The 57,671-nt window shown below is 48.3% G+C and carries 54 protein-coding genes, 1 tRNA gene and 1 pseudogene (1 of these 56 running past the window's edge); 33 read left to right on the top strand and 23 right to left on the bottom strand.

The genetic code is table 11. The features are described from left to right. The first annotated feature begins 94 nt into the window (after positions 1-94). Positions 95-937 (top strand): glutathione-dependent disulfide-bond oxidoreductase, encoded by an 843-nt coding sequence (yghU, locus tag ACF8OF_RS08210; protein WP_354621920.1) that lies wholly within the window; start codon positions 95-97, stop codon positions 935-937. A gap of 53 nt (positions 938-990) precedes the next feature. Here yghU and ACF8OF_RS08215 read toward each other — a convergent pair whose 3' ends face one another. Continuing rightward, positions 991-2,925, bottom strand: coding sequence for a methyl-accepting chemotaxis protein (locus tag ACF8OF_RS08215; RefSeq protein ID WP_392496303.1), 1,935 nt, complete (start codon positions 2,923-2,925; stop codon positions 991-993). Positions 2,926-3,170: 245 nt separating this feature from the next. Here ACF8OF_RS08215 and ACF8OF_RS08220 point away from each other — a divergent pair, with 245 nt between their 5' ends. The 6 genes from ACF8OF_RS08220 to tssD all read left to right on the top strand — a co-directional run bounded on the left by ACF8OF_RS08220 (position 3,171) and on the right by tssD (position 8,592). After that, a complete protein-coding gene (locus ACF8OF_RS08220) occupies positions 3,171-3,806 on the top strand; it encodes a DUF1007 family protein (protein WP_392496304.1) in 636 nt (211 codons plus the stop codon). 8 nt (positions 3,807-3,814) lie between these two features. After that, a complete protein-coding gene (locus tag ACF8OF_RS08225) occupies positions 3,815-4,804 on the top strand; it encodes a nickel/cobalt transporter (RefSeq protein WP_392496306.1) in 990 nt (329 codons plus the stop codon). A 372-nt stretch (positions 4,805-5,176) separates the two neighbouring features. After that, the gene (gene gadC, locus ACF8OF_RS08230) at positions 5,177-6,706 is read left to right on the top strand and encodes a glutamate:gamma-aminobutyrate antiporter (RefSeq protein WP_262862927.1); all 1,530 of its coding nucleotides are present in this window, start codon (positions 5,177-5,179) and stop codon (positions 6,704-6,706) included. Between the two features lie 156 nt (positions 6,707-6,862). Then, complete coding sequence (locus tag ACF8OF_RS08235) at positions 6,863-7,225, top strand: YibL family ribosome-associated protein (protein WP_262882777.1); 363 nt, start codon at positions 6,863-6,865, stop codon at positions 7,223-7,225. Positions 7,226-7,543: 318 nt separating this feature from the next. After that, positions 7,544-7,876, top strand: coding sequence for a hypothetical protein (locus tag ACF8OF_RS08240; RefSeq protein ID WP_025155299.1), 333 nt, complete (start codon positions 7,544-7,546; stop codon positions 7,874-7,876). A 239-nt stretch (positions 7,877-8,115) separates the two neighbouring features. After that, on the top strand, positions 8,116-8,592 hold the full coding sequence (gene tssD, locus ACF8OF_RS08245) for a type VI secretion system tube protein TssD (RefSeq protein WP_262861106.1): 477 nt from the start codon (positions 8,116-8,118) through the stop codon (positions 8,590-8,592). 23 nt (positions 8,593-8,615) lie between these two features. On the opposite strand, the gene ACF8OF_RS08250 is transcribed toward tssD, so the two are convergent. The 12 genes from ACF8OF_RS08250 to ACF8OF_RS08305 form a co-directional block, all read right to left on the bottom strand. Continuing rightward, a complete protein-coding gene (locus tag ACF8OF_RS08250; protein WP_392496307.1) occupies positions 8,616-9,029 on the bottom strand; it encodes a DUF1240 domain-containing protein in 414 nt (137 codons plus the stop codon). Between the two features lie 261 nt (positions 9,030-9,290). Continuing rightward, positions 9,291-9,710 (bottom strand): DUF1240 domain-containing protein, encoded by a 420-nt coding sequence (locus tag ACF8OF_RS08255; protein ID WP_392496308.1) that lies wholly within the window; start codon positions 9,708-9,710, stop codon positions 9,291-9,293. Between the two features lie 261 nt (positions 9,711-9,971). Further along, positions 9,972-10,391 carry a DUF1240 domain-containing protein gene (locus tag ACF8OF_RS08260; protein WP_349467504.1) on the bottom strand — a complete coding sequence of 140 codons (420 nt, stop codon included), beginning with the start codon at positions 10,389-10,391 and terminating at the stop codon, positions 9,972-9,974. Positions 10,392-10,419: 28 nt separating this feature from the next. Beyond that, a complete protein-coding gene (locus ACF8OF_RS08265; RefSeq protein ID WP_392496310.1) occupies positions 10,420-11,262 on the bottom strand; it encodes a hypothetical protein in 843 nt (280 codons plus the stop codon). Positions 11,263-11,823: 561 nt separating this feature from the next. Then, positions 11,824-12,660, bottom strand: coding sequence for a DUF932 domain-containing protein (locus tag ACF8OF_RS08270; protein WP_214051324.1), 837 nt, complete (start codon positions 12,658-12,660; stop codon positions 11,824-11,826). Between the two features lie 97 nt (positions 12,661-12,757). Then, positions 12,758-13,090, bottom strand: coding sequence for a TA system toxin CbtA family protein (locus ACF8OF_RS08275; protein WP_153642961.1), 333 nt, complete (start codon positions 13,088-13,090; stop codon positions 12,758-12,760). 14 nt (positions 13,091-13,104) lie between these two features. After that, positions 13,105-13,545 (bottom strand): antirestriction protein, encoded by a 441-nt coding sequence (locus ACF8OF_RS08280; protein ID WP_153642962.1) that lies wholly within the window; start codon positions 13,543-13,545, stop codon positions 13,105-13,107. A gap of 126 nt (positions 13,546-13,671) precedes the next feature. Beyond that, positions 13,672-13,884, bottom strand: coding sequence for a hypothetical protein (locus ACF8OF_RS08285; protein ID WP_004241440.1), 213 nt, complete (start codon positions 13,882-13,884; stop codon positions 13,672-13,674). 26 nt (positions 13,885-13,910) lie between these two features. After that, positions 13,911-14,360 carry a hypothetical protein gene (locus tag ACF8OF_RS08290; RefSeq protein ID WP_153642963.1) on the bottom strand — a complete coding sequence of 150 codons (450 nt, stop codon included), beginning with the start codon at positions 14,358-14,360 and terminating at the stop codon, positions 13,911-13,913. A gap of 13 nt (positions 14,361-14,373) precedes the next feature. After that, complete coding sequence (locus ACF8OF_RS08295; RefSeq protein WP_153642964.1) at positions 14,374-15,045, bottom strand: YafY family protein; 672 nt, start codon at positions 15,043-15,045, stop codon at positions 14,374-14,376. A 54-nt stretch (positions 15,046-15,099) separates the two neighbouring features. Beyond that, a complete protein-coding gene (locus tag ACF8OF_RS08300) occupies positions 15,100-15,828 on the bottom strand; it encodes a DUF3944 domain-containing protein (RefSeq protein WP_054424844.1) in 729 nt (242 codons plus the stop codon). Between the two features lie 203 nt (positions 15,829-16,031). Then, positions 16,032-17,039: a hypothetical protein gene (locus tag ACF8OF_RS08305; protein WP_153642965.1), complete on the bottom strand. Its 1,008-nt coding sequence runs from the start codon at positions 17,037-17,039 to the stop codon at positions 16,032-16,034. Positions 17,040-17,759: 720 nt separating this feature from the next. Here ACF8OF_RS08305 and ACF8OF_RS08310 point away from each other — a divergent pair. The 9 genes and pseudogenes from ACF8OF_RS08310 to ACF8OF_RS08350 all read left to right on the top strand — a co-directional run bounded on the left by ACF8OF_RS08310 (position 17,760) and on the right by ACF8OF_RS08350 (position 27,489). Further along, complete coding sequence (locus ACF8OF_RS08310; RefSeq protein ID WP_194830256.1) at positions 17,760-18,779, top strand: inovirus-type Gp2 protein; 1,020 nt, start codon at positions 17,760-17,762, stop codon at positions 18,777-18,779. Positions 18,780-18,876: 97 nt separating this feature from the next. Next, the gene (locus ACF8OF_RS08315) at positions 18,877-19,098 is read left to right on the top strand and encodes an AlpA family transcriptional regulator (RefSeq protein ID WP_153642967.1); all 222 of its coding nucleotides are present in this window, start codon (positions 18,877-18,879) and stop codon (positions 19,096-19,098) included. A 325-nt stretch (positions 19,099-19,423) separates the two neighbouring features. Next, the gene (locus ACF8OF_RS08320; RefSeq protein ID WP_153642968.1) at positions 19,424-20,626 is read left to right on the top strand and encodes an integrase arm-type DNA-binding domain-containing protein; all 1,203 of its coding nucleotides are present in this window, start codon (positions 19,424-19,426) and stop codon (positions 20,624-20,626) included. Positions 20,627-20,865: 239 nt separating this feature from the next. Next, positions 20,866-21,354: an SLATT domain-containing protein gene (locus tag ACF8OF_RS08325; RefSeq protein WP_063926981.1), complete on the top strand. Its 489-nt coding sequence runs from the start codon at positions 20,866-20,868 to the stop codon at positions 21,352-21,354. Further along, positions 21,351-22,442, top strand: a complete 1,092-nt coding sequence (locus ACF8OF_RS08330) for a nucleoid-associated protein (RefSeq protein WP_063926980.1) — start codon at positions 21,351-21,353, stop codon at positions 22,440-22,442. The genes ACF8OF_RS08325 and ACF8OF_RS08330 overlap by 4 nt, the downstream gene beginning before the upstream one ends. Before the next feature lie 4 nt (positions 22,443-22,446). Continuing rightward, positions 22,447-23,436: a GTP pyrophosphokinase family protein gene (locus ACF8OF_RS08335; RefSeq protein WP_063926979.1), complete on the top strand. Its 990-nt coding sequence runs from the start codon at positions 22,447-22,449 to the stop codon at positions 23,434-23,436. Positions 23,437-24,232: 796 nt separating this feature from the next. Then, positions 24,233-25,329, top strand: a protein-coding gene (locus ACF8OF_RS08340) for an IS3 family transposase (RefSeq protein ID WP_153642970.1) whose coding sequence is annotated in 2 segments (ribosomal slippage) — positions 24,233-24,485 and positions 24,485-25,329 — 1,098 coding nt in all. Because the reading frame shifts where the segments join, the coding sequence is not laid out codon by codon here. Between the two features lie 31 nt (positions 25,330-25,360). Continuing rightward, a pseudogene (locus ACF8OF_RS08345) lies at positions 25,361-25,450 on the top strand (SEC-C metal-binding domain-containing protein); the annotation flags it as partial. Between the two features lie 104 nt (positions 25,451-25,554). Further along, positions 25,555-27,489: a DUF262 domain-containing protein gene (locus tag ACF8OF_RS08350; RefSeq protein ID WP_153642971.1), complete on the top strand. Its 1,935-nt coding sequence runs from the start codon at positions 25,555-25,557 to the stop codon at positions 27,487-27,489. Positions 27,490-27,968: 479 nt separating this feature from the next. Here the strand turns inward: ACF8OF_RS08350 and ACF8OF_RS08355 are convergent, their stop codons facing one another. After that, a complete protein-coding gene (locus tag ACF8OF_RS08355; protein WP_153642972.1) occupies positions 27,969-29,177 on the bottom strand; it encodes an integrase arm-type DNA-binding domain-containing protein in 1,209 nt (402 codons plus the stop codon). Between the two features lie 209 nt (positions 29,178-29,386). Next, a tRNA-Sec gene (locus ACF8OF_RS08360) sits at positions 29,387-29,481 on the bottom strand. Between the two features lie 241 nt (positions 29,482-29,722). On the opposite strand from ACF8OF_RS08360, the gene prlC reads away from it, so the two are divergent. Then, entirely contained in the window at positions 29,723-31,771 is a 2,049-nt protein-coding gene (gene prlC / locus ACF8OF_RS08365) for an oligopeptidase A (RefSeq protein ID WP_046895319.1), read from the top strand. Positions 31,772-31,774: 3 nt separating this feature from the next. Further along, positions 31,775-32,533 carry a 16S rRNA (guanine(1516)-N(2))-methyltransferase RsmJ gene (gene rsmJ, locus ACF8OF_RS08370; protein ID WP_262861101.1) on the top strand — a complete coding sequence of 253 codons (759 nt, stop codon included), beginning with the start codon at positions 31,775-31,777 and terminating at the stop codon, positions 32,531-32,533. Between the two features lie 123 nt (positions 32,534-32,656). On the opposite strand, the gene gdhA is transcribed toward rsmJ, so the two are convergent. Then, entirely contained in the window at positions 32,657-33,997 is a 1,341-nt protein-coding gene (gdhA, locus tag ACF8OF_RS08375; RefSeq protein ID WP_262861100.1) for an NADP-specific glutamate dehydrogenase, read from the bottom strand. Positions 33,998-34,364: 367 nt separating this feature from the next. After that, on the bottom strand, positions 34,365-34,802 hold the full coding sequence (gene uspA / locus ACF8OF_RS08380) for a universal stress protein UspA (protein WP_004904570.1): 438 nt from the start codon (positions 34,800-34,802) through the stop codon (positions 34,365-34,367). A 348-nt stretch (positions 34,803-35,150) separates the two neighbouring features. Between uspA and uspB the strand changes: the two genes are divergently transcribed. Further along, complete coding sequence (gene uspB / locus ACF8OF_RS08385; RefSeq protein WP_025154893.1) at positions 35,151-35,486, top strand: universal stress protein UspB; 336 nt, start codon at positions 35,151-35,153, stop codon at positions 35,484-35,486. A 73-nt stretch (positions 35,487-35,559) separates the two neighbouring features. On the opposite strand, the gene pitA is transcribed toward uspB, so the two are convergent. Continuing rightward, complete coding sequence (gene pitA / locus ACF8OF_RS08390; protein WP_025154892.1) at positions 35,560-37,050, bottom strand: inorganic phosphate transporter PitA; 1,491 nt, start codon at positions 37,048-37,050, stop codon at positions 35,560-35,562. A gap of 253 nt (positions 37,051-37,303) precedes the next feature. Between pitA and ACF8OF_RS08395 the strand changes: the two genes are divergently transcribed. Next, a complete protein-coding gene (locus tag ACF8OF_RS08395; protein WP_392496317.1) occupies positions 37,304-38,506 on the top strand; it encodes an NAD(P)/FAD-dependent oxidoreductase in 1,203 nt (400 codons plus the stop codon). Between the two features lie 720 nt (positions 38,507-39,226). Beyond that, entirely contained in the window at positions 39,227-39,925 is a 699-nt protein-coding gene (locus ACF8OF_RS08400; protein ID WP_392496319.1) for a pirin family protein, read from the top strand. 68 nt (positions 39,926-39,993) lie between these two features. Here the strand turns inward: ACF8OF_RS08400 and pckA are convergent, their stop codons facing one another. From pckA to ACF8OF_RS08420, 4 genes are all read right to left on the bottom strand, one after another. Continuing rightward, on the bottom strand, positions 39,994-41,613 hold the full coding sequence (pckA, locus tag ACF8OF_RS08405) for a phosphoenolpyruvate carboxykinase (ATP) (protein WP_279797024.1): 1,620 nt from the start codon (positions 41,611-41,613) through the stop codon (positions 39,994-39,996). Between the two features lie 202 nt (positions 41,614-41,815). Beyond that, positions 41,816-42,706 carry an Hsp33 family molecular chaperone HslO gene (hslO, locus tag ACF8OF_RS08410; protein ID WP_262861096.1) on the bottom strand — a complete coding sequence of 297 codons (891 nt, stop codon included), beginning with the start codon at positions 42,704-42,706 and terminating at the stop codon, positions 41,816-41,818. A 25-nt stretch (positions 42,707-42,731) separates the two neighbouring features. After that, positions 42,732-43,148 (bottom strand): ribosome-associated heat shock protein Hsp15, encoded by a 417-nt coding sequence (hslR, locus tag ACF8OF_RS08415; RefSeq protein ID WP_262861095.1) that lies wholly within the window; start codon positions 43,146-43,148, stop codon positions 42,732-42,734. 28 nt (positions 43,149-43,176) lie between these two features. Beyond that, positions 43,177-45,300 (bottom strand): IgaA/UmoB family intracellular growth attenuator, encoded by a 2,124-nt coding sequence (locus ACF8OF_RS08420; protein WP_392496321.1) that lies wholly within the window; start codon positions 45,298-45,300, stop codon positions 43,177-43,179. Positions 45,301-45,641: 341 nt separating this feature from the next. Here ACF8OF_RS08420 and nudE point away from each other — a divergent pair, with 341 nt between their 5' ends. After that, a complete protein-coding gene (gene nudE / locus ACF8OF_RS08425) occupies positions 45,642-46,196 on the top strand; it encodes an ADP compounds hydrolase NudE (protein WP_262861093.1) in 555 nt (184 codons plus the stop codon). A gap of 121 nt (positions 46,197-46,317) precedes the next feature. Here nudE and mrcA read toward each other — a convergent pair whose 3' ends face one another. Then, positions 46,318-48,843: a peptidoglycan glycosyltransferase/peptidoglycan DD-transpeptidase MrcA gene (gene mrcA, locus ACF8OF_RS08430; protein ID WP_392496323.1), complete on the bottom strand. Its 2,526-nt coding sequence runs from the start codon at positions 48,841-48,843 to the stop codon at positions 46,318-46,320. A 151-nt stretch (positions 48,844-48,994) separates the two neighbouring features. Between mrcA and ACF8OF_RS08435 the strand changes: the two genes are divergently transcribed. From ACF8OF_RS08435 to trpS, 11 genes are all read left to right on the top strand, one after another. Continuing rightward, entirely contained in the window at positions 48,995-49,804 is an 810-nt protein-coding gene (locus tag ACF8OF_RS08435) for a hypothetical protein (RefSeq protein WP_392496324.1), read from the top strand. After that, on the top strand, positions 49,801-50,361 hold the full coding sequence (locus ACF8OF_RS08440; protein ID WP_392496325.1) for a hypothetical protein: 561 nt from the start codon (positions 49,801-49,803) through the stop codon (positions 50,359-50,361). Before ACF8OF_RS08435 ends, ACF8OF_RS08440 begins: the two co-directional genes overlap by 4 nt. Continuing rightward, positions 50,358-50,873 (top strand): hypothetical protein, encoded by a 516-nt coding sequence (locus tag ACF8OF_RS08445; protein ID WP_392496326.1) that lies wholly within the window; start codon positions 50,358-50,360, stop codon positions 50,871-50,873. Before ACF8OF_RS08440 ends, ACF8OF_RS08445 begins: the two co-directional genes overlap by 4 nt. Further along, positions 50,860-51,921 (top strand): secretin N-terminal domain-containing protein, encoded by a 1,062-nt coding sequence (locus ACF8OF_RS08450; protein ID WP_392496327.1) that lies wholly within the window; start codon positions 50,860-50,862, stop codon positions 51,919-51,921. The genes ACF8OF_RS08445 and ACF8OF_RS08450 overlap by 14 nt, the downstream gene beginning before the upstream one ends. 515 nt (positions 51,922-52,436) lie before the next feature. Next, the gene (aroK, locus tag ACF8OF_RS08455; protein ID WP_004237896.1) at positions 52,437-52,961 is read left to right on the top strand and encodes a shikimate kinase AroK; all 525 of its coding nucleotides are present in this window, start codon (positions 52,437-52,439) and stop codon (positions 52,959-52,961) included. Positions 52,962-52,992: 31 nt separating this feature from the next. After that, positions 52,993-54,075: a 3-dehydroquinate synthase gene (aroB, locus tag ACF8OF_RS08460; RefSeq protein WP_392496328.1), complete on the top strand. Its 1,083-nt coding sequence runs from the start codon at positions 52,993-52,995 to the stop codon at positions 54,073-54,075. A 145-nt stretch (positions 54,076-54,220) separates the two neighbouring features. Beyond that, positions 54,221-55,168, top strand: coding sequence for an SPOR domain-containing protein (locus tag ACF8OF_RS08465; RefSeq protein ID WP_392496329.1), 948 nt, complete (start codon positions 54,221-54,223; stop codon positions 55,166-55,168). 90 nt (positions 55,169-55,258) lie between these two features. After that, positions 55,259-56,077: an adenine-specific DNA-methyltransferase gene (dam, locus tag ACF8OF_RS08470; protein ID WP_025151607.1), complete on the top strand. Its 819-nt coding sequence runs from the start codon at positions 55,259-55,261 to the stop codon at positions 56,075-56,077. A 40-nt stretch (positions 56,078-56,117) separates the two neighbouring features. Then, positions 56,118-56,792 carry a ribulose-phosphate 3-epimerase gene (rpe, locus tag ACF8OF_RS08475; RefSeq protein WP_262860894.1) on the top strand — a complete coding sequence of 225 codons (675 nt, stop codon included), beginning with the start codon at positions 56,118-56,120 and terminating at the stop codon, positions 56,790-56,792. After that, positions 56,789-57,508, top strand: a complete 720-nt coding sequence (locus tag ACF8OF_RS08480; RefSeq protein ID WP_108655835.1) for a phosphoglycolate phosphatase — start codon at positions 56,789-56,791, stop codon at positions 57,506-57,508. The genes rpe and ACF8OF_RS08480 overlap by 4 nt, the downstream gene beginning before the upstream one ends. A gap of 2 nt (positions 57,509-57,510) precedes the next feature. Then, positions 57,511-57,671: the 5' portion of a tryptophan--tRNA ligase gene (gene trpS / locus ACF8OF_RS08485; RefSeq protein ID WP_392496330.1), read on the top strand. The gene runs 868 nt beyond the window's last position; only the first 161 of its 1,029 coding nucleotides appear in the window; the start codon lies at positions 57,511-57,513; its stop codon lies off the right edge, out of view.

The raw sequence follows: 57,671 nt of genomic DNA on the forward strand, positions 1-57,671 counted from the left end.
GGTGAAAAAAAATTCCGTTTGTATTTTATTCCCCGGAAGGTAGATTGGATAACTGATCACTTCAATCCGGCAGAAAATACAAAGGAGCATCGTTATGGCTGATCCAACCTATATCCCGCCTCAGGTGTGGGAATGGAAACAGAAAAACGGCGGAAAATTTGCCAATACCAACCGTCCTGTTGCCGGGGCGACACATGAAAAAGCGTTGCCTGTCGGTAAACACCCGTTGCAGCTTTATTCGCTGGGAACACCAAACGGCCAGAAAGTGGCTATCATGCTTGAAGAACTGCTGGCGGCGGGCGTCCGTGAAGCGGAATATGATGCCTGGCTGATTGATATCGGCGAAGGTGACCAGTTTGGCTCCGGGTTTGTTGATATTAACCCGAACTCAAAAATCCCGGCTTTGGTCGACAGAAGTGGTGAGGAACCGGTACGGATCTTTGAATCTGGCGCAATTCTGACGTATCTGGCAGAAAAATTCTCTCTGTTCCTGCCGGAAACACAACCTGAGCGGGCTGAAACGCTGTCATGGTTATTCTGGCAGATGGGTTCTGCGCCATTTGTCGGCGGCGGGTTTGGTCATTTCTATGCGTATGCACCTGAAAAATATGAATATCCGATTAACCGCTACGCGATGGAAACTAAACGTCAGCTGGATGTCCTGAACCGCCAGCTCAGTCAGCATGAATTTATTGCCGGTGATAACTACACCATCGCGGATATGGCGGCCTGGCCATGGTACGGCGGGTTAGTGCTGGGTACGTTGTATAATGCGGCGACATTCCTGTCTGTCAGTGAATATCCGCATGTGATCCGCTGGGCGAAGCAGATAGCGGCACGTCCGGCTGTTCAGCGCGGACGCCGGGTTAACCGCAGCGGCGGAGAGCCGTCAGACCGGTTTATCCGTGAACGTCACGACGCATCAGATCTGGACTGATATTTCACGCTGTCCCGGCGGAGTGTTTTCTGCCGGGAAACATATCCGGATTGTTAGTGCGGTTCCGGTAATTTAAAGGCCGATACCATCTGTGCGAGCTGTTCGGCCTCTCTTCTCAGGATTTGTGTCCGTGAAGCGGCATCATCAATTAATGTGGCATTCTGCTGTACCGTGGTATCCATCTCAGAGACTGCCATCGTTACCTCAGCCAGCCCTTTGCTCTGCTCTTCACCGGCAACACGAATATCACTCATCAGCTGTCTTACCTGCAACACATCCATCACCAGGTCTGCCAGCGTTTCTCCTGCTTCATGCACCTGATTACTGCCGGTTTTGACATTCTGCACAGACTCATCGATCAGTGCCTTAATCTCCTGTGCTGCCTGTGCGCTGCGCTGAGCGAGTGATCTGACTTCGGTTGCCACCACGGCAAAGCCCCGTCCGGAATCTCCGGCGCGTGCAGCCTCGACGGCGGCATTCAGTGCCAGAATATTGGTCTGGAATGCAATACTGTCGATCACCGACACGATCTCAACCATTCGTCCGGATGATGTACTGACACTGTTCATTGTCGAAACCACATCACGCATCATATCCCCGCAGCGGCTTGCGGTTTGTGCGGTGGTTTCCGCCAGCTCATCGGCCTGATGGGTATTTTCACTGTTCTGACGCACCGTCGCGTTCAGTTCTTCCATCGCGGAAGCACTCTGCTCCAGCGCTGCCGCCTGTTGTGTGACCCGGGCGGATAACTCGTTATTATTATCAGCAAGATTAACGGTATTTCCGGCTACAACAGAACTGCTGCTGCGCACGGTAAGCAACATGGATGAGATTTTATCGGCAAACAGATTAAATGCCTGTGAGATAGCGGAGATCTCATCGGCACCACGCACTTCCATCCGCCTTGTCAGGTCGCCTTCTCCGTGCGCAATATCATCGAGGGCTTTACGGGTTTCATCGAGGCGGGTGATCAACCGGCGGACAATCAGCCAGGAGCCCAGTAACAGCAGCGCCATAATCGGCAGCAGTGCTTCCAGTACATCTTGCATCATTACTTTTGCCAGTCCGGTGATCCGCGCTTCCGGTGTGACAAGGCCGATAACCCATCCGGTATCAGCCATCGGGAACAGCATCACCTGTGAAGCGGTGTTCAGCTGTCCGTCATTATCAATGCGGATACTGTCGATAGCGGATTGCTCAGAATGCGCTTGCTTCAGGCTTTCCGCCACCGGTGCCAGCCAGGCTGATTGTGCGGCCAGATCATCAAAGGTTTTGAATTGTTTGCTGTCATCACCCGGAAAATAGATCAGCTGCCCCTGGCGGTCTGTCACAAAAGCATAGCCACCGGTGCTGTTGCCGTATTGCTGCATAATGGCGGCGATATTATCCAGGCGGATATCCGTTGTCGCTACACCGGCAAATTTTCCGTCGGTTTTGTACGGCACACTGCAGGTCACCATATTCACACCGGAAACAGCATCTCTGTAAACATCTGACCACAAACAGCTTTCCGTGGATTGCTCACGGGCATTCCTGTACCAGCTTTCATTGTGATAATTGCCGGCACCCGCTGTATTGTACTCATCAGAAAACACCAGTTCCCCGGCCGGATTCCGTGCCCAGAAAAAGCTGCGTTTCTCAACGCCCGGCGTAAATGCCCCCGGCTCCGGCCAGATACCGCCGCCGGTGATCAGGTTATTGCTTTCAATCAAATTGGGCGGGATATAGCGGTACAGCGCCTCATCATTGGGCAGCACTTCCGCCAGGCGCGCCAGACTGACGGTTTTTCCGTCCGTCTGAGATAAAATCGTGCTGACCCGGGATGTCAGGCCGCGTCCGGTTTCTTCAATTAATGCGGTATTAATTTCCACAACGCGGGGCTGACCCCGCCACAGCATAACAACAATGATAATGGCAGTGGTGACAGCGAGAAGCAGGATGCCCCCGATGGTCAGACGGGTTGAAATGCGGGACGGATACCAGGACATACAAAACTCCCGAAACAAAGAAGGGTATATTTGAGTTATCGGCGGTGTGACTTATATCTTTATGATGTTTTATTGAACAGGTGAATGGATGGCGGATATCTGTGGCGGGGATCGCACTTTCGTCATTTTATGATGTTCTTTTATCCGCAGTGGTATTTCAGAAAACAGTATTTTCATCCGCAGTGCTATGTTATGTTATAACATATTTTACCAGTGTGAGATAATCTGTGAACTTAATCAGAAAAATGAATACGTTACTGCTCTCTTTCTTATTTTTGCTGATGTTCAGTCCGCAGACACTTGCACACCCGCACAGTTTTATCGATATGGAAACAACGCTGATAACAGAGAATCAGACTCTGACCGGGATTGATTATGTCTGGAAAATGGATCCGATGACGTCCGCAGATATTCTGTATGATTTGATGAACACCAAAGAAGACAGCCCGCAGTGGAAGAAGCAGGCGGCTTCTGTCATGGCCAATATTATTGCGCAGTCTTATTTTTCCGAACTGAATTATCAGAATAAAAGGCAGCCTTTTAAGCTCTTTCCGGACACCTACCGGATGACGCGCGAGGGATTGCAGATTGTCATGTCATTTCGTATCTCACTATTGCACCCGATACCCTTAACCGGCAGCACCATTGAGCTGAAAACGTATGAGCCGACTTTTTTTGTCAGCATGACCTACAACGGCAAACGCGCGGTTCACCTCTCTCCGCCGGATGTATCACGGTGCCGGCTCATTTTCACTGAAGCAGAGCCGTCCGATACCCTGAAAGATTACGCGCTGTCGCTGGATACCGGCGATACCCCGGATGATGACCTGACGCTCGGTCGCCAGTTTGCACAGCAGATCACCTTACATTGCCCGGAGTGAGATAACGGATGACATCATATTCACGGATTATTCTTCAGCTCACTATTGTGCTTATTGTTTTATTTGCCGGTGGGTTACTGTACAGTCAGTGGCCGTCATTGCTGCATGTCAGTGCGGGATTACAGAAGGAACTGAATTTTGAAATGGCGTCACTGATTCAGAAAGTCGTATCTGATCCGCTGAAAGCGGGCGGACTTCTGACCTTTTTCAGTTTTTTATACGGCTTATTGCATGCTCTGGGGCCGGGCCACGGAAAAATTATCCTGTCTGCCTATATCGCCACACATCCGGCAAAATTACGCCACAGCGCGCTGTTAAGTATTCTGGCCTCTCTGCTTCAGGGCACGGTGGCTGTTGTTCTGGTTTCTGTTGTGTTGTTTATATTAAACCTGTCAGTACGTCAGTTAAATAATGTCAGCCAGATAACAGAGAAAGCCAGTTATGCATTTATTATTCTTTTTGGCGGCATTATTGTTATCCGTGCATTACGCCGTTTATTTATCAGACCACCGGTCAATAAGCCAAAAATAAAAACAATCAGTGTATCGGATAATAAACCCCGGGCTGTGTTAAAACCGGTTTCTCTGCAAACCGGACAATCTCAGATATGTAGTTGCGGCCATCAGCATGTTATGCCCGGAAATAAAATCACCGGTAACTGGCGGACACAGGCCGGTATGATTCTGGCAATGGGCAGTCGCCCGTGCTCAGGCGCATTATTGGTTTTATTGTTCTCGTCAGTTATCGGTGTTTTTCACTGGGGGATTATTGCCGTATTCGCAATGGCATCAGGAACCGGTATTACCCTTTGTGTGATAGCCTGGTTTGTCCACAGTATGCGCTTTCTGGCTCTGCGCCTGTCCCGTAACCCGGCGCGAAAACCAAGCCGGTATTATGGCGATATTCTCCGGCTGATCGCAGGCGGGATATTTATTATCGCCGGTATATTAATGTATCAGACGGTCAGTATGCCCGGAACAGGTTTTTTTACCCGCTGACGGCCCTTATATTGTCATAATATATAAATCATTATTTACGTTAATATAGTAAACCCCCGGCTGTTTTGGTGTAGCACAGCGTTATCTGTCAATGAGAACACATTAATACGCCACCAAAGATGAAGTCATTTACGTGATTATTCTTTAGTAATTAGAGGGTTGGTGATTTATTTTGATGAATTCAGAACACTATTATCACTATGAAACTAAAGTCAGATGATTTGACAAGTCAGGATTAAGGGATAATAGTTATTAAACAAATTAATGGTGATTATGCTCACGACTCATTTCTGTTTATCAGACCAGAGAATGTCATGGCCTTTGGTTCGCAGATAAAAGAACTGATGTTATTAACTATATCAGGTGGATAGTATGACAGCGACAGCGTCTGGTGCCGGAAAACTGACTTTATTGGGGTTTTTTGCGATTACTGCCTCTATGGTCATGGCGGTATATGAATATCCGACATTTGCAACATCCGGTTTTAGTTTGGTTTTTTTCCTTTTATTAGGCGGGTTATTGTGGTTTATTCCGGTCGCTCTTTGCGCAGCGGAAATGGCAACGGTGGAAGGCTGGGAAGAGGGCGGCATATTCGCCTGGGTTTCTAACACACTGGGTGAACGCTGGGGGTTTGCTGCTATTTCATTTGGTTATCTGCAAATTGCAATTGGTTTTATACCTATGCTCTATTTTGTATTAGGGGCGTTATCGTATATCCTTAACTGGCCTGAACTGAATAATGACCCGATCGTTAAAACTATCGGTGCGTTGGTTATATTATGGATACTGGCATTTACTCAGTTTGGCGGTACAAAATATACAGCAACTATCGCTAAAATAGGTTTTTTTGCCGGTATTTTGTTACCCGCGCTCATTTTGGTATTCCTTGCTATACATTATCTTGTCAGCGGTGCGCCTTTAGCGACTGAAATCAGCGCATCGACTTTTTTCCCTGACTTTACAAAAATAGGTACATTGGTTGTTTTTGTTGCCTTTATATTGAGTTACATGGGAGTTGAAGCCTCAGCAACACACGTTAATGAAATGGAAAATCCGGGAAGAGACTATCCGGCGGCGATGTTTTTACTGATGATAGCGGCTATTTGCTTAAGTTCAATTGGCGGATTATCGGTCGCGGTATCCATTCCGGTCAGTGAAATCAATCTGTCAGCAGGTGTGGTACAGACATTCAATGTGCTGGTATCAAGTTTTAATCCTGCACTGGAGTGGACTGTCCGTATTATTGCAGCACTCTTATTATTAGGTGTCCTGGCAGAAATAGCATCATGGATTGTAGGGCCATCCCGCGGGATGTATGTTGCTGCCCAAAATGGTATTTTACCGAAAAGCTTTGCTAAGGTGAATAAAAATGGCGTACCGGTTACATTGGTGATTTCACAATTACTGATTACAACCATTGCCATCATCGTGCTGACCAACAGCGGCGGAGGCGGCAATACGTCTTTCCTGATCGCATTAGCGCTGACCGTTGTTATTTACCTGTGCAGTTATTTTATGTTGTTTCTCGGGTATATGTATTTAATCTGCAAACAGCCTGAAAAAAAACGGGTGTTTAATATACCGGGCGGTAAAGGTTTTAAACTTGTTGTGGCGTCTGCGGGTTTTATTCTGTCGGTTCTTGCTTTTGTTGTTTCTTTCTTTCCGCCAAGTTCATTACCGGACGGTGCAGGCAGTGAATCCTATGTGATGTTGCTTGGTATCAGTTTTGTGGTTATTTTTCTGTTGCCCTTTATTATCTATGCATTTCATAATAAGCAAGGTAAAAAAACCGGGGTATCAATGATACATATTAAAACGCATAACGCACCGGCAGGTCATTTCTTTATCCATCCCCGGGCACGATCTGCATATCATTTGGTTCATGATGATAAAAAAGATTAAAACGAGTGAAATATAAAACGGATAAGGCCACCATTGGTGGTCTTATCCGTTTTTACCGTGATGTAATAAATATTAAAAAAACGGACAACCCGTATCCTTTTCGTACTCTTACAGTGAATAGTGTATACTGCCCGGTAAGCAATTTATTCATGGTTTATTAAAATGAAAGAAAAAGCACAAATCAAGCTTCTCAGCGACCGTTTAGATCTTACCCGTCACCAGATGGAAAATATGCTGCAAAAGAATGAAACGGAAAAGTATGCAGAATTTGAGAAAGAAAAAGCCGCGCTGGAGACTGAAATTGCCCGTCTGAAGGAACTACGCAGCAGGAAACTCAGCAAAGAAGCGCAAAAGCTGGTGGATATGCCGTTCAAACGTTCTATCACCAAAAAAGAACAGGCTGATATCGGCAAGCTGAAGAAAGCGGTACGGGGCCTGATCATTGTTCATCCGATGACGGCATTGGGCCGTGAAATGGGACTGGATGAAATGACCGGTTTTTCCGGGACTGATTTTTAGTCAGAAAATGAATCCGCAGATGCCGCAACGTTTCTGATTAATACTCCGCACTCAGGCAGTAAACATCGGTTTCAGGAACCGGTGTTTCCTCCGGTTACTTATCAATACGGACAACGATCCCTGAAAGTGAACGGGATTTTTTACCGGAATACTGACAGGACTCCCTGATACCCGAAAATGTTACGGGTAAAAAAAGATAATGATGTATTCTCAGAAAAGAGAACGAATTTGAATTTTGACTATATTTTTATTTATGCCGTATTGGGTTATCGGGTATGCTTTTTATAGCTGCAACGGAAACCACAAAGGCACCTGCATATGAAAATAGTAATAATATTTTTATTCGTCTTAATAGTAACCGGATGTGATTCACATGAAAAAATTTATGGCCACTGGGAAAATATAGATGCCAGATGCCGTAGTTTGTGTTCTTTTTCTATAGAAAAGCACGATAACAAATACTCAGATTCAGTCATTATCTTTGATAAACCTCAACCGCCATACGCAAAAAGTAAACCTTTTATTCGTGATAAAAAACATAAAAACAGATATCTGGCAAAAGGTGAGAACGGTGATTTCTTATTCGAGCTTTATAAAGACCGTCTCTATGGTGCTGATAATTCTATATATGAAAAAACAAATCCCAAATAGCACTCTCTGACGGTATATCATGCCCTTCATATTTTGCGTACCACATATTGGGTGCGCAAAATGTCAGCCTGATAAGAACGTCCTGTACGCCTTGCAGTATAAAGGATTAATAACGATTAGTTACATTAGAGTTCGCAAAACAAAATGAAAATTTGCTAAGGTAGCCGACCGTTAAATACCGGGTTATTACCGGGTAAATTGCGAACCATCGATCATCACATTTTTAAATAAGGGCTTTTATGGCACATCCGATTTATCTGACGTTAACCGGTAAAATTCAGGGACTGATTTCTGCGGGATGTTCATCCGTGGATTCAATAGGAAACCGTTATCAGGCCGGACACGAAGATGAGATCCTGGTACTTAATTTAAACACAGGAGCATCCCGGGCGCAAAATGCCACCTACAAAGAACTGATATTCACTAAACCGATGGATAAAGCGTTTCCCCTGCTTTACTCCTGTGTTGATAACAACGAAATACTGGAAGCGACTTTCAAATGCTACCGGACAAGCCAGCACGGACAACTTGAAGTCTACGCCACATATAAGCTGACCGGCGCATCACTGGTTAGCGTTGATGATGTTAACGCAAACTTAGTCAGTGAAAGCAGCGAAGACCCTTATCAAGTCGTCAGAATGAGATACCAGTCCATTTCAAGGGAACACCTGAAAGCCAGCACCTCAACATACAGTATTAACAGCGAACTGATTTAACCGGCTATGATAAAGGATATGTGCTATTCACACATATCCTTTGAAATAATATATTTTGTGGGTGCGTGAATGGATTTTTTATGACACTTAACATAACCTCGTGACGTTAAATCATATTCAACATAAAATGAAAAAATAAAACTAAAAACAAACCCAAATATGGCTATTGCTGTGAGTGAATTGGTGATTTTTTTATTTAATCTCTTATTTGTTTTTAATTTTCCTTTTGTATACGCAAGAGCAATCGCCAAATATAAAAACCAAGCAAGCAAAGGAGAGAAAAAAACAATCAATCCCAGTGGGAATGAAAATGAAATGATATCGGATTTAAGAAAGTAATTAACATATCCGCGTATCGACATACATAATACAAAAACCATAGAAAAAAACATGACAGCTGAAATTAAATACATTTTAACTGGTTTTATCTCACTCACAGCAGCACCTATTGAAAGTAGTAAAAAAATTAACCGAACCGATGAAAATTCGTGAAAAAGGTATCAGCATAATGCCGTCCCTCTCCGTCAGCCCGTGGTTTGTGCTGTTTTTTTAGCTCTCTGATAATGGATTCACTTATAACGAACTGCTCATCCAGCTCATATAATAAAAGCGAAATAATAATACCATTTGAAAGAAATTACCTCAATATACAGCATTAACAGCGAACTGATTTAACCGGCAATGATAAAGGATATGTGTTATTCACACATATCCTTTGAAATAATATATTTTGTAGGTGCGTGAATGGATTTTTTATGACATTTAACATAACCGAGAGATGTCAAATCATACTCAACATAAAAGGAAAAAAAGAAACTAAAAACAATTCCGAATATGGACATCATCGCGAGTGAGTTAGTTGTTTTCTTATTTATTTTCATCTCTCTTTTAAATGTTCCTTTTTGTTTTCGATACCCGATTACAATCATCCAATATGACACCCACACAAGCAAAGGAACGGAGAAAATAATCAATCCCAGCGGAAATGAATATGAAATAATGTCAGATTTAAGAAAGTAATTAATATAACTACTTACCGAAACATATATGCCAATCGGTAAAAAAAATATTATTATAGCTGAAGCTAAATACATATTAGCTGGTTTAACATCACCCACGATAGCACCTGTTAAAGTTAGTAAAAAAATTAACCGAACCGATGAAAATTCGTGAAAAAGGTATCAGCATGATACCGCCCCTCTCCGTCAGCCCGTGGTTTACGCTGTTTTTTTAGCTCTCTGATAATGGATTCACTTATAACGAACTGCTCATCCAGCTCATATAATAAAAGCGAAATAATAATACCATTTGAAAGAAACTACCTCAATATACAGCATTAACAGCGAACTGATTTAACCGGCAATGATAAAGGATATGTGTTATTCACACATATCCTTTGAAATAATATATTTTGTGGGTGCGTGAATGGATTTTTTATGACATTTAACATAACCACGTGATGTTAAATCATACTCAACATAAAAGGAAAAAAAGAAGCTAAAAACAATTCCGAATATAGCTATTGCCGCAAGTGAATTGGTGATTTTATTATTCGGCTTTGCCTTCCATTTTAATTTTCCTTTTTGTTTTCGATACCCAGATATAATCATTAAATATGATAACCACAAAAACAAAGGGAGCGAAAAAATAAAGATCCCCAGGGGGAATGAAAATGAGATAATATCGTTTTTAATAAAGTAATCTATATAGCTTTTTAGTGATCCATACGCTCCAAATACGCCAATAAAAAAAAACATTGCGGAAACAAAATACACTTTTACTGGTTTGACATCACTCACTTAAGCACCTGTTAACGTTAATAAGAAATTAGCCGAACCGGTGAAGGTTAGTGAAAAAGGTATCAGCATGATACCGCCCTTCACCATCGGTCCGTGGTTTGCGCTGCTTTTTAAGCTCTCTGATTATTGACTCACTTATACCAAAATAATCGTCAATCTCGTATAATAAATACGAAATACCAACACCAGCAATAAATATTATCGCAGATACAACGATAATACTTCCGGAAGCAATTCCAGCAGCGGTCATCAATATAGGGACAGCCACCGCACTTAACTTTATGCTTATTATAAGCTTCGCCATATCCATTGTCACATTCACAAAAAAATTCGTCAGCGTATATTCATCTTTAAATATCAGCTCAACCACACGATACGCCAGAGAATACACAATTGAAAACCGGGTTGCTTTGATTGAAACATCATTCTGCCCTTGGGTTCCAATGCCCATAAACAATATTTTTGCGTTATCAGCCAGATACTTGGTCCCGTTAAGAAAAGCCCTCACGCCAGGACGACCGGACAGACGGATATATACATTACCATTTTTCCCGACGTATTCCGTGGCTTTAACACCAAGACCACCGAATTCATGAATAATACGGGAAAGACGGGCTGATTCATAAACGTTACCCGCAAAATTGGAAACAAAATCACCAATACCAAATACGGTATCCTTTGCCGACGAAAAAGGATTCGATGTATTCGTATTTTTTAAAACATACTCCGCTTCCTCAACTGTAATCAGCGCGGCAATATTATCGTCATCCTCGGTCTCATCCATTATTTTCCGAATTTTTGCCAATTCATTCCGATCGTTTGCGTCTCTTGAAAGCCCGTTAATAATTCCGGTGTAATTCTTATAATGCATTGTAACCCCTTGGTAATTTCGCTTAGGATATAATACAGAACGACACCGTTCAAATTAATCTGATTCCGCTTTGACGCAACGCCGGTACTTCATTTCATGTTACTGCCACGAATACGCTATGATTTCCGCCTGCAGGATTATTTAGTTTAATTCTTATCATTAAAAAAGCGCACGCTGATTACGTGTTATCGGGTAATCGAAATAAGGATGCGCATAACCTTTCCGTGGTTCCTCACGGGTGACTTCCGGTATCTGCATCCGGCTTCGAATGGGAAGAGATTATTTTTGCAGACTTCGGACAAATTTCTCAGGAGTCTGGTTATTTAGCGAGGAATAGGGTCTTTAATGAATTTCAGCGGAGGTATATTGAATCTGATTGGCGGAGATCACAGGAGTCGCATATGAAGGAAAACAGTATGATTTAAAAGAAAAATATCTATTTGAATTAATAATAAACCCCCATATGCACCCCCAAGGTATAAACTATACCGGAACAAATTGCCTTATTAAGGGGCAACAGCGATCTTCTAGGTTAAACATTGTGGCAATTATACACTATCTTCATACAGGCTGACGACTTCCTAAATGTTCATACATTTTTTCAGTCATCACCCACAGCGCCTTATTTAGACGGATGTCACCATCTATACCGGTCACTGATCGGGTACGGGAGCGTTTTCCTGTTGCAGTACGTCCTGATAACCCGCCTTTAATCAGGTTTTCCTGCAAACGCTGGTACACCGTCCATAAGTCATCTTTTTTGTCCTCCCACCGGCGGGGTTGCAGCACCTGTTCTTCCGTGACCGGCTGGTGGTCATCCCCGAACCGGTACGTGATAGCTGCATATGCCAGCGCCTGTTGTGCCGGAGGCGGTAACCGCAGGGACTGCATCTGTTCGCGTTTTTCAGCCACCGCATCAAACGTTTCCAGCACTTCATATGCCCCTTCAATCACTTTATCGACGACATTACCTTTGTGCGGCACTCTGACCTCACCAAAAGTATCACCACAGACCAGCCCATTCTGACAGACCGCACGGAATAATCCCGGCAGCATCTGATAGCTGCTGGTACCGTCATGGCTGTTTAACAGAATAATTTCCGGTACCTGGATACCGGTAATCTGGTTATGGCGGCGCAGGCGCAACATATGTTTGGTGTGCTCCCGGCGGCTGTCATCACGGACACGGGTCTGGCAGGCAAAGAACGGGTGAAAACCTTCCTTTTGAAGGCTCTCAAGCAGGGTTATGGTGGGAATATAGGTATAGCGATCACTGCGGGATTCATGTTTTTCTGCTGAAAAGACACTGGGTACAGTGCAGTATAATTCTTCGGTGGTTAACGGGCGGTCACGACGAATGATATTCGCCCTGCCGAAGCGCGAGGCTAAACGGGTCATAGTAATTCTCCTGTAAAATTAAACAGATAACGTGGCTGTCAGATGAGCGCCGGGACTGAACGGGATAAAGAAAGAGATAAGATGAGGTACGGGCTTTTTATACGGTGCAGTGTCTGCGGGGGATATGGCTGCTGCGGAGTGTTATCAGACCGGTTGCCTTCCGTGCCCGCAGAATATCGGTCGCAGTGATACCGTGTGACGGCTCAGTGATACCGTTGTTGCACCGGTCAGTGCGGACCAGTGCGTATTTCCCCGCAAAGGCATTCAGTGCCTCACACAACGACATCCCCCGGCTGAGGCAGGCCTCAATCACGCGCTCATCACTGAATTCCGTGTCATTCAGAGTGAGGCCGTAGTGCTGTTGCAGCAGGTAAGTCAGCAGTGTCTGCCAGACAGCTGCCGGTGATGCGGGTGCTGCTATATTGTTCATGGCGTAGCTCCCGGTTAATCAATCAGATGAAAAATAGCGGCACACTCGTCATGCTGCTGGGCGTAGTCCCGTAACTGATAAAAATACTCCACCATCTCCGGACTTTCGGTTTTAAATGACCAGAGACTGTAAGTGATGAGGCATACCGCGATACCGGCCGCTTCGGGGCTCAGTTCCGCGTCATTGCCGTTATGCCGGTTAACCATCGGGAGTGACGTTTCAATCATGTCAGGCCAGATAAATGCGCCACCGTTGGTGAGCATGCTGAATTCCCAGAAGGCACCGTGATAAATGTCACACAGATTATCCATCATCTTAAAAATATCGCCTTCCAGGCGCTGCCAGTCCGGCACGCTGCCGAAATAAAATTGCCAGAATGAGTCTCTGCCACGGAGATGAACCAGATTGCTTTTGATGGCTGCGGGCTCCTGCGGCAGAAGTGCTGATAACGTCATCGTGAAACTCCTTTGTATTTAGGGGTGAAACAGTGGGGTACTGGTTTGTGAATGGCGCATAAAAAAACGGCAGACTGTGAATGTCTGCCGTCAGGGGTAATGTAATAAACTGGTCTTTTGTACAGGTCAGCGGGGAAAGAGCCGACCCAGCAGACGGTCAAGGGTACCGCCCAGCACGGCTGAGCAGGCCAGCGCCGCGCTGAGGCCTGCCGCCAGCTTTTCCGCTGCGGTGGCGTTCTCATTGTCTGCCACCTCAGATGCCGACTGCCAGGCGCAGTACGTGGCTAATGCCACCGTTGCCACACCGAGCGTGGTGGCTATTAATTTAAAAACAGACATCTGTGTTTCCTTTTTGCATGCCTCAGTTACTGCGGACCGGACCAGCTGTCAGTATCCATCTGCAGGAAGGACTCACAGTCTCCCTCTCCGGCTTTACAGACCCGCTCCGCGACGGATTTCGGCGGCCATTTCTTACTGGTTTCATACTCCAGACCGTTATTATCGATACAGCCCACCTTCAGCCAGTTGGCCCGGGCACCGGTGTTATAGTAAATACTGCTGATGCAGGTCATGGCCACCGGGGCCGGATAGCCTTTGGATAAATCCGCTCTTGTCTCACTTTTCAGTTCTCCGGCAGGGAGTGGCTGCAACGAAGGTTTCCGGCCTTTGCCGTCGTTCTGCATTTTCAGCTGCTGTCCGTATTCCGGGGTCAGGTAATAAGTGTAACGGTCAGGCTGCACCTCACCGGGCATGCGTAGTGCAAAAACCGGGGCGGACAGCAGTAAACAACCGAGCAGTGTCAGACTTCTTTTCATGGTGACATCCTTATTAAGGTAATGAACGGATAAACTGATAATGGGGTAATGCGGTGATAAATTCGGGCCGGGTGACTGTCCGTGCGATAACCGCATCCTGCCGGAAGCGGCGTCCGGACACGGCAATGTTCTGCAGTTGACTGAACCGGAACACCCGCAGGGCAGACTGCCATTCCCCGCACAGATACCAGTCCCGCTGAAAATAAATCAGCTTGTAGGGAGCCATGCCCTCATGTTCCTGACCGTCACAGCGGAAGCTGAGCAGTCGCCTGCGGACAATCGCCTGTGTCACCACATAAAAGCCGCCGAACAGCGTCGGGGCGGATTGCGGTGGCTCATGGTAGACCAGACAGGGGGCACCGTTTTCCGGACTGAGCAGAACGGACAGCAGCCTGCGGTCAAGCGAGGGGAACAGCGGGGTGATATGGGTGATATCGGCAAAGTACAGGATATCGCTGTCTGTCCGGTAGGGGCGCTGACCGGCGGTCAGCCGGTATCCGCCCAGATACGGCTCCGTGTCCAGAAAGACCAGGCGCTCACTGAAATCACGCTGCAGTGTGCGGGCCGAGACATTAAACTCACGGGCGAGCTGTGCCGGATACAGTGTTTCGCCGCGGAACAGGCGGCTGATAATCATGGCCAGCCGGAATGCAAGCCGGTCATGGCGTGAATCTGACGTATGCATGAGCGCAGCCTCCGTGAGTCAGTCAGAGAAAACAGGAATAACGGAATACGGAAATCAGGCCGCCAGGGCCTTCTGGCGCAGGTACGCTACAATGATGCAGGCCGGAACGGTGACCCGGTAAGCGGGACCGGCGATATCGGCTATCAGCCAGGCGGAGCTCAGCGCAATCCCGACAGGACCGGCCAGTACCCCCAGTGCCCGGTTGGCGGCAAAGAGTGTCCCCCAGGTGGCAATGCCGCCCATCGCCTCAATCACCCCGACAGCAGCAACGGTGGCAAACTGCAGGGCTGCGACACCGGAGCTGGTGACGGCGGCCTGTACCGCGAGCAGAATAAGCTGGGGAGTCGGCGCGGATAGATTCAGCTTCAGTCCGTCCGCAAAACGGACCAGCTCGTCCTGTGACATCTCCCGCAGGCTTTTCTCCAGGACTTTCATCAGCAGGTTCAGCTCGGTGGTTTCCACCGGACTTTCTTTGTTGTAGTTCACTTTCAGCTTGTCGCAGACATCGTGCAGGATTTCACGGTAGAGCACGCCTTTGTTGCCGCGCAGCAGCGTGACCAGACTGTTGGCCCCGAAGGCCTGCAGTTCGGCACAGATGGCAGGCCAGTACTTCTGATGGTCGGGGTAAAAGAGCTGATATTCCGGGGAGGTGGTCAGAGACTCCGCCAGGCGCTTTTTGCCGTCTTTGCTGTCATGAGTCAGGACGGAGACCAGCAGACCGAGGTCCTCATTGCTGCACTGACCGATAAACGCGAGGTCAGGGTCGATACGGTAGGTTGCCATAACAGAAATTCCTTACAGGTGATTTAAGACAACCACAGCATAACAAGGGGGTCTGACAGGATATGACGCGGAAAATCGCTGTTTTCGGGGGGTAAAAAACGGGGAAACGACAGGGTGTGTCGCCGGTCAGTTATCCGAGCCACTGTTTCCCCTGTCATATCAGTTGGTTAATGTGTATCTGAAAAATCACTGATTCCGTAAAATTATTTTTTCGGTGTTCTGTACTCATTCTCAATTAACCGGGTCACCAAATCGGTGATCGTCATTTCATAGGTTTCAGCCAATTCTTCCAGATGTTTTTTTACTTCATCATCCAGACTGCAGCTCAGTGTTTTTTTATTTTTTTGTTTTTTCCGGAAAGAACGCTGCTGCCATGCCTTTTTAAGAGAGTATAAAAAATACTTCTTCCCTCCGGGGTTATCATTCCATGCCCGCAGGGCGGCATAAAAACAAATATATTTATCTCCGGAACTTTCGGGGTTAAAGAACCGGAGAGGCCAGACAGGTATCTTTATATTATCGACAGAGTAGTTACAGATATAATCCCATATCCAGTTACAGGCATCATCATCATCCTTACTCAGCCACTTTATATTTTTTACTGCGGTGAAGGATTTTATCCATTCATCCTTAAGCATATTTATAATATTTTCTTTTTCACCAAACTTCAGGTTCATATGATCAAAGACAGTCTGGGAGTCGCGATACATCTCTTCAGTGTTGACATGATTCTCTTTTATACCAAATTTACTTTTGATGTATTCTATTTGCTGTGATACAGGTAAACCCCTGAATTCTTTATTGCCCGACCAACTATTAACAGTGGGTTTTACCACGTTTGACTGTTGAATTGCCTGAGTATATTTATCGCTTGTTATGGTTAAGGGCTTTATATTATTTAACATTACCCAGCAATATGCAGAGGCAACACTGTCTTCTTTAATCCATTCAAACTTATCAATACTGATAAGGTTATTGTTTACATCATTTAAAACTTTATTGGTAAGGTAATTGTAATTACTGTTCGCCATGCCAATAACTTCATGGATTAAATCTCTTAAACGTGACTTGTCATTTCTGTCACCTGATAAATATTTATTTTCAACCCATTCAAACCCGGGCTCTGTTGACATGAAAAATACAAAAATACCCGTTTTCCTCAGGTCTTTCACTTTCAGCAACTCATCAATCTCATAGCTTTTATCGTTCATAATCCGTCCACTACTACGTAGTCAGTATGTCGTTATTGTAGTTTATTTTGGTCTCTGAAAAAGTGACGTTGTCGTGATAACGTAGATTAAGAATAGTTTTATTGTCTTTTTAATGAGTTGAAAATGAAGTGTTTTTATCATGTAATTTACATGGTTATCTGAAAATACTGGGTCAGGCAGTACTTTTTACAGGAAAAGATGATGTTCACGGTTACTTATTTTTTCCCGTGACTACTTCTGAGAGGAGACTAACTTTCAGGTATCTTGTTCATCGTGAAGCCCGCTGTAAATACTGTCTGTGCATACTGTTTTAATAAACTCAGGTAGCAATCAAAAAGGATTATTTATTATTATATTTATCTTACCCGGAGTTATTGTTATCAGATTAATCATGACATCTATTCTCATATTCATCTTTTTAATTATTGATAACCGCATCTCTTTATCGAATAACCAAACATATCTGATGGCACTCCTGTTACTGATACAGATAATAGTGACATAACCCTGAATTGCTTACCCTTCTTCATAAATAATTTTCATTAATTAATCTCAGTGGGTAAATTCAGTTGTTATCCACATCTGAAGGATCACTCAGAATGGATGTCATTAATCATCTTTTAAATCCATCTGTTATGAACCTTCCGCCTCAGTAAAAAAATAAATGCATCCCTCTGTTGTATGAACAGAAACACCATCATCAACCAGAGGAAATTAATCATGAATGACGATATAACCAGTGAAATACTAGCACTGTCACAAATCTACAATAATGGTACGGAGATTACCGATGACACAACAGATCGTGAGTTATTCCGGCTAATCGCGTCACACACCACTGCATTAATTAAAAGAAAGAGTCAGTCTTTACCTTTCAAAGGGCACTGCTTTGGTGATCAATTACAAATCGAGGCCACTAAAACTGGTCAGTTGTTTTATGAATTAATACAAAACATCCTTTCACTTTCCCGTGTCACCGGTAACCGCCGTAAGTTACATCCGGTTATTCCGCTCATTGTTTCTCTTGCTGATAAATATCATATTCGTTATGTTCCGATGCTGTCGGAATACTATCCTGACTCAGAGGAGGATATTAAACAGTTAAATGACGCCTATTGTGAGTTTATTCAGTCAGTGGACAGCAAGGAGTATAAAAACGCTGTCAGTACCTTTAAGAACAGTGCCCGCAAGAATTACCGGTTCTGTTGCCGCTATATTGAAAACCTGTTTGAACGCCATGCAAAGCTGTTGGTGGTACGGACAGATCTGTCCTACGGAAAACGGGTCTGTCACAGAGTCACGGCCGGGGATTTAACCCGTCACCGGATTGCCCTGTACAAAGCAATACAGCGGTTACCCCTGTTTAAACACTGCGTCGGTTATATCCTGAAACTGGAATACGGTCGTGAGAAAGGCTTTCACTACCACTGCCTGTTTTTCTTCAACGGCCAGCATGTCAGACAGGATATCACGATAGCCAGGCTCATCGGTGAGTTTTGGCAGGAAACCATCACCGAGGGACAGGGGCTCTACTTTAACTGCAACCGCTTTAAATCAGATTACCGTATCTGCGGCATTGGCATGCTGCACCGCAGTGAGAGCCAGCGACGGGAAGGCCTGATGACCGCTGTGAACTATATCTGCAAAACAGACCAGTGGGTGAAACTGCAGGTGCCGGGGATCGACCGGACATTCTGGCGGGGAACCATCAGAAACAAACGGCGTAAAACACGCCGGTAAATCTTTTTTTACAGACAAGGGGAATCTTATAGAAGTGATATCCGCTGCGTCATCGATAGCACTTCTGCCTTAATTAAACAAAGACAGGAGATTCCCCATGAATACCATCAATACCACCACTACCCCTTTCCTGCTTGACGACCCTCTCATGGAGATGAAAGAGATCACGAAATTAACCGGATTAACGGATAAGTGGTTTTACAAGCTGATCCAGAAAGGGCAGTTCCCGAAACCAATTAAGCTGGGAAACCGTTCCCGGTGGCTGACAAGTGAGGTTGACGCCTGGCTGCAGGCCCGTATTGCAGAGTCCCGTGAGTAATCATGAAGCTGAGTCACCTTGCTTCCGGCACTTTGTAATGATCGGCAGAATCGACCGTGAACAACTGTTTTCCATCAGAGACCAGAATTATATAGGCATAATTGGGTGTTGCTTTCATTCGTAATGCGAAGGTCGTAGGTTCGACTCCTATTATTGGCACCATTTCAAACTCTTCCCAAGTCTACCGAATTCAACTAAAAGCCCGTATAATGCGGTTTATGGCCCGTATTTTATCTCCTGTTATCAACTGGACTCAACCGAAATCAAGTCACAGTTGGGGGCATAAGTGGGGGCATTCTGTGTTCGGTCTAGGGAGATGCCCCCAATGAAACTTAATGCGAGACAGGTAGACGCGGCTAAACCCAGAGAGAAAGCCTATAAGTTGGCAGATGGTGCTGGTTTGTATCTTGAGGTTGTTCCCTCTGGTTCCAGATACTGGCGGATGAAGTATCGCTTCAATGGAAAAGAGAAACGTCTGGCTTTTGGTGTCTATCCAGCAGTATCGCTTTCGCAAGCAAGAGCACTGCGTGATGACGCCAAGAAAAAGCTGGCTGAGGGTATCGATCCATCTTTTGCCAAGAAAGAAGAAAAGCTGGTTCGCGATGTGCAACTCAACAACACGTTTCAGTCTGTGGCACTTGAGTGGCACGGTACGAAGGTGAGCAGATGGTCAGAAGGCTATGCCTCCGATATTATCGAAGCCTTCAATAAAGATATTTTCCCCTATATCGGCCAACTGCCGGTGAATGAAGTCAAACCGTTGGTTCTGCTTAATGTGCTGCGTCGAATGGAAAGCCGTGGCGCGACAGAGAAGGCCAAGAAGGTTCGCCAGCGCTGCAGTGAAGTCTTTCGCTACGCCATAGTGACTGGTCGTGCGGAATACAATCCTGCAGCGGATCTAACCAGCGCGATGTCAGGGCATGAATCGAAGCATTATCCCTTCCTTACTGTTGAGGAGTTACCAGACTTCTTTAAAGCCCTATCTGACTATACCGGAAGCCCGCTGGTTGTTCTTGCCGCTCGTCTGTTGATCCTTACGGGAGTTCGCACTGGCGAGCTTCGAGGTGCTTTCTGGAGTGAGTTTGATCTTGAGAAAGCGGTGTGGGAAATACCTGCAGAGCGTATGAAGATGAAACGGCCTCATCTTGTACCCCTCTCTACCCAAGCGCTAGAAATCGTACAGCAGCTCAAAGTAATGTCTGGGCAATATCCGTTGGTGTTCCCTGGGCGCAATGATCCACGTAAAACGATGAGTGAAGCGAGTATTAATCAGGTATTCAAACGGATTGGGTATACGGGGAAGGTTACTGGACATGGTTTTAGGCACACGATGAGTACGATTTTGCATGAGGAAGGGTTCAATACCGCATGGATTGAGACCCAGCTTGCGCATGTTGATAAGAATGCGATTCGTGGGACTTATAACCATGTGTTGTATCTCGAGGGGAGGAGAAAGATGATGCAGTGGTATGGGAACTATTTGCAGCAGTTACATCACAATGCTGGTTTGAAAAGAGAGCATTTCTAATTCTCTGATCTATAGAATTTAATTCTTTTATATTGAGCATATGTTTTGAGATGGTAGCTCGATTTTGCGCAATTTATGATTTATAGTTTTAAAAAATGTGCGATTCAGTTAGCTAGAAATCTCCATGCATTAGTACAAGTGCATGAAGTGCGGTAGCTATGCCGCCATGTACTGGTAGGAGCTCTTACCAGTACATGCGTGGAAATAGTATACATTGGAAAATGTTTCAGGTGGAATAATTGTCAAAAGAAACTTCATTACAATTTTTATTAGAAGAAATAGATAAAAGTGTTGAAATAATAAAAAACAAGACTAAGAGCAATAAAACGAAATTGAAGTTTTTTTTCTTGATTTCTCTTCTTTTCAGCACGGCAACAACATTGATATTAGCTTTTGACTTTGTCGGTCACGAGAAAATACAAAAAAACATCGCGCTTATCTTTAGCGCTGCACTTACATTGGTAAGTGGTTGGACTGCAAGATTTGATTATCAGAAATTATGGTTTAGACAAAAAGCCACCTTGTTATCAATGTATCAACTTAAAAATAAAGTTAATTATTTGAAAATCAGGTCGGATATAAATCAACTTGATGTGGATGAGCTTTTTAATGAATATAAAGCCATCTGGGAAAAAGACAGTCAAGAATGGAATAATATTAACAAAGAGTATATTGAAAGTAAAAATAATCTTTCAGACAATAAAAACAATGGAACTACACCGCAATGAATATTAGCAAGTTGAGTATTGATAAAATTATTATTCATCAAATTCATCAGCGAGATGACGAGGGTTTAAAAGTTGAGCCTACACGAGGTTCGTCTTTTATCACATTTGATGAAGATGCCTTGCAGGGATTTAAATCCCGAGTAATAGATGCTCTTGGTGATGGATCAAAAGCCGTCAAAATGAAAATTATAGAGCACGGTGAAGGATATGTACCTTTCATGGCTACCAATTTATTTGGTAAAGAAGGGGATGAATATATCGATCAAACTTATAATATAGCAAACAAGCTAGCTGATGCCCAAACAAGAAGAGCAATACCCGGAGGCATCGTTGTTATATTCACTGGTGACTATGGAGTAAATAAGCGAAAATTTATCGGTATAATTAAAGCAGACATTTACAGTGCCTATGAAAAAATTGTTGATCCAAAAACAGGTCAAATCTCGTTAAAATTTGTTGAAGAAATACTTCTTACTCCCTCAACAAAACTCTATAAGACAGCAGGTTTTTTCCAATCAAGTAACACTGCTCAAGAAGATGATTTGAACAAATCATGGGATGTCATGATCTCTGATTATCAAATAAGCAAATCTGATGGAAAAGCTGCTGCTCAATATTTTTATCAACATTTCTTAGGTTGCGGCTATCCTGAAACAAGTGCTCGCACAACAAAAAACTTTTATGAGAAGACTAGTGATTTCCTAAATGAACTAGATATAAGCTCAGAAAAAAGAAATGACTTAAAAAACGCCTTGGTTACTTATTTGAAGCATGAGAAATCCGATGTCATTTCAGCAAAAGAGTATGCAGAGAGATTCTTCGATGATGAAGTTAAAGATCTTTATCTTGAGTATGCAAGCGAAAGTGGAATTCCACAGACAGCTTTTACAAGAGATAACGAACATATCGAAAGCAAATTAAAAACAAGAAAGTTAAATTTTAGCAAAAACATTAAAATTACAGCCCCAGCAGAAGTTTTTAAAAATAATATAGTTATTGAGTCTACGGAAGGTGACTTAGATAAGAACGGAGAACCTGCAGAATGGACTACTATTCTTATTAAAGATAAAATTATACTTCAAGAATAAAACTATGAATGAATCAGAGTTTTTGCAACGTTGGAACCAAGAAGAGCCTATGTATAGAGCATGGGGGGACTTTGTCGTTTCCAATATATGTACGGAACTCGTTGATAATAAATGCCGCAATCTTAATAGCTTTTTGAAACAACCAGCGACGCCAAGAGTTAAAGAAAAAGAATCTCTAATTGATAAAGCCTTTCATAGATTAGAAAAATCATATGAAGACCCTTATAAAGAAATCGAAGATAAAGTTGGTGTTAGATTTGTTGTATTGCTTACATCGGATATAGATGATGTATGCGATGTAATAAAAAGAAGTGATAAATGGTTCTATAAGACTTCAAGACATTATGATGAAGAGCGCCTAAATACACCTTTAATTTTTACATATCAATCTGTTCATTTCATCGTAACAGCCAAACAATCATTTGATCATAATGGAGTATTTATTGAGGAAGGAATTCCTTGTGAAATACAGGTGAGAACTCTATTGCAACACGCTTATGCAGAGTTAACGCATGACGCCATTTATAAAGCTAAAACTATCGTTGAGCCTGATATACATAGAACGGTAGCAAGAAGTATGGCATTAATTGAAACAACTGATGATTTTTTTTGTTCAGTTGCTAAAGCCCTGAACAATTCACCTGATGCTTATATAGGAACTCAGAAAACACTCGATCAACTTTATATGACTTTAATAAAGGAAAAACCAAATAATCAAAAATCGGCCATATTAATATTGGATACATTCAAAAAAACCATTGATGCTGACATCATAAGTAGATTATACAAATTTGTTGAAGATACACCTGAGTTAGAATCATTGATTCGTGATGGTAAAAATAAAAGCAGTTTCTATGAACAGAGTGTTACCATTTTCGTTTACTGGTTAATTAAAAGACGTAAGTCTATTTTACAGAAGGAATGGCCGTTAGAATGGAGAATTATACAAAAAATGGCGGCTGACATTGGTGTTTCTCTTGAAAGGCAAATGTAATATTTTTCTAAAACTATAATTAAATCATGAGGTTAAAATTTAATTTTCATTGTGTTATCATTTTTAGTAAGATTTTTTTATCAATTTCATTGAGGTTGATTATTTTTCTTTTAATGTCTATGGTGCTATTTATTTAATGGCTTTCATTTCTTTAATTATATACAGTAAGTATGTTTGATATTTCTAAGTGCCAAGCTTTAAAGATGTTCGAAAATTAGCCAGTGCATAAGACCCTATTATTTATATTTCAAGCTATAATTGCGATTTTTAGTTGGTTACTGGCAGATAAAATATTTTTCTGAAGTGCTTTTATGTGATTCTTTTTGATATTTTACATTTATTCCAAAACTTACATTTTGCCTTATTACAAATCAAACCTCATTTCACTGGCTAGAACTAACTTAGCTATGATAAGCAATTATGTTGCAATAATATCTTTTGGGCTGTTTATCTAGCCATTACCAACCCAACCCATTCTTTACATCCTCTGGCAACTTTCTGACTTCCCTGAGAGTATAATTACTCCTTAGTTTACGTGATATACTGGTTCGTTTTATCTGTGGTTCACGTACCAAGGTTTAAGTTTCCCTCCCCCATATCTTCTTTTTTGAGAAAATAACATATTCCATCATAGTAGCTTACGGTGAAAATAAATTTAGAGTTACTGCTAGATAAGTCCGTTATTATGCACTTCAGGTTGTTTCTAGGTGTCTGTGACAATGCAATGGTAATCCCCCCGAAAAACCAGAGTGTTCATAAGTGGAATTTTCTCGTAACATGAATCGGGGAGATTCATATGAAAAAATCACGTTTTACCGATAGTCAGATCATCGCGATCCTGAAGCAGGCCGAAGCCGGAACACCGGTTCCTGAGTTGTGCCGCGAGCACGGTATGAGCAGCGCGAGTTTTTATAAATGGCGTTCACGGTTCGGCGGGATGGATGCGTCCATGATGGCCCGTCTGAAAGAGCTTGAGGATGAAAACCGGCGACTGAAAAAAATGTATGCCGAAGAACGCCTTAAAGCCGAGATTATTCAGGAAGCCATGCAAAAAAAGTGGTAACCGTGCCGCAGCGCCGTGAGCTGCCTCAGGCTGCTGTGGCGATCAGGGGCATCAGTATCCGGCTTGCGTGTAACGTGTTTTGCATCAGTGAAAGCGGCTACCGTTACCAGCCGGTACTTTGTGATGAAAATCAGCAGATTGCAGATTTACTGACTGAGCTGACAACAAAAAATAATCAGTGGGGATTCGGGTTGTGCTTTTTATTTTTGCGAAATGTAAAAGGCTTCCGCTGGAATCATAAACGTGTGTATCGTATTTATTGTGAGTTAAAACTTAATTTACGGATTAAACCGAAAACCCGGATTATCCGGTTACCACCAGCGCCACTGACGGTTCCTGAAAAAATAAATGAAACCTGGTCGATGGATTTTATGCATGACCAACTGGATGATGGCCGGTCATTCCGGACATTCAATGTTATTGATGATTTTAATCGTGAAGCACTGGCAATAGATGTGGATTTTTCATTACCGGCCGGCCGTGTTATCCGTTCGCTGGAGCAAATTATAGAATGGCGTGGAAAACCGGATTGTATCCGGTGTGACAACGGGCCGGAATATCTGAGCCATCAGCTTCAGGAATGGGCAATAAAGCAGAAAATAACGCTGTTATATATCCAGCCGGGAAAGCCGCAGCAGAATGCGTATATTGAGCGCTTTAACCGGACAATGCGTTATGACTGGCTGAATCAGACTATTTTTAGTCACATCAGCGAAGTGCAGGAGGTCGCGACAAATTGGTTATGGCATTATAATCATGAGCGGCCACATATGGGCCTGGGCGGTATTACGCCAATGCAGAAGCGGGCTCAGTTAACCACATTCTACTGAAAATCTCTGTGGAAAATGGGGGGATTACCCTCCCGTCCGGCGTGAGGCTGGACTGACGGGGCGTAATGACCCATGTCCGTGCGGCAGTGGTAATAAATTTAAAAAATGCTGCCTGCACTGAGTGTGCAGGGCTTGAATTGTCTCTGAAAGAGAACGGCTGTTAGCGGTGATAAAAGGATCAGTAATGACTCCGACCAGTTCCCCAAAGTTTCAGGAATCATAATAATGAAATTACAAAGTCTAAACGATATTTTTGAACGACGAATACTCAGGGTTCCTGATTACCAACGCGGCTATGCTTGGTCTTCAATCCAACTTGATGACTTTTGGGAAGACATCATTCAACTTGATCCAAGACGAGTTCATTATACTGGTGTTGTGACACTAGAACCTGTTGCACAAAAATTATGGCAAAAGTGGGAACAAGACGAATGGATTATAGAGGGCGTTGGATTCAAACCCTTCTACATTGTCGATGGGCAACAGCGCTTAACGACATCAGTGATTTTGATTCAAGCTATTTTGGAGTCAGTAGGCGAAGACGCTCAACTCAACTATCAATCGCTTGAAACCATACGCAGCCGCTATGTATTACACAAAGCAGACGATGGACAGCGACAAAGCTTCATCTTCGGGTACGAAAAGGACAACCCTAGCGATGAGTACCTTAAAACCATCATCTTTGGTGAACACTCACATAGTAACCAGCACCAGGAAACCCTATACACGCAAAACCTCAAAGTGGCTAAATCTTACTTCAAAGGTAAATTATCGACTCTTTCTGAAGACGAAATTGCACTAATTTTTAAGAAGCTCACTCAAAAAATTAAATTTAATCTCTACGAGATTGACGAAGAGATTGATGTGTTCGTCACATTCGAAACGATGAACAACCGTGGTAAGCCTCTGACTAGTCTTGAGCTGCTAAAAAACCGCTTGATCTACCTATCGACTCTTTTCCACAATCACGAAGGGCATGAAGTTTTACGTAGTAAAATTAACAGTGCGTGGAAAACCATGTACGAATATCTCGGCAAGAATCCTGAGCGCCCTCTTGATGAAGACATTTTCTTACGTAACCATTGGACAATGTACTTTAAGTACAGCCGTAACAAAGGCGACGATTACATTAAATACCTTCTAAACGAGAAGTTCACCGCTCGCAATGTTACTCATCCAAAGGATGAAGATGAGCGTGTATCAGTAGAAGAAATCAGTGATTACGTCGAAAGCTTACAAGAATCAATTCGTCATTGGTTCTATATTCACAACCCATACTTCTATCTTCCTAACTATAATGACGATAAGAACAAGTTGCTACTTGATAGATTGCAACGTCTAAGCTTCCGTGCATTCAGACCTCTCCTGCTCGCCGCGTTTGTATCCAGGCAGCCGTTGGAAGAGATTAACGACCTACTTTCAGCAGCGGAGCGCTATAACTTCACCCTATTTTCGCTATGTCATCGTCGTTCTAATACTGGCGATTCTGAGTTTTTTGGTATGGCAAGAGAGTTATTGAAAGGCAATCGAACCATCAATTCAGTCATCGGTACGATCAATGAATGGGCCGATTACTACTACGACCCAGCTCGGTTTTACAGCTACATTGCAGAAAAGTATGAGTTAGGAGAACAAGGTTTCTTTAAATGGGATGGCTTGCGTTACTTCTTGTTTGAATATGACGCTTGGCTAACCAAACGTGGCAAACAAGAAACCATGAAACTTGGTTGGAATGATCTCAAAGCGACAAGCAAAGATAAGATCACCATTGAGCATATATTCCCACAGACCCCTTCTAACCAATATTGGCAGGATCGCTTCGGAAATTTGACCAAAGAGCAAACTACATGGTTAGCTAACTCCCTAGGCAACTTAGTACCATTGAGCCGAGCAAAAAACTCCAGCCTGCAAAACGATGGATTCGATGACAAGAAGAATAATGGTTCAGGCATTGGTTATTACAACGGTTCAGCAGCCGAAAATGAAATTGCTCAGTTAGAGGAATGGCTACCTGAGACTATTCTTTCCCGAGGTCTCGCATTGTTCGAGTTTATGGAGAAACGCTGGAGAATCTCACTGGGTGACGAGCAGTTTAAAGCCAAATTACTTCACTTAGACTTTCTCGCAGAGAGTGAACAACGAGAACAACAGATCGCATAAAACGGGATTGTTCTGCGTACTGCTGACGGTATCCATTACACGCCGGAAACCGGTAAACTGATTTCAGAACCGATTTACCGAACTGTCCGGTAAAACGTATAGCATTGACAGGAAGAGCAGAGCAGGGCATTTTATCCAGAAATTCTGTGGGTAAATCAGTGAATCCTGAGGGAAAACAGACTGTATCCACCGTTCCGCAGCCACCTCACTAACCTGTGCATTATTTAATCAATTCACCCCAGACTTACGTTACTCCGCCTTTCCTTTTGCCTGTCGATTTCTTAACTTTTCCAGCCGCTTCACGGAATCCGCTTCTTCCTCCGGGGGTCACTGTGTAAGTATCCCAACAAAAAGTCCCATTCTCTTTCAGAGATCTTTATCCATACTGCTTAAATACCTTATATATTTTATAATATAAAAAAATAAAGCACAGCACAATAGCCATCTTTACGCCTACGCGTAAAGATGGCTATTTAGTATTACTTAAAATTCATATTAACAACATTATCTAAACTCCCCTCCAACTCATCCATGTAATCTGCATACCACTGCATCATTTCCCTGCGTCCATCCATATACTGAGCATGGTTATATGTGCCACGGATCGCATTCTTATCGATATGTGCGAGCTGGGTTTCAATCCATGCTGAATTGAATCCTTTTTCATGTAATATCGTGCTCATCGTGTGGCGGAAGCCGTGTCCTGTTAGCCTTCCTTTATACCCCAACAACTCAATAACCTGATTTACGCTTTCCTTACTGATCGGCTTTCTATGGTCGTTACGCCCTATAAATACAAGCTCATAATGCCCTGATAGCGGCTTAAGTGAATTAAACAGCTCGATCACCTGTTTAGATAATGGCACTACATGTGGGCGCTTCATTTTCATCACTTCAGCAGGAATTTCCCAAATCCCTTTTTCTAGATCAATATCCTGCCAACGGGCAAAGCGGAGCTCTTGTGTACGTACAGCTGTCAGCAGAATAATTTTAGTCGCTGTTTTAGTAATCACACTTCCTGTATATCCAGCTAAGTCATTCAGGAAATACGGCAGTTCTTCAGCGGTTAAGAATGGGAAGTGCTGTTTCTTTGGTGGGGTTAGAGCAGTAGCTAAATCTGGTGCAGGGTTGTATTCAGCTCTGCCCGTGATGATTGCGTAACGAAAGACCTCTCCGCAGCGCTGACGAACTTTGCGCATCTTCTCTAAGGCTCCGCGCTTCTCCATTCTACGCAGCGTTTCCAGAAGCTCCAGAGGCTTTATTTCTGCTATGGGGCGCTTGCCGATGTATGGAAAAATATCTTTTTCAAAGGTATCGATAATTTCCTCACGATAACGTAGTGACCAACGATCTGCTTTTGATGTATGCCACTCACGGGCTACGGCCTCAAAGGTACTTTCTGAAGATAAATATTTTTCCAGTTTAGCCAGTTGTTTTTCTTCGCTCGGATCTTTGTTTTGTGCCAGTAATTTTTTTGCTTCATCGCGCTGATTTCTGGCTTCAGCTAATGTGACCTGCGGGTACACTCCGATGGAGAGCATTTTCTCTTTACCGGCAAAGCGGTATTTTAATCGCCAGTATTTAGATCCATTACGGTTTACGAGCAGATAAAGGCCGCCACTGTCAGAAAGTTTGTAGGGTTTATCCAGTGGTTTTGCTGCCTTAATTTTTATATCAGTGAGGGCCATAACCAAAACCTCCGAGCGCTCAGTCTATGACAAAGAAAAAAGTGATTTGGGGGTGCCGGTATACCATACCGAAATACACCCCTATTTTACACCCCCGAATTGGGGTTGATGTGGATTGACTTCAGTTGAACTGAGTTGAGTTGGAGTGATGACTTTGTATTGAAATATAAAGGGATAGTTGACTTCAGGAGAGGTGTGTTGAACTTGATTGGCGGAAGATCACAGGAGTCGAACCTGCCCGGGACCGCTGGCGGCCCCAACCGGATTTGAAGTCCGGCCGCCCCACCGGGGACGATGATCTTCCGTTTTGAGGTTGCACAGTATACGCTTTCCGGCAGGGATTCAAAAGTTCTCTTGTGTTTTTTCCTTTGAGGTACATCAGTATCATGCGATTTTTTACGGGAATGATTTTTAATCAGCATAATAACACTAAAAATCATTGAACTTGCCGCAGTGTATCCCCATCTTATAGAGAGTTTCGATTTTCATTTTTCATGTGTATGTGCGCCGTGGCGGACGTGCACCAGCAGCCAACAGGATGGTTTATGATGAACCCTTTGCTTACCCCGACCCAGAATCAGTTACCGGCATTTTCTGCCATCAATCCGGAATGTATTGTGCCTGCGGTGAAAGAAACGCTGGATAATTATCGTCAGACGGTAGAGCAGGTGGTGAGTCATGCACCTGATTTTACATGGGAAAATGTGTGTGTCCCGCTGGCGGAAGCCGGGGATAAATTATCCCGGGTCTGGTCGCCGGTCGGTCATCTGAATTCTGTCAAAAACAGCCCTGAACTGCGCGAAGCTTATGAGCAGTGTCTGCCGCTGCTGTCTGAATTCAGCACCTGGATGGGACAGCATGAAGGGCTGTATAACGCCTATAAATCACTGAAAAACAGCCCGGCGTTTGCGTCACTGTCTCAGGCACAGCGTAAATCCGTGGAAAATTCACTGCGTGATTTTGAGTTATCCGGTATTGGTCTGCCACCGGAGAAACAAAAACGCTACGGCGAGATTTCAGCCCGTCTGTCTGAGCTGGGGTCGCTGTTCGGCAATAATGTGCTGGATGCCACCATGGGCTGGAGCAAGCTCATTACCGATGAAAGCATGCTGGCCGGTCTGCCGGAGAGTGCGGTTGCGGCTGCACAGGCACTGGCGGAATCCAAAGGTGAGAAGGGCTGGCTGTTTACCCTGGATATGCCGAGCTATCTGCCGGTAATGACTTACGCCGATAACCGCGAGCTGCGCAAAGAAATGAGCGAAGCCTACGGCACCCGCGCTTCCGAGCTGGGGCCGAACGGCGGTAAGTGGGATAACAGCAGTGTGATGGCAGAGATTTTAGCGCTGCGTCATGAACTGGCACAGTTACTCGGCTTTAAAAACTACGCGGAAAAATCCCTCGCCACCAAAATGGCGGAAAACCCGCAGCAGGTGCTGGATTTCCTGAATGATCTGGCGGAGCGTGCCCATCATCAGGGTGAGCAGGAAGTGGCTCAGCTGGCAGCGTTTGCCAAAGAACATTACGGCGTTGATAAACTCGAGCCGTGGGATATGGCCTATTTTGCGGATAAGCAAAAACAGCATCTGTTCTCGGTCAGTGATGAGCAGCTGCGTCCGTACTTCCCGGAAGAAAAAGCGATCAGCGGGTTGTTTGAAGTGATCCGCCGGATCTACGGGATCACCGCCAAAGAGCGTTTCGGGGTGGAAACCTGGCATCCGGATGTTCGTTTCTTTGATTTATTTGATAAGAACGGTGAGTTACGCGGCAGTTTCTATCTGGATCTGTATGCCCGTGAGCATAAACGCGGCGGGGCGTGGATGGATGACTGCATCGGCCGTATGCGCCACAAAGATAATTCCCTGCAAAAACCGGTCGCGTATCTGACCTGTAACTTTAACAAACCGGTCGGCGGCAAACCGGCGCTGTTTACCCATGATGAAGTGCTGACTCTGTTCCATGAGTTCGGACACGGCCTGCATCATATGCTGACACAGATTGATGTGGCGGATGTTTCCGGCATCAATGGTGTGCCGTGGGATGCGGTCGAACTGCCGAGCCAGTTTATGGAAAACTGGTGCTGGGAGCCTGAGGCGCTGGCCTTTATCTCCGGTCATTATGAAACCGGCGAGCCGTTGCCGCAGTCACTGCTCGACAATATGCTGGCGGCGAAGAATTATCAGTCTGCGATGTTTATTCTGCGTCAGCTGGAGTTCGGGCTGTTTGATTTCCGCCTGCATGCGGAATATGACCCGGCAACCGGCGCGCAGGTCATGCCGACCTTACTGTCTGTGAAAGAGAAAGTCTCTGTGGTGCCTGCTGCGCCGTGGAACCGCTTCCCGCATGCGTTCAGTCATATCTTTGCCGGTGGTTATGCAGCCGGTTACTACAGCTATCTGTGGGCCGATGTGCTGGCGGCGGATGCATTCTCCCGCTTCAGCGAGGAAGGTATCTTCAACCCGGTCACCGGTCAGTCCTTCCTGGATAATATTCTCAGCCGGGGGGGCTCGGAAGAGCCGATGGTCCTGTTTGAGCGCTTCCGCGGCCGTAAGCCGGAACTGGATGCGATGTTAAAAGGCTACGGAATCAACGGGTAATACGTGAAGATTCGTTTACAGTGTGAACAGGGCGCAGACAGCTGCGCCCTTGATGTATTGGCGGCGCGGTGGGGTCTGGAACATGATGATACCGCGCCGATGGCGCTGGTGCTGACGGCGGAAGGGCTGGAGCTGCGCAAGTGTGATGAACCGAAACTCGGCGGGATCCGTGTGGATTTTGCCGGAGGGACGATGGCTCACCGCCGTCGTTTCGGCGGCGGACGCGGTGAAGCGGTGGCAAAGGCTGCCGGGATAAAAAAATCGTATCTTCCGTCAGTGGTGGACGCGACAGCCGGTCTCGGGCGTGATGCTTTTGTGCTGGCCTCGCTGGGCTGTCATGTGCGGATGATTGAGCGTCATCCGGTCGTTGCGGCACTGCTGGATGATGGTTTGCAGCGGGCTTACCGGGACAGTGAAATCGGGGAATGGATGCAGGAGAGGATGATCCTTATCCATGCGTCCGGGATTGAGGCACTGGCGGACATCACACCACCGCCGGACGTGGTCTATCTTGACCCGATGTATCCGCACCGGCAGAAAAGCGCGCTGGTGAAGAAAGAAATGCGGGTATTTCAGTCGCTGGTGGGCGCGGATGAGGATGCCGATCGTCTGCTGGCACCTGCACTGGCGCTGGCAACCCGCCGTGTGGTGGTGAAACGTCCGGATTATGCGGAGCCGTTAGCCGGGCAGAAAGCTGCTGCAGCGATTGAAACCAAAAATCATCGTTTTGATATTTATCCCTGCGTGAAAGCAGAGGGATAACACTGAATAACATCTGAAAAGGGGACAGGGCAGTTCCCGTTTCGCGAAGGGGCAACAAGTGAGACTTCCCGCTTGTCATACCCCCTTCGGCACTGTGACGTTTTTCAGTAACAGCTTACAGACTTACAGCACACCCTGCGCCAGCATGGCATCAGCGACTTTCACGAAGCCGGCGATATTCGCACCCTGCACATAGTTGGTCTGTTTTTCCTCACTGCCGTACTCAACGCATGCATTGTGGATATCCAGCATGATGTGATGCAGACGCTCATCTACGACTTCACGTTTCCAGCCGAGACGGACAGCGTTCTGTGACATTTCCAGGCCGGATGTTGCCACGCCGCCTGCATTCGCGGCTTTGCCCGGTGCAAACAGGACATTTGCGGCCAGGAAGGCATCGGTTGCCGGGATAGTCGTCGGCATGTTTGCGCCTTCCGCCACCGCTTTAACGCCGTTTTTGATCAGCACTTCCGCATCTGCCAGATCCAGTTCATTCTGAGTGGCGCACGGCAGAGCGATATCCACCGGAACCGCCCACGGAGTCTGATCTTTCAGATACACCAGGCCGAACTCTTTCGCATACTCTTCCACACGACCGTAACGGTCTTTGATTTCAGTCAGACGCGCCAGTTTTTCGGCGGTGAAACCATCTTCGTCAACCACGGTACCGGAGGAGTCAGATGCGGTGACCACTTTCGCACCCAGTGACAGGCATTTTTCGATGGTGTACTGCGCCACGTTACCGGAGCCGGAAACCGCAACACGCATACCGTCGAAGCTCATTCCGTGGCGTTCCAGCATGGCCTGAGTGAAGTAAACCAGCCCGTAACCGGTGGCTTCCGGACGGATCAGACTGCCGCCGAAGGAGAGGCCTTTGCCGGTAAACACACAGGCGGTGTTATTGGACAGTTTTTTCATCATTCCCGCCATATAGCCGACTTCACGGCCGCCGACACCGATATCACCCGCAGGGACATCCGTATCCGCACCCAGATGACGGTACAGCTCGGTCATCAGCGCCTGGCAGAAACGCATCACTTCGCCCTGGCTTTTGCCTTTCGGATCAAAGTCAGAGCCGCCTTTCCCGCCGCCCATCGGCAGTGTGGTCAGGGCATTTTTCAGTGTCTGCTCAAAGCCGAGGAATTTGAGGATGGAGAGGTTTACGGACGGATGGAAGCGCATACCACCTTTGAACGGGCCGATAGCGGAGCTGAACTGCACACGCCATGCGCGGTTTACCTGCACCTGACCCTGATCATCAACCCAGGTCACGCGGAACTGAATCACACGCTCCGGCTCAACAAAGCGGGCGAGCAGGTTCTGATCGCGGTACTGCGGATTTTTTTCAAGGAACGGCCATAGTGTGGAGAAAACTTCGCGCACCGCCTGGAGGAATTCCGGCTGTGACGGGTCACGGCGCTGAACATTTTCCAGAAACGTTTCCAAAGAGATAAAGTTACTCATGTTGATTTCCTGTCTGTCATGCCCTTCTCATTCATGCAATAGTTATGCAGGCCGCACTCATCTCCCGGGGCAGGTTCTCCGGAACATTTTCGCGTACGTCATATCTGTGACACAAATGATATCGGGTTACGTTACTTTGTGAGGTATCCCGGACATTTTTGTTTTATTTTTCTAATAATGTGAGATGTGTTTGCATTTACCACTTGAATTTATCTCTTGTTTATATCCTGTTTTCAAGCTGTTTTTTTCATATATAACAAAAAAAATTCGTTGACGGCCTTTTTGGCGGATCCGGCAGCCGCATTTTCAGCCAAAAAAAATGCCTGCATAAGCAGGCATTTTATATGAATAATTTTTCAGCAGAGGATTATGCGTTATCATCATCCCGCAGCGGAACAATTAACATATCGACATGAACGGTGTTAATCAGCTGGCGGGCGGAAGACATCAGTTTGCTCCAGAAATCCTGGTGGTGTCCGCAGACAACCAGGTCCATATCATATTTTCTGATGGCATCGACTAATACCTGACCGAGATCACCGCTGCCGCTGAGCATTTCCTGAATCTCATAACCGGAGTTCTTCGCCAGGTTTTTCAGTGAATTACTGGTTTCTTCAGTAATACGCTGCTGCATATCACCCAGGTTTACATCGATAAGTCCGGTGTATAAGTCAGAGTAATTGACATCAACGTGGATCAGAGAAACTTTGGCGTTGTAAGGTTTTGCCATAGAAACTGCTTTGCTTACCAGCACTTCACTTTCAGGCGAAAGATCGACTGCGACCAGAATATGTTTATATGCCATAAGAAACTCCTTCCGTTCAAAAGGTTAAGGGGTTGGCAGGGCTTGCGCCGCTATCCTTTATGAATACTATAACTGCTTAATATCATTAAAGAGTGTAATGCTGATCACAACTCAATGCTTTTATCAGCAGCAGAGAATATCTGATTTATAAGATATACCAGTCTGCGCACTTCTCACAAGGCGGAGTGTGGCAAAACGGATATTTTCAGAAGATTATCGTGAAAGAATGCGAGAGTTTGTGGAACTTCACAGCATTGTCCATACTGAATACATAAAATACTGTCAGTATGATGTGATAGACACTGATATCACCGGTTCCTTCTCCGCAGATAGTCTAAGGAGTGGATTATGTTCAGTATACTTACACTGTTCTGGGCGTTATGTTTTCTTTGTCTGATTAACATGATCCGGTTTTATTCATCCACCCGGGCATTACTCTTCGTCCTGCGTGACAGCGACCCGCTGCTTTACCACGCTGTCGGCGGCAATAATGCGTTTACTGACCACACCCAGTGGCAGAAACAGCTGCGCCTTATCCGCTATATTAATCAGCGGGAATATCTCACTCATCATGATCCTGAAGTGATTTTACGCTGCGGACGTATCCGCCGTCAGTTCACCATGATCAGTGCGATATGCGGGATTGTGATTGCCTCTTTGCTGATGATGATTATCTGGCCGTAAGCGGTAACCGGATGCAAAAAAAAGCCTGACACACGTGTCAGGCTTTTCAGTTTCAGAGGATGGCAACCTGCTGTCAGATAATCTGCAGGGAGATCCAGTAGAGTGTGCCGGACAGGATAATGGATACCGGCAGTGTCAGGATCCAGGCCAGCATGATGTTTTTGATGGTTTTGGTCTGAACACCACCACCGTCAACAATCATCGTACCTGCCACCGCAGAGGAGAGCACCTGGGTGGTGGACACCGGCATCCCGGTATAACTTGCCACACCAATGGAGACCGCCGCGGTGACCTGCGCAGACACGCCCTGGGCGTATGTCATGCCTTTCTTACCGATTTTCTCACCGATAGTCACTGCAACACGTTTCCAGCCGAACATGGTACCCAGAGAGAGCGCCAGCGCGACAGAAATGATGATCCAGATAGGGGCATACTCAACGGTATTCAGCAGGTCATTGGACAGACGTTTCAGGAAACGCGCATCTTCCGGTTTGGTTTCCGGTAATTTCGCCACTTCTGCGGCGGTATCCGAAATACACATCAGCAGACGGCGCATATGGCTGCGCTGTTCCGGTAATAAATCATCATAGGTATGAATATTACCGAGCAGATCCTGAGCCTGTCTCAATACGATACCGGTACGCGAGCTGTCACAGTGGAACTGTTCATTGAGAACGGTATTCTCCGTGTTCAGTGCCGGGGTCAGCTCAATAGCGTGTGCCAGTGCATCCTTATGCGTGGTGTAATACTGCTCCAGGTTGACCACCGCATCGCGCGTACGGGCGATTTCGTAATCACTGGAATTCATATTCACCATAAAGCCGGCAGGGGCGACACCAATCAGAACCAGCATAATCAGACCGATACCTTTCTGCCCGTCGTTTGCGCCGTGTGAGAAACTGACGCCGACTGCGGAAAGGATAAGGGCGGTACGCGTCCAGAATGGCGGTTTGCGTTTGCCGTCTTTTTTCTCACGTTCTGCCGGTGTTAAGTGGATACGGCGGCGTTTCTTCGTGCCGCTCCAGTAGCGGCGCAGGAACCAGATCATTAATCCGGCGATCACCAGGCCGACCAGCGGTGACAGAATCAGAGAAAGGAAAATGCTGATCATTTTCGGAATATTCAGCGCATCAACCACGGAACTGTTGGTCACAATTGCGTTGGTCAGGCCGATCCCGATAATGGCGCCGATCAGGGTATGAGAACTTGAGGCCGGGATACCGAAGTACCAGGTGCCCAGATTCCAGATGATAGCGGCGAGAAGCAGGGAAAAGACCATGGCAAGACCATGGGCCGAACTGACATTCAGCAGTAAGTCCGTGGGCAGAAGATGCACGATCGCATACGCCACGCTCAGACCGCCGAGCAGTACCCCGAGGAAGTTAAACACACCCGCCATGACGACAGCAAGCTGTGCGCGCATTGCACGGGTATAGATAACAGTTGCTACCGCGTTTGCGGTATCATGGAAGCCGTTGATGGCTTCGTAAAACAGCACAAAGATCAGTGCCAGTACTAACAAAAGGCCGGTGTGAAATTCCAGGCCTGTAAATAGATGTAGCATAGACGTTAAGCCAGTTGTTGGACATGAACGCGGCGCATTATCAGCGACAAATGCGTCCCGGGGAAGTGAAATATGGCCTTTTTTTGATTTGATACCTTTATCAAATCAGCTTAAGAAATTATTAATCCTTGTATATCATCGGATTAGACTCCTTTTTTGAAAAGAATAAATTTTTGGCCTTATTTAATCATTATGACAAATTTAAGACATTTATCGGAATTTCTCCACATTTTAAGACACAGAGAACACTATTTTGGAAAAGTTTGACGCGATTGTAATCGGCGCCGGTGCCGCCGGACTGTTTTGCGCCGCACAGGCAGGGCAGCGCGGGCTGCGTGTACTGGTGCTGGATAACGGCAAAAAAGCCGGACGGAAAATTCTGATGTCCGGCGGCGGGCGTTGTAATTTTACTAACCTGTATACCGAACCGGCGGCGTACCTGAGTAAAAACCCGCATTTTTGTAAGTCGGCACTTGCCCGTTACACACAGTGGGATTTTATTGCCCTGGTGCAGAAATATCAGATTGCGTATCACGAAAAAACCCTCGGCCAGCTTTTCTGTGATGATTCCGCACAACAGATAGTTGATTTGCTGCTGGCGGAGTGTGAGCAGGGAAATGTGGTTATCCGCCTGCGCAGCGAAGTGACGGAGGTACAGAAACAGGGAGATGATTTCTGTGTGACGGTAAACGGAAAGGTTGTGAGCGCTCACTCACTTGTGGTGGCCAGCGGCGGATTATCGATGCCGGGGCTGGGTGCGACACCGCTGGGTTACCGCCTCGCGGAGCAGTTTGGCCTGCCGGTATTGCCGACCCGTGCCGCGCTGGTCCCTTTCACGCTGCATAAACCGCTGCTGGAAGCCTTACAGACGCTGTCCGGCGTGGCAGTGCCTGCCACAGTCACCGCACAGGATGGCACCCGCTTCGCGGAAAATATCTTATTTACCCATCGTGGCCTGTCCGGCCCTGCGGTTCTGCAAATCTCCAGCTACTGGCACCCCGGTGAGTATGTGAGCATTAACTTACTTCCGGGCACCGATCTGGCGGAGTTTTTCACCGTGCAGCGGGAAAAACACCCGAATCTGAGCCTGCGTAATGCACTGGCAAAGCTGTTACCAAAACGGCTGGTGGAGTGTTTGCAGGCAACCGGTGACCTGCCGGATACTGCGCTGAACCAGTTATCCAAAGCCGTACAGCAGGAAATCACAGAGAAGTTACAAAACTGGCAGGTGCAGCCGAACGGCACAGAAGGTTACCGGACCGCCGAAGTCACACTCGGTGGCGTGGACACGCAGGCGCTTTCCTCCAAAACGATGGAAGCCCGTGATGTGCCGGGACTTTATTTTATCGGCGAAGTGGCCGATGTTACCGGCTGGCTCGGCGGCTATAACTTCCAGTGGGCGTGGAGTTCAGCGTGGGCATGTGCGCAGGCTCTGCCGTTTTCACCGGATGTTTAATCCCTGATAACGCTATGGAATTATTTAATTTTATTAAAATAAATCACCGTATCAGTGAGTTAACAGAAAACAGCAGTGATTATATGAAATATTGAGCAAAAAGTGCTTTACAAATGATACTGAGAACTATTATCATCAAATCACTTTCAGATGACCACCTTCAGGGTTCAGATGAAAGAACGACATTGCTCACATTGCTTCCAGTGTTTATTTAGCCAGCCCTGTGCTGGCTTTTTTTTTCCCCCTTTTTCCCCTTATCCATTCGCGCCGCAGGTGCGTTGGCTTTTCTGCGTCATCCTCCGGCCTGTGGCTGTGTTGGCTTTGTTCGGCTACCCCGGTCACATACTGATGTATGCTCCCGGGGATATCCTCACTTCGCCGCCTTGCCACAAACCGGATGATTTAGCAGATTAATTTTTCTGTTTTTCTGTTTTTCTGTTTTTGACGGAGTTGAAGTGCATGAGGGGTTAACCGGCAAAAAAAAGGAAAGCGTAAAGCGCCATGGATGGCGCGATCCGAGCGGACAGGGATGTGTCAGCGACTTTCCGCTTTGCCGGTTATCCCGCAGCCCGGGTCTGAAAGAAGATGGTTTTAATGGTTATCTCCGTATCCCCCTCTCTCTACTTATTCAAATTTTTTGAATCCTTGCGTTAAACCCGGCTACTGGTGAAATTAGCGGCAGGACGTAAACTTATCCTCATCAGATTGAGGAGAAAAATAATGATCTATGTACGCCCTGCAAATGAACGCGGCCATGCCAACCACGGCTGGCTCGACAGCTGGCACACCTTTTCGTTTGCCGATTACTATGACCGGGATTTTATGGGTTTTTCTGCCCTGCGGGTCATTAACGAAGACTTTATCGCGGAAGGCCAGGGGTTCGGCACCCATCCGCATAAAGACATGGAAATTCTGACCTATGTGCTGGGTGGTGCGGTGGAGCATCAGGACAGCATGGGGAATAAAGAACAGGTGCCTGCCGGTGAGTTCCAGATCATGAGCGCCGGAACCGGGATCCGCCACTCGGAATATAATCCGGATAATGATAATCCGCTGCATCTGTATCAGATCTGGATTATCCCTGAAAAAATCGGTCTGACCCCGCGCTATGAGCAGCGCCGGTTTGATGCGGCGAACGGTCGCCAGCTGGTGTTGTCCCCGGATGCCCGTGACGGTTCGCTGAAAGTCTTTCAGGACATGACTTTGTGGCGCTGGACACTGGCTGCCGGTGAAGCGGAGGAATATCAGCCTCAGAGCGGACGGATGATCTGGATCCAGGTGGTGAAAGGTGAGCTGACTGTTAATGACCAGACAGTGAAAACCAGTGATGGTGTGGCGGTATGGGATGAATCGTTAATCAGCCTGAACGCCGCGCAAGACAGTGAAATCCTGCTGTTTGACCTGCCGCCTGCACAATAAAACAGAAAGCCCCGGATCATCTGACCCGGGGCTACTGTGTTGCTCACACTACTTTTCTTGTTATCCGGTTACAGCGAAGGCCCTGCACTAATCAGAGCCTGACCTGCCGGCGTGTCGGTATATTTATCAAAGTTATTTATAAACCGCCCTGCAAGGTCTTCCGCTTTTTCCTGCCACTGCGCCACATTATCATACGTGTTGCGCGGGTCGAGTATATGACTGTCAACACCCGGCAGTTCGTGAGGAATGGCCAGATTAAAGACCGGCAGCGTATGTTTCGCCGCTTTATCAATATCCCCACTAAGAATGGCGTCTATGATAGCACGAGTATTCTTAATTGAAATACGTTTTCCGGTTCCGTTCCACCCGGTGTTCACTAAATACGCTTTTGCCCCGGCGGCTTTCATCCGTTTGACCAGCACATCGGCGTACTGTGTCGGGTGCAGTGTCAGGAATGCCGCACCGAAGCAGGCTGAGAACGTCGGTGTCGGCTCTGTGACGCCGCGTTCCGTACCTGCCAGCTTAGCCGTGAAACCGGATAAGAAATGATACTGCATCTGTTCCGGTGTCAGTTCCGCCACCGGCGGTAATACGCCGAAGGCATCGGCGGTCAGGAAAATCACATTGCTGGCGTGACCCGCTTTGGAGACCGGTTTAACAATATTTTCAATATGATAGATAGGGTAAGAAACCCGGGTGTTTTCGGTTTTGCTGCCGTCGTTAAAATCCACACTGCCGTCCGGACGGACAACCACGTTTTCCAGCAGCGCGTCGCGGCTGATGGCGTGATAGATATCCGGCTCCGCTTCCGCAGATAAATTGATGGTTTTGGCGTAGCAGCCGCCTTCAAAGTTAAAGACACCGTCATCATCCCAGCCGTGTTCATCATCACCGATCAGTTTGCGTTTCGGGTCGGTGGAGAGGGTGGTTTTACCGGTGCCGGACAGGCCGAAGAAAATCGCCACATCCCCTTTTTCACCCACGTTTGCCGAGCAGTGCATGGAGGCAATGCCCTGTAACGGCAGCAGATAGTTCATGATGGAGAACATACCTTTCTTCATCTCACCGCCGTACCAGGTGCCGCCGATAAGCTGGATGCGCTCACTCAGATTGAACGCCACAAAGTTTTCTGAATTCAGTCCCTGTGCCTGCCAGTCCGGATTCACGCATTTCGCGCCGTTCATCACAATGAAGTCCGGTTCAAAATCATGCAGTTCGTTTTCATCCGGGCGGATAAACATGTTTTTGACGAAGTGTGCCTGCCAGGCAACCTCGGTAATAAAGCGGACTTTCAGGCGGGTATCGGCATTGGCGCCGCAGAAGGCATCCACCACAAACAGGCGTTTGCCGGATAACTGGTTGGTGATCAGGTGTTTCAGGGAATTCCAGGTGTCCTGTGACAGCGGTTTGTTGTCATTTTTGCCTTTTCCCTGATCCGCCCACCAGACGGTGTCGCGGGTGAGATCATCTCTGACCAGATATTTGTCTTTCGGTGAGCGGCCGGTAAAAATGCCGGTGTCCACCGCGACCGCGCCGCTGGCGGTGACGACACCGTGTTCATAACCGGTCAGGCCGGGGCGGGTTTCTTCATCGAAAAGTAAGTCATAACTCGGGTTATAAATTATTTCTGCGGCATCACGGATACCATACTGCTCCAGTTCATTCACAGCCATCGTTTTTACGCTCATCCAAAGCCTCCGGGTTGTCGGAATATCTCCGCATATCATAATTGTTTACGACTGGTTAACAGCGATTGCTATCAAATAAATGAAAATCCGGAGTTTATTTGGCTTTATTTTGTGAGCTGGCTCGATACCATAAGAAAAAATAAACAAAAAGGCCGCATCCGGGGAGCCCGGTGCGGCCTGGTGTTGCGTCAGCTAAAACGAATCAGTGCAGAGAAGCGTTTTTCTGAGTGCGGATTTCATGAATATCCTGTTCATCAAAGATATGATGAGCGCCGCAATATTCACACTCCATATCAATTTTGCCATCTTCCTGCAAAATATGATTAACATCGTCTTCCGGCAGGGTGACCAGCGTATCTGCGCAGCGTTCGCGGGAACAACCGCAATGAAACGCTACCGGTGCCGGTTCATACAGCATAACGTCTTCTTCGTGATAGAGACGGTACAGGATGGTTTCGGCATCCAGGGTAAAGAGTTCATCAGAAGAAATAGTGGCGGTCAGCTGCATCAGGTGGCTGAACATGTTCTGTGTTTCTTCCTGCGTACGGGCTTCTGCCGATGCCGGCAGGGCCTGTAACAGCATCCCGGCAGCCTGCATTTTACCGTCGTGTTCCGCAACGCGGACAAACAGGCTGGTCGGCAGTTGTTCAGACTGACGGAAATAGGCATCCAGGCATGCTTCGAGGGTATCCCCTTCCAGCGCCACAATACCCTGATAACGCTCACCCTGACGCGGCGTAATCGTGATGACCATAAAACCTTTGCCGATCATGTCGTGGAAACCGGCACCGGCAGGCACATCGCCGTTCATGCGGGCGATACCGCGCATCTGCTGGCGGTCGTTACCGTTGATCACAGCGAGACGGACCGGGCCGTCCCCCTGGATCTGAACGGTGATATCCCCTTCAAATTTCAGGGTCGCGGTCAGCAGGCTGGTGCAGACCAGCAGTTCACCGAGCAGGCGGCGGACAGGCTCCGGATAATGATGGTTATCCAGAATCTGCTGTAATGTGCCGGAAGCATTGACCAGTTCTCCCCGGACATCACTTTTGTTAAACAGGAACCGGTGTAATGTATCTTGTCGTGCAGACATAATTTTCTCTCGTCTTAACCGCCGGTTATTCAGCGGTATCTGAATTACTGTGTTTAAATTTCAACAATGTCCGTCGTTCCTTTTTATCAGGACGTCGTTCCGGGTGCGGCATCGTCAGGGCATTCATTTTACGTGCAAGTGCCGTTTTTTCACGTTTTTCAATGCTCTCCGGGGTTTCTTCCCAGAGTGTCTGTGCCAGCGGCGCGCTCAGGCGCTTGTCCGTGATCCCCAGCACGCGGATTGTCCGTGCATCATTTCCCTGACGCAGGACGATAACCGCGCCGTTTTCGACCAGTTTTCCGGGCTTGGTCCGCTGCCCGTTATAATGAACCTTGCCGCCGTCAATCATGGTTCTGGCGATAGAGCGGGTTTTATAAAACCGTGCCGCCCAGAGCCATTTATCAAGGCGGACAGGCTCTGTGACCTGTGAAGCCTGTTGCATGGTTACTCCGTGACAGACAGTGCAGCCGTTACGGCTGCACCTCAGAAGAAGGGTAGTCGTGCCGGAAGCAGTTGTCGTAATAACGGCGGATATCCGTCATCCGGCGGCGGCGCTGACGCCAGCGGATAAACGTATAGATGCCGTTGATAATGACAAGAAGGGAAAAGACGGCCAGTAAAATACAGCTGCCGATAAACCGCGCCAGCATGAGACTATCCGGCTGAAAGTGCAGCAGGATATGACGGGTGCCGTTGGCATCCACAGACACACCCGTGACAATGCCCTGAACCTCAAACGGGGTGTGCAGCAGCATATTGGAGAGCTTCTGCAGGGACTGCCAGTGCGCCAGCGGTGGCATTTCCTCAGTCTGTTCATTGACAGGGGCGTTCTCCACCAGGGATTTGCCTTCATCACTGATCAGCAGCACCCCACCCGGCGGCGGACTGTTCAGCCGCATTGCCGCATTTTCCACTTCTTTGTTTATAGCTGTAGATGTGGTGGCGATAACCAGCTTTTCCAAGGCCTCGGCACTTGCCGGACGCAATAAAACATTCGATTGCTCCAGTTTACCGGCTTTGGCGCGGGCTAATAAATTTTCCCAGTTCGGGGAATTTCCCAGATTGACGAGGGCGTTTTTCAGCCGCACACAGTCACTGTTTTCAAATTCACATAACGCCTGGGTTTTCAGTACCAGTGAGGAAAAGTCGTCCAGCAGGCTCATCCCGGAGCGGGTGATAACATTGCGCAGACTGTCGTTCACCTTACGGGCCCCGGCATCAGGATGCAGCTGGTTACTCAGTTCGGCAAGCAGTGCGGCGGCGCGATCAACCTGTTCGGACTCGGGAACCGGGAGCGGAGAGGCGTTGTTCCAGTAGATACCGGAGCAGTCAAACGCGCGGAAATTAGGTTTGTCCTGCGCGGAGAGGTTCGGCGGCATGTAACACATCCCCACGCCTTTGGCTTCCAGAAAATCCCCCACATAAAGCGGCATATTCTGGAGTTCGCTGAAATTCGTGGAGACCTTGGTTTCTGTACCGGTCAGCCAGTTCAGTGCCAGTTTCACCGGCAGGTTGACCGGCTGATTACAGGCCAGAACCAGCAGGGCTACGGCACTGGTCAGGGCGATCAGCAGATTTTTTCCGTAACGGCGATACGGGAAGCGGGTGGCTTCCTCGCGCAGGGAGAGATATTTCCCCTGGCGGACAACCTGCTGGTCTTCATACATTTCAATCTGTGTGACCGTGCCCAGATCCTGATGCAGCCAGGGTTCCCAGTGGCGCGGGTAAATCAGGTCGATACCGCCGAGTGAAATGCTGTGCTTCTGGCTGTGGTCAAAATCACCGAACAGACCCCAGCGTTTCGGGATCCCCCGGTAGCACTGAATATCCCGCAGACGGCGGCGGTTACTGATCGGGATCAGGGATAATATGATACCCGGCAACAGCAGTCCGGCACCGGCGGCGATCATCCAGTAAAATAAAAACGGCGGCATAAAGACCGCAGTGAGTGCCGTCAGCACGCCGCAGATAATCAGCGTACCGCTGATAAACCCGTGACTGTGCTGCAGGTTATATTCCTGCCGGCTCTCTCTGCGTGTGCCGAGAAACTGAATATCAGCATTGCTGTTAGTCAGTATCGCGGCCTGTACCGGTACGTCATTATTTTTTGTCATTGGCTCTGCCAGCGCATAGTCGTCAGTAAACTCACGTAAGTCATGACCGTTCAGCCCGACAATCATCGGTATTCCGGCAGTAAACATCACATCAATGACATTTGTGGTCTGAATAAATTCATCCAGAACCGCAGGCAGATAAACTTCATTGCCTTCAATGTAGTAATGCCACTGCTGCCCGTTTTTCTCCGGGATGGCATACCGGGTGATGCGGTTGCACAGACGATAGACGTGATCACTTTTTTTGGGGAAAGCCGGTAATGTAAAATGCAGGTCATTACTGACCGCCTGCCGGGCAGCGCGGGTCAGATGGCGCTCAATGGCCTGAATTTCACAGGCACCCGGGCGGTGGTGTGTCAGACTGGCCAGTGAAGGTAACACATAACCCGCCCGGCGCTGTTTCCGCCGGCGGCTGATAACCAAAACCATTATAAGACAACCGATCACCAGAGCGGTTGTTATAATGAAGGTGATAGTCATTTTTTCCCCGTTGTAATTGCCTGTGCAGCATAACAGTGAAGGAAGCCGTTAAAAAATCGGCCTTTTCTGATTATGCAAAAAGAATTATTTTAAATAACAGTCTGTTATAACTGATTATTTTCACTTTTACCTGCTGATTATGCTGTGTGTCACCGTTATTTAGTCATCCCGCCCGGTGCTTTTCTTTGTCTCAGGAACGGGTAATATGAAGCAGAGCAATAAGTGAGTGAGCCGGGAATTTACCCCGGTTTTTACTTATTCGCAAAGCGGTACTGTTTCACCCTGTACAGTTTTACGCTGTATGGTTGTACTGCGTTTTTATATTACGTACAGAGGCATACATGGCAGAATTACAAAAACCGAAAATTATCCGCATCGAGACTGTTGCCCAATCCCGTTTGTTTACTGTCCAGTCTGTTGCACTGAAATTCAGTAATGGTGCGGAACGGATTTATGAGCGTATGCGCCCTGCAACCCGTGAATCTGTCCTGATTGTCCCTGTGATAAATAACGAGCTTATCCTGATCCGGGAATACGCGGCGGGTGTGGACAGCTATGAGCTGGGATTCCCGAAAGGTGCGATCGATCCCGGTGAGGATATGCTGACTGCCGCTAACCGTGAGCTGAAAGAAGAAATCGGGTTTGGTGCCCGCACACTGACACCTCTGCGCCGCGTTACCATGTCTCCGTCCTATTTTTCCGGGCAGATGAATATCCTGCTGGCGGAAGGGCTGTATCCTGAAAAGCTGGAGGGCGATGAGCCGGAACCGCTGGTTCAGGAGCGCTGGCCGGTCAGTAAGATGATGGATCTGCTGGCGCATCCGGATTTTAACGAAGCGCGTAATATTACCGCGCTGTTCCTGGCGCAGCAATTTTTACAGCGTACCGGCCACTAAGCTATTTTTAACACAAATCGGTCAGCGTTAATCATCGAAAAAAGACATGCATTTGTGTTAAGTAACAGCGATTGAAAAAAAGGGCTGCCCGCAGGCAGCCCTTCTGTCTTTATCCGCTTAATCAGAACAGTTCTTCCGAACCGCCGTCCTGCTGAATAATCGTCGTTCCCACTTCCGACACGCCGTAATCTGTCGGCTCGGTGCCTTTGATAAAGTATTCGGAACGGGAATTGGCGCCGGAGCCCAGTTTACCGGTGCTGCGGTTGATCTGAACGGAGATAATTCCCGGCGGTGGCGGGTCTTTACGCTCCGGCACACCTTCCAGTGCGACTTTCATAAAGTCGTTCCAGATTGGCTGAGCGCTTTTCGCACCGGCCTCACCACGACCAAGGTCACGGGCGTTTTCATCAAAACCAATCCAGACCGCCGCCACAATGTCCGGGCCGTAGCCGACAAACCAGGCATCTTTTGAACTGTTGGTGGTTCCGGTTTTGCCGCCGAGATCGCGGCGTTTGATATCCCGCATTGCCCGCCAGCCGGTTCCGCTCCAGCCCGGTTCGCCATAGATATTGGAGTTCATGGCGTCTTTGATCAGGAAGGCCACCTGAGTGCTGACCACATGCGGTGCATACGGAGAATCACTTCCTGCCAGCGGTGCTTTTTCCAGGTCGGCTTCCGGCGCGGCAGGCTGGTCATTTTCCTGCGGCTGGCTGTCTGATTTCGCCACATCGTTTTCCAGCGCATCTTTATTCAGACTGCTTTCCAAGTCATGTGAGCCTTCACCGTAAATGACCGGGATGTTGGTACACTGCGGACAGGCAATTTTCGGCTCTGCGGTAAACAGGGCTTTGCCTTCAGTGTTATCAATCCGGCTGATAAAATACGGGTCGATCAGATAGCCGCCGTTGGTCATCACGGCGTAGCCGCGCACCATCTGCATCGGGGTGAAGGAGGATGAGCCGAGCGCCATGGATTCTGTCCGGACAATGTTGCTGTCCGGGAAGCCGAAGCGCAGCAGATAATCGGCGGCATAATTCACGCCCATTGCCCGCATGGCCCGCACCATCACCACGTTTTTCGATTGTCCCAGCCCCTGGCGCAGACGGATCGGGCCGTCATAACGCGGTGGTGAGTTTTTCGGCCGCCAGTCCGGGCCTGCGCCGTCGGCACGGACAATCGGCAGGTCATTGAGCAGGGAGGCGAGTGTCAGCCCTTTATCCAGCGCGGCGGTGTACAGCAATGGTTTGATGCTGGAGCCCACCTGACGCAGAGACTGGGTGACACGGTTGAATTTGCTCAGTTCGAAATCAAAGCCGCCGACCAGTGCGATCACCGCACCATCTGTCGGATTAAGCGCCACCAGGGCAGAGTTGACATCCGGTATCTGTGCCAGCATCCAGCGGTCTTTATTCTGACGCACCCAGATCTGCTCACCGGCGTGCACCACACCGTTTACCGCACGCGGTGTCGGGCCCATAGCGCGATCAGAGATAAACTTACGCGCCCAGCGCATGCTGTCCATGGTCAGATCGATGGTGGAGCCGTCTTTGAGCATCACCTGTGCGCGGTTAGCATCCGCACTCAGCACAACACCCGGATTGAGCGGACCGTAGACCTGTAATGTTTTCAGTTTGCTCAGGATCTGCTCTGTATCCCATGCCGCGCTGTTCTGCGGCCACAATACCTGCTGAGCGCCCCGGTAACCGTGGCGCATGTCGTAGTCGATGATACCGGTATGAACCGCATCTTCAGCACTGAGCTGATCTTTGCGTTTAACGGTGGTGTAGACCTTATAGCCATCGGTATAGGCATTTTCACCGTACTTTTCAATCATGGCCATCCGTACCATTTCCGCCAGATACGGCGCGGAAAAATCAATTTCCGGGGCGTGATAACGGGCGTCGATCGGCTCATTGCGCGCTTCATCATACTGTGCGCGGGTAATGTAATTCTCTTCCAGCATCCGCGTCAGCACCACATTACGGCGGGCCAGAGCACGGGATTTGGAGTAAAGCGGGTTAAAGGTGGACGGTGCCTTCGGCAGCCCGGCGATCACGGCAATCTCACTGAGTGTCAGCTGATCAAGGCTTTTACCGAAATAGACATAGGCCGCAGCCCCCACGCCGTAAGCGCGCTGACCGAGGTAAATTTTGTTCAGATACAGTTCGAGAATTTCATCTTTGGTCAGCATCTGCTCGATACGGATGGCCAGGAACGCTTCCTTTACTTTACGGATAACGGTTTTTTCCGGGCTCAGGAAGAAGTTACGGGCAAGCTGCTGTGTGATAGTACTCGCGCCCTGTGATGCCCGTCCGGAGGTCATGGCAACAGAGGCGGCACGGAAAATCCCGATCGGGTCGATTCCGTGATGGTCATAGAAACGGCTGTCCTCCGTCGCGATAAAGGCATTCCTTACCATCGGCGGGATCTGGCTGAGTGTCAGCGGAATCCGGCGTTTTTCACCGAACTGGGCAATCAGTTCGCCGTCCGCACTGTAGATCTGCATTGGGGTCTGTAATTTGACATCTTTCAGCGTAGCCACATCGGGCAGATCTGCCTCGACATATTTGTACATGCCGTATATCGATGCTGCTCCAAGAAAAATGCAACAGACAACAAAGATCAATAAATACTTTAAGAACTTCACCTGAAAATTTCCGTTAGCCGTGTGGTGGACAGTTTATAAACAGCGACCCTGTAGTATAAAGGTTCATGCGTTTCTTGAATACGTATTTTATAACCAGCAGAAAATTAAGAGAAAAAAGGTATTTCTCATATCAATAATACAGGGATGATTTATGCGGATTATTTCACGGATGGCGGGAATTTCGCTTCAGGACGGGGAAATCAGGATAGCACTGGCGCGGCGCGCACGCCGGAGGTGGTGTTTTGAGGATTTTATCACGCTGATACTGCCGGAAACGGAATCAGCCGAAAACGGTGTGCCCGGTTTGTCTGCGGTTGCGGCTGCACTGGCGCCATGGCGGCGGCGGATCTGCGGGCGGCCGGTTTGCCGGGCGGCACTGCCTGTATCACTCTGTCTTCAGCAGCAGATCCGCCTGCCGGAGAGCCGTGCGGCGCAGTCTGCCGTGGTGCCGCTGATTGAAGCCTGGCTGGCGCGCACATTTCCGGGACGTCATCAGGATCTTATCTATGATTACCGGCGGTTTTCCGGCGATATTATTCTGACGGCGCTGCACCGCACTGTCCGTGAGCAGTGGTTGTCGCTGGTGGCGGAACTCCGTGCGGATCTGACGGTGCTCGGCATTATTCCCTGTGCGCTGCGCTGTTTTGCCCGCACCCGGGGTGTGGCTGCACAGGACTGGCTGGTTTTCCGCCAGGGGAACAGTATTTGCTGGACAGCCGGTGAAACGCAGCCGGTACTGAGCGGACGGGCTGATCTGACGCTGCCGTCATTGCTGACGGAGCTGAAAACACAGGGTTTTGATGATTCACAGGCGGAGCTGTGCTGCCTGCATGATACTGCACTGCTGCCGCCGGCATGGCAGCCGGAATGCCTGCGTTACCGCAATGCGGAGGCAGATGATGTCCCGCCGGGTTATGCGGCGGCGGCTGGGATGGTGCTCTGCGGGGAGGACAGGTTATGACACACCGGGTGAACCTGACCGCCTGGCGCTCCCGGCTGAAACGGCAAATCTGCCGCCGGATGGTTGTCCGGTTTCTGATAGCAGGAAGTGTGCTGTTATTCGCACTGCTGCCGGTTTATCTGCTTCATTCACTGAATGTGCAGCATCTGGTGGTGTTACAGGCCGCATTTGATGAGCGGGAAATCCGTCTTGAGCCGCAGCGGGCTGAATTTGCCCGTCAGCGCGCGGTACAGCGGCAGGCGGAAGCGGAAAATCTGCGGCAGCAGCAAACCGCACAGGAAAACCGTCGTTTCCGGGATTTGCTGGTTTTTTTGCAGGCGCAATTGCCGGAAGATGCCTGGCTGGCGCGTTATCAGGCAGAGCGGCAAAAGTATGATACAGAAAACAGTGTGCGCCATGTCCTGTCGGTGAACCGCCATCAGGTGATCGCGCCTTCGCATCCTTTATTACACCAGGTTGCATCGGGGCTGATGCCGCTCAGGCTGATCAATCTGCAACATCACAAAACAGCCGGTATCCGGCAGTTTATATTGGTGACCGGGGGGAGCCGGTCATGAATCTGAACACAATATGGCGCTGTGCGCAGTACCGGCGCGTGCAGTGGGGAGTGATGACCGGGATCTGGTTATCAGCCGGTGTGGTGTTCTGGTGTTTTTATCTGCAGCCGGCAGCCGGAGAAACGGAAATACAGCGCCGGCAGTTGCAGAGGCTGGCAGCATTGTCAGAACAGCAGGTGCCGGAAACGGTGGTTCTGCCGCCCCCGGATATCCCGCCGCTGTTTACCCTGCTGCCCGAAGATGCGCTGCCGCTGCTGACCGGCTGGCAGCAGGAGCCGCCGGAACAGCCGGAACGCTGGGTGCTGACCTTTGAGGCGCATTACCCGGAGCTGGCGGTGCTGCTCGATACCCTCAGCGGAGCGCTGACTCCGTTGCCGATCACCCGGCTCTCGCTGCACCCGCTGACACCCGGAATCTCCTCATCCCCGCCGTTATTGCAGATGACACTGCATCTGGCATTACCGGGCGCGGATTCACCGGATCCGGAAAAGGAATGGCATGATGATGAATAATGCAACGTCAGCGGCCCGGCTGATCACCGGCTGCAGCCTGTTGCTGGCAGCGGCTGCTTTTGGCGGGCAGCATCCGCGGGATCTTTTTCAGCCTGTCATTATTAATGAGGAACCGGCTGCGCTGACAGAATTTCCCGTGATGTACGATCCGCCGCTGATACCGGAAAGCAGTCAGAGCCGCACATTTCCCCTGCAATATGCGGATGTGGCGGACATGCTGGCTCTGCTGAAACAGCATCACGGGGAATGGTTTGCGGATAATAAAATGCCGGAGGCCGATGCGCTGACAAATTCCCTCTTTATAGAAGCACAGGCGGATGTGCTGTCGCGGACGGAAGCCTGGCTGGCACAGATGGATCAGCCGCAGCAGCAGGTACAGATTACGGCACATATTGTGTCCGGCTCGCGGGAGGGGCTGCATGAGCTGGGGCTGCAATGGGGAACGGTACTGCCGTCACCGGAGTCCGGCAACCGCCTGCAGCTGCATCAGGCACGGGGGAACAATACGTTCACCTTCAATATCGCCCGTCTCGGCGGGCGTCTGCTGGAGATGGAACTGAGTGCGCTGGAGCAGGAACAGCAGCTGGATATTGTCGCCAGCCCGCGCCTGACCACGGCGCATGAACATCCCGCCAGTATCAAACAGGGGGCGGAAATTCCGTACACCACACAAAACCATGAGTCCGGTTCACAGGTGCAGTTCCGTGAGGCGGTGCTGGGCATGGAGGTGACACCACAGATTCTGCGGGATAATAAAGTGCGTCTGACACTGCATATCAGCCGCAATGCCCCCGGGGTGGCGCTGATGCAGAACGGCAGTGAGCAGTATTCCATTGATAAGCAGGAAATCAGCACACAGGTGATTGTCCGCAGCGGGGAAACGCTGATCCTCGGAGGGATTTTTCAGCAGGATAAAGGCAGACAGGTAACCGGAGTGCCGTATTTATCGTCGATCCCATTGATGGGAAAGCTTTTTACCCATCAATACGATAAACTCAGCCGCCGTGAATTAGTGATATTCATTACACCGCAGTTGATCGATATTTAGTAATTGTATAAGTATCAGTGAGTTGTATCATTGTTCACGGAAAATATGCGCAGAATAACGGATTTTTTTACCGGCTCTGCGGTGTTATACATTTGACGATTGCAACGATTTAGCATACAAGAGTTAGCAAATTTAGCAGGTATGAAATCACTGCCGCCGTAAAATATGCCGTTAATCCGTTGACGGACAACGTCCTGATTCTCAGATCGCGCCTTATGTTTCTGCACAGCTCCTGTTTTCAGGAGGATTCACGGAAATATAAGGCGCGGTTTTTCGCAGGCGTTATGATAGTATGTGCGGATGTTCAGAGGCCGGATTGCGACAGGCGTCACACAGCAGCACCTGAGATATCTTTCCGGTTTCGTGCCGGTATGGTTGCAATCGGGCAGAATGTGCTGAGATAATTTCAGGTTACTCACGCAGATTCACTCATGAGGTTTCATTTGAGGTCCCGCCGCTGATCGGGTGAGCGGGGCGGGTTATCATTAACGAATATTCTTAGTTATACCAAAAACATGGCAGAGAAACGCAATATCTTTCTTGTCGGCCCGATGGGTGCCGGCAAAAGTACTATTGGTCGTCAGCTGGCTCAGCAATTAAATATGGAATTCTTTGATTCCGACCAGGAAATTGAACGCCGCACCGGAGCCGATGTGGGCTGGGTGTTTGATGTCGAAGGTGAAGAAGGTTTTCGCCTGCGTGAAGAAAAAATCATCAATGAACTGACTGAAAAGCAGGGTATCGTCCTGGCTACCGGCGGGGGTTCCGTCAAGTCACGGGAGACCCGCAACCGCCTGTCTGCGCGGGGTGTGGTTGTGTACCTTGAGACCAATATTGAAAAACAACTGGCCCGGACACAGCGTGATAAAAAGCGCCCGTTGTTACAGGTCGATGAGCCGGTCCGGGAAGTCCTGGTCAAACTGGCCGATGAACGTAATCCGATGTATGAAGAGATCGCGGATATCACTATCCATACCGATGATCAGAGTGCAAAAGTGGTTGCAAACCAAATCATTGAACTGTTAGAAACCAACAGTTAATTTCATTTTACCGGCAACATGCGGAGGTGCCATGGAAAAAGTGACTGTGACTCTGGGTGAGCGTGCTTATCCTATTTCAATTGCTCCGGGTCTCTTTTCCCTCTCCGGCACCTTTGCGCCGCTGACCGCCGGTCAGCGTGCAATGATCGTTACCAACGAAACCCTTGCCCCGCTGTATCTTCAGACACTGACCGATAATCTTGCGCACGCCGGTGTGCAGGCGGATTCCGTGATCCTGCCGGACGGCGAGCAGTATAAATCCCTGACCACCCTTGACCGTATTTTTACCGCACTGCTGGAAAACAATCACGGGCGTGATACCACGCTGATTGCGCTGGGCGGCGGTGTTATCGGTGATCTGACCGGATTTGCGGCAGCGTCTTACCAGCGCGGTGTCCGTTTTATCCAGGTGCCGACCACGCTGCTGTCTCAGGTGGATTCGTCTGTCGGCGGTAAAACCGGCGTGAACCATCCGCTGGGTAAAAATATGATCGGTGCCTTCTGGCAGCCGGTCAGTGTGGTGATTGATCTCGACTGCCTGAATACCCTGCCGCGCCGTGAACTGGCCTCGGGGCTGGCGGAAGTCATCAAATACGGCATTATTCTGGATCACGATTTCTTTATCTGGCTGGAAAACAATATCGACCGTCTGCTGGCCCCTGAGCCGCAGGCGATGGCGTACTGCATCCGCCGCTGCTGTGAGCTGAAAGCACAGGTGGTGGCTGCGGATGAAAAAGAGACCAGCGGGCTGCGCGCACTGCTGAATCTCGGTCATACATTCGGCCACGCCATTGAGGCGGAAATGGGCTACGGTGTCTGGCTGCACGGCGAGGCAGTCGCCGCAGGGATGGTGATGGCTGCACGCACGGCTGAACTGCTCGGGATCTTCCGCCCGGAAGAAACTGAGCGGGTTATTGCACTGCTTACCCGCGCCGGGCTGCCGGTGCGCGGACCGGAATCCATGGCGGCGGATGCCTATCTGCCGCACATGATGCGGGATAAAAAAGTGCAGGGCGGTAAACTGCATCTGATTGTTCCGGAAACGATCGGCCGGTCGGTTGTCCGTGCGGATATCCCGCATGACAAGGTGCTGGCTGCCATTCAGTCCGTATAACGGAAGCGGCGGACAGAAGTTTTTTGATATCTGTCTCGCTGAGTGCCGGGAAAATGGTTACACTACGCATGTGACGCACACACCGGGCGTCAGTTCTCTTCTGTTATATCCAAAGACACAGTTTCTGCTCTGATGGGAGGGCAAAATGGACGGCTTTAAACCCGAAAAGCAAGAACCACAGATTTTCAGCCAGCCGGATGATGACGCTATCCGTCCGGATGCATCTGACAGACCGGAGCGCCCTGAACGCCGTAACCCGCGTCCGCGCCCGCAGCAGTCACGGCCTAAGTTTGCCGTCTCCCGCCAGCAGATGATGATCGGCGTGGCGGTTGTGGTCCTGGTGTTACTGATTATCGCGATAAGCTCTGCGCTGAAATCGCCGTCAGAACCGGAAGCACCACAGCAGGCACAAAACGGCGAACGCCCGATTACCCTTGGTACCGGCAGCAATGACGGTGCAACACAGTTACAGCCAGCCGAACCGGTACCGTCACAGACCGGCGTGAATCTCCCGGCTATCAATAATCTGCCGACACAGGCACAGCCGCCGTCACATACAACCGGTACCGGTCAGCGCGTGGATATCCCGGGGGATATTAACGATGCCCTGAATCAGGGAAATACGCAGGCGGGTATCAATAATGCGGCGCAGCAGAATATGAATAATCTGCCGCCGGTGGTCACCCCGCAGGAAGAGCCGAAGAAACCGGTACAGCAGGTGAAACCGCAGCCGGTGAAAACCACCACGGCAACACCGGCTAAACCGCGTGAAACCACCAAACCGGCCACAGCGGCACCGGCTCCGTCAAAAAGCAGTACTGCGATCGCCAAAGCGCCTGCCGGGAACTATACCCTGCAGCTGAGCAGCGCGAGCCGTGCGGATACGCTGAAAGCCTTTGCGCAGAAGCACGGGTTATCCAACTATCAGGTTTATGAGACAACACGTAACGGAAAATCGTGGTATGTCCTGGTATACGGTAATTTCCCGACAGTCGGGGATGCAAAACGGGAAGTTGAGCGTCTGCCTGCCGAAATTCAGGGGAAAAAACCGTGGGTCAGAAAGATGCAGCAAGTGCATCAGGACATGAAATAATAAACACGGATTCCGTCAGGTGCTGATTTGCTGTCTGAAACAGAGCAGAATCGGCGGCTCTGGCCTTTTTGAGCAATGATTACAGACAGCATGAAGAAACAACGCGCATTTTTGAAGTGGGCCGGCGGAAAATACACTCTGGCAGATGAAATAAAACGGCATCTGCCGGAGGGTGATTGTCTTATTGAGCCCTTTGTCGGCGCGGGGTCGGTTTTTCTCAATACAGATTATCCGCGCTATGTGCTGGCGGATATCAACAGTGACCTGATCCACCTCTACACCATGGTAAAGCAGCGGACTCAGGAATTTATCGATGAATCCCGCAAACTGTTCACACCGCAGTTTAATGATGAATTACAGTACTATGCGCTGCGGGAACGGTTTAATCAGAGCACGGATCATTTCGAGCGCAGCATTCTGTTTCTCTATCTGAACCGCCATTGTTATAACGGTTTGTGCCGTTATAATTCCAAAGGCCGGTTTAATGTGCCCTTCGGGCGCTACCGCAAACCCTACTTCCCGGAAGCCGAACTGCTGTGGTTCGCGGAAAAAGCCCGCAACGCCGTGTTTGTCTGCCAGTCTTATGTGACCAGCATGGAGAATGCAGGTACCGGGGATATTGTCTATTGTGATCCGCCTTATGCGCCGTTATCACTGACGGCCAATTTTACGGCGTATCACACCAGCGGATTCGGGTTACCGGAGCAGCAGAATCTGGCACAGCTGGCACAAATGCTTTCGTCGGATCGCAAAGTTCCGGTTCTGATCTCGAATCATGATACCCCGCTGACGCGGGAGTGGTATCATCAGGCGCAACTGCATATTGTCAAAGTGCGCCGCACTATCAGCCGCAATACACTTAACCGCCAGAAAGTGAATGAATTACTGGCGCTTTACCGCGGACAGTAAGCCGTTGAACCCGGCGGCGTCTTATTAAGAGGAAACAGGAATGAAAGAGTTTTTGATTGCTCCGTCCATTTTATCTGCTGACTTTGCCCGTCTGGGGGAAGACACCGCGAAGGTTCTCGCCGCAGGCGGCGATGTGGTTCACTTCGACGTGATGGATAACCATTATGTCCCGAACCTGACTATCGGGCCGATGGTGTGTAAGGCGCTGCGTGATTACGGTATTACTGCGCCGATCGATGTGCATCTGATGGTAAAACCGGTGGACAGCATTGTGCCGGACTTCGCTAAAGCGGGCGCAACCTACATTTCATTCCACGCGGAAGCGAGCGAGCACATTGATCGCACCATTCAGCTTATCCGCGAATGCGGCTGCAAACCGGGCCTGGTATTCAACCCGGCCACGCCGCTCAGTTACCTCGATTATGTGATTGATAAACTGGATCTGATCCTGCTGATGTCGGTCAACCCGGGCTTCGGTGGTCAGTCCTTTATTCCGGAAACACTGAAAAAAGTGGAAGAAGTTCGCCGCCGCATTGATGCCAGCGGCCGTGACATCCGCCTGGAAGTTGACGGCGGCATTAAGACTGAAAATATCGCGGCAGTGGCGCAGGCCGGTGCGGATATGTTTGTGGCCGGCTCTGCGATTTTCGGCAAACCGGATTACAAAGCCGTGATTGATGATATGCGTAAAGAATTAACAAAGGTTTCAGCATGACAGACAAAACAGCAGTACAGCAATTCACAGGGATTAAAGCCGTTGCATTTGACCTGGACGGCACACTGACTGACAGTATTCAGGGACTGGCGGAAGCGACTGATCGCGCACTGGAAGCACTGGGTTACCGGAAAGCGGGCCGTGAAATGGCCTCTGTCTGGGTCGGTAACGGCGTTGATATGTTACTGGAACGTGCCCTGATTCATGCAACCGGTGAAAAACCTGATGCTGCACTGCACGCAAAATGCCGTCAGTTGTTTGATGATTTTTATGCTGAGACGGTTAAAACCGGCAGTCCGGCGTTTCCGCATGTGGCAGAGACATTGCAGGTGATGGCAGACGCAGGGCTGGATCTGGCGATCGTGACCAACAAACCGTCTCAGTTTATTCCGTCGCTGCTGGCTGAAACCGGTCTGGATAAATTTTTCTCTGTCGTGCTCGGCGGGGATGATGTGAAAAATAAGAAGCCGCATCCGGCGCCGCTCTACCTGACGCTGGGTGAGTTCGGGCTGCGTAAGGAAGAGATGCTGTTTGTCGGGGATTCCCGCAATGACATCCTGGCGGCACGGGCAGCGGAATGTCCCTGTGTCGGCATGACCTACGGCTACAACTACGGTATTCCGATTGCGGACAGCAATCCGGATTGCGTACTGTCCGACTTCGCGGGTCTGCTGCCTGCACTCGGGCTGCCTCCGTTAACTCATCAGGAAGGATAATCATGAGCGGAACTAACACCAAAGCACACAAACCCGTTGTATTCAGCGGCGCACAGCCTTCCGGTGAACTGACCATCGGTAACTACATGGGCGCACTGCGCCAGTGGGTGAAGATGCAGGATGATTTTGACTGCATTTACTGCATCGTTGACCAGCATGCGAT

It is taken from the genome of Morganella sp. TYF_1 (assembly GCF_043105645.1).
Taxonomy (GTDB): Bacteria; Pseudomonadota; Gammaproteobacteria; order Enterobacterales; family Enterobacteriaceae; genus Morganella; species Morganella morganii_B.

Excerpts from the sequence above, each read along its gene's own strand:
- uspA (WP_004904570.1), bottom strand. The coding sequence starts at position 34,802 with ATGGCATATAAACATATTCTGGTCGCAGTCGATCTTTCGCCTGAAAGT.
- ACF8OF_RS08290 (WP_153642963.1), bottom strand. The coding sequence starts at position 14,360 with ATGAAAAGAAGTCTGACACTGCTCGGTTGTTTACTGCTGTCCGCCCCG.
- hslR (WP_262861095.1), bottom strand. The coding sequence starts at position 43,148 with ATGCAACAGGCTTCACAGGTCACAGAGCCTGTCCGCCTTGATAAATGG.
- ACF8OF_RS08400 (WP_392496319.1), top strand. The coding sequence starts at position 39,227 with ATGATCTATGTACGCCCTGCAAATGAACGCGGCCATGCCAACCACGGC.
- ACF8OF_RS08465 (WP_392496329.1), top strand. The coding sequence starts at position 54,221 with ATGGACGGCTTTAAACCCGAAAAGCAAGAACCACAGATTTTCAGCCAG.
- aroK (WP_004237896.1), top strand. The coding sequence starts at position 52,437 with ATGGCAGAGAAACGCAATATCTTTCTTGTCGGCCCGATGGGTGCCGGC.
- ACF8OF_RS08280 (WP_153642962.1), bottom strand. The coding sequence starts at position 13,545 with ATGACGTTATCAGCACTTCTGCCGCAGGAGCCCGCAGCCATCAAAAGC.
- dam (WP_025151607.1), top strand. The coding sequence starts at position 55,259 with ATGAAGAAACAACGCGCATTTTTGAAGTGGGCCGGCGGAAAATACACT.
- aroB (WP_392496328.1), top strand. The coding sequence starts at position 52,993 with ATGGAAAAAGTGACTGTGACTCTGGGTGAGCGTGCTTATCCTATTTCA.
- ACF8OF_RS08220 (WP_392496304.1), top strand. The coding sequence starts at position 3,171 with ATGAATACGTTACTGCTCTCTTTCTTATTTTTGCTGATGTTCAGTCCG.
- prlC (WP_046895319.1), top strand. The coding sequence starts at position 29,723 with ATGATGAACCCTTTGCTTACCCCGACCCAGAATCAGTTACCGGCATTT.
- ACF8OF_RS08320 (WP_153642968.1), top strand. The coding sequence starts at position 19,424 with ATGAAACTTAATGCGAGACAGGTAGACGCGGCTAAACCCAGAGAGAAA.
- ACF8OF_RS08315 (WP_153642967.1), top strand. The coding sequence starts at position 18,877 with ATGAATACCATCAATACCACCACTACCCCTTTCCTGCTTGACGACCCT.
- ACF8OF_RS08335 (WP_063926979.1), top strand. The coding sequence starts at position 22,447 with ATGAATGAATCAGAGTTTTTGCAACGTTGGAACCAAGAAGAGCCTATG.
- ACF8OF_RS08215 (WP_392496303.1), bottom strand. The coding sequence starts at position 2,925 with ATGTCCTGGTATCCGTCCCGCATTTCAACCCGTCTGACCATCGGGGGC.
- ACF8OF_RS08310 (WP_194830256.1), top strand. The coding sequence starts at position 17,760 with ATGAATGACGATATAACCAGTGAAATACTAGCACTGTCACAAATCTAC.
- pckA (WP_279797024.1), bottom strand. The coding sequence starts at position 41,613 with ATGAGCGTAAAAACGATGGCTGTGAATGAACTGGAGCAGTATGGTATC.
- ACF8OF_RS08265 (WP_392496310.1), bottom strand. The coding sequence starts at position 11,262 with ATGCATTATAAGAATTACACCGGAATTATTAACGGGCTTTCAAGAGAC.
- ACF8OF_RS08285 (WP_004241440.1), bottom strand. The coding sequence starts at position 13,884 with ATGTCTGTTTTTAAATTAATAGCCACCACGCTCGGTGTGGCAACGGTG.
- ACF8OF_RS08305 (WP_153642965.1), bottom strand. The coding sequence starts at position 17,039 with ATGAACGATAAAAGCTATGAGATTGATGAGTTGCTGAAAGTGAAAGAC.
- ACF8OF_RS08275 (WP_153642961.1), bottom strand. The coding sequence starts at position 13,090 with ATGAACAATATAGCAGCACCCGCATCACCGGCAGCTGTCTGGCAGACA.
- gadC (WP_262862927.1), top strand. The coding sequence starts at position 5,177 with ATGACAGCGACAGCGTCTGGTGCCGGAAAACTGACTTTATTGGGGTTT.
- nudE (WP_262861093.1), top strand. The coding sequence starts at position 45,642 with ATGGCAGAATTACAAAAACCGAAAATTATCCGCATCGAGACTGTTGCC.
- ACF8OF_RS08270 (WP_214051324.1), bottom strand. The coding sequence starts at position 12,660 with ATGACCCGTTTAGCCTCGCGCTTCGGCAGGGCGAATATCATTCGTCGT.
- ACF8OF_RS08440 (WP_392496325.1), top strand. The coding sequence starts at position 49,801 with ATGACACACCGGGTGAACCTGACCGCCTGGCGCTCCCGGCTGAAACGG.
- yghU (WP_354621920.1), top strand. The coding sequence starts at position 95 with ATGGCTGATCCAACCTATATCCCGCCTCAGGTGTGGGAATGGAAACAG.
- ACF8OF_RS08480 (WP_108655835.1), top strand. The coding sequence starts at position 56,789 with ATGACAGACAAAACAGCAGTACAGCAATTCACAGGGATTAAAGCCGTT.
- ACF8OF_RS08295 (WP_153642964.1), bottom strand. The coding sequence starts at position 15,045 with ATGCATACGTCAGATTCACGCCATGACCGGCTTGCATTCCGGCTGGCC.
- gdhA (WP_262861100.1), bottom strand. The coding sequence starts at position 33,997 with ATGAGTAACTTTATCTCTTTGGAAACGTTTCTGGAAAATGTTCAGCGC.
- ACF8OF_RS08330 (WP_063926980.1), top strand. The coding sequence starts at position 21,351 with ATGAATATTAGCAAGTTGAGTATTGATAAAATTATTATTCATCAAATT.
- tssD (WP_262861106.1), top strand. The coding sequence starts at position 8,116 with ATGGCACATCCGATTTATCTGACGTTAACCGGTAAAATTCAGGGACTG.
- ACF8OF_RS08225 (WP_392496306.1), top strand. The coding sequence starts at position 3,815 with ATGACATCATATTCACGGATTATTCTTCAGCTCACTATTGTGCTTATT.
- pitA (WP_025154892.1), bottom strand. The coding sequence starts at position 37,050 with ATGCTACATCTATTTACAGGCCTGGAATTTCACACCGGCCTTTTGTTA.
- ACF8OF_RS08240 (WP_025155299.1), top strand. The coding sequence starts at position 7,544 with ATGAAAATAGTAATAATATTTTTATTCGTCTTAATAGTAACCGGATGT.
- ACF8OF_RS08355 (WP_153642972.1), bottom strand. The coding sequence starts at position 29,177 with ATGGCCCTCACTGATATAAAAATTAAGGCAGCAAAACCACTGGATAAA.
- hslO (WP_262861096.1), bottom strand. The coding sequence starts at position 42,706 with ATGTCTGCACGACAAGATACATTACACCGGTTCCTGTTTAACAAAAGT.
- ACF8OF_RS08450 (WP_392496327.1), top strand. The coding sequence starts at position 50,860 with ATGATGATGAATAATGCAACGTCAGCGGCCCGGCTGATCACCGGCTGC.
- ACF8OF_RS08420 (WP_392496321.1), bottom strand. The coding sequence starts at position 45,300 with ATGACTATCACCTTCATTATAACAACCGCTCTGGTGATCGGTTGTCTT.
- ACF8OF_RS08435 (WP_392496324.1), top strand. The coding sequence starts at position 48,995 with ATGCGGATTATTTCACGGATGGCGGGAATTTCGCTTCAGGACGGGGAA.
- ACF8OF_RS08350 (WP_153642971.1), top strand. The coding sequence starts at position 25,555 with ATGAAATTACAAAGTCTAAACGATATTTTTGAACGACGAATACTCAGG.
- rpe (WP_262860894.1), top strand. The coding sequence starts at position 56,118 with ATGAAAGAGTTTTTGATTGCTCCGTCCATTTTATCTGCTGACTTTGCC.
- ACF8OF_RS08445 (WP_392496326.1), top strand. The coding sequence starts at position 50,358 with ATGAATCTGAACACAATATGGCGCTGTGCGCAGTACCGGCGCGTGCAG.
- ACF8OF_RS08300 (WP_054424844.1), bottom strand. The coding sequence starts at position 15,828 with ATGGCAACCTACCGTATCGACCCTGACCTCGCGTTTATCGGTCAGTGC.
- uspB (WP_025154893.1), top strand. The coding sequence starts at position 35,151 with ATGTTCAGTATACTTACACTGTTCTGGGCGTTATGTTTTCTTTGTCTG.